This window comes from Nocardiopsis coralliicola (assembly GCF_054779695.1).
Window position 1 is genome coordinate 1 of record NZ_BAAGXT010000049.1, and the last position, 44,413, is coordinate 44,413.

The 44,413-nt window shown below is 75.1% G+C and carries 32 protein-coding genes; 9 read left to right on the forward strand and 23 right to left on the reverse strand.

Annotated elements, in window-relative coordinates; genetic code table 11:
* Window positions 1-1,922, forward strand: a 1,922-nt coding sequence (locus ACYVGT_RS24095; RefSeq protein WP_460862637.1) for a CHAT domain-containing protein, incomplete at its 5' end; no start/stop codon positions are given.
* 686 nt (window positions 1,923-2,608) lie between these two features.
* On the opposite strand, the gene ACYVGT_RS24100 is transcribed toward ACYVGT_RS24095, so the two are convergent.
* The 6 genes from ACYVGT_RS24100 to ACYVGT_RS24125 all read right to left on the reverse strand — a co-directional run bounded on the left by ACYVGT_RS24100 (window position 2,609) and on the right by ACYVGT_RS24125 (window position 10,126).
* Window positions 2,609-3,262, reverse strand: coding sequence for an MBL fold metallo-hydrolase (locus tag ACYVGT_RS24100; RefSeq protein WP_460862639.1), 654 nt, complete (start codon window positions 3,260-3,262; stop codon window positions 2,609-2,611).
* A gap of 8 nt (window positions 3,263-3,270) precedes the next feature.
* Window positions 3,271-4,059, reverse strand: coding sequence for an enoyl-CoA hydratase-related protein (locus ACYVGT_RS24105; RefSeq protein WP_460862642.1), 789 nt, complete (start codon window positions 4,057-4,059; stop codon window positions 3,271-3,273).
* A 21-nt stretch (window positions 4,060-4,080) separates the two neighbouring features.
* Window positions 4,081-4,542: a peroxiredoxin gene (locus tag ACYVGT_RS24110; protein WP_460862644.1), complete on the reverse strand. Its 462-nt coding sequence runs from the start codon at window positions 4,540-4,542 to the stop codon at window positions 4,081-4,083.
* A gap of 113 nt (window positions 4,543-4,655) precedes the next feature.
* Window positions 4,656-5,822 (reverse strand): alkaline phosphatase family protein, encoded by a 1,167-nt coding sequence (locus tag ACYVGT_RS24115; protein ID WP_460862646.1) that lies wholly within the window; start codon window positions 5,820-5,822, stop codon window positions 4,656-4,658.
* 538 nt (window positions 5,823-6,360) lie between these two features.
* On the reverse strand, window positions 6,361-6,936 hold the full coding sequence (locus tag ACYVGT_RS24120) for a DUF5998 family protein (protein ID WP_460862702.1): 576 nt from the start codon (window positions 6,934-6,936) through the stop codon (window positions 6,361-6,363).
* Window positions 6,937-7,381: 445 nt separating this feature from the next.
* Window positions 7,382-10,126, reverse strand: coding sequence for a bifunctional acetate--CoA ligase family protein/GNAT family N-acetyltransferase (locus tag ACYVGT_RS24125; protein ID WP_460862650.1), 2,745 nt, complete (start codon window positions 10,124-10,126; stop codon window positions 7,382-7,384).
* A gap of 275 nt (window positions 10,127-10,401) precedes the next feature.
* Here ACYVGT_RS24125 and ACYVGT_RS24130 point away from each other — a divergent pair, with 275 nt between their 5' ends.
* Window positions 10,402-11,301: a carbohydrate kinase family protein gene (locus tag ACYVGT_RS24130; RefSeq protein ID WP_460862652.1), complete on the forward strand. Its 900-nt coding sequence runs from the start codon at window positions 10,402-10,404 to the stop codon at window positions 11,299-11,301.
* Window positions 11,302-11,433: 132 nt separating this feature from the next.
* Here the strand turns inward: ACYVGT_RS24130 and ACYVGT_RS24135 are convergent, their stop codons facing one another.
* From ACYVGT_RS24135 to mbhE, 8 genes are all read right to left on the reverse strand, one after another.
* Entirely contained in the window at window positions 11,434-13,662 is a 2,229-nt protein-coding gene (locus ACYVGT_RS24135) for a RecQ family ATP-dependent DNA helicase (RefSeq protein ID WP_460862654.1), read from the reverse strand.
* 205 nt (window positions 13,663-13,867) lie between these two features.
* On the reverse strand, window positions 13,868-14,311 hold the full coding sequence (mnhG, locus tag ACYVGT_RS24140) for a monovalent cation/H(+) antiporter subunit G (RefSeq protein WP_460862655.1): 444 nt from the start codon (window positions 14,309-14,311) through the stop codon (window positions 13,868-13,870).
* Entirely contained in the window at window positions 14,298-14,576 is a 279-nt protein-coding gene (locus ACYVGT_RS24145) for a monovalent cation/H+ antiporter complex subunit F (protein WP_460862659.1), read from the reverse strand. The genes mnhG and ACYVGT_RS24145 overlap by 14 nt, the downstream gene beginning before the upstream one ends.
* Window positions 14,573-15,184, reverse strand: coding sequence for a Na+/H+ antiporter subunit E (locus ACYVGT_RS24150; RefSeq protein WP_460862663.1), 612 nt, complete (start codon window positions 15,182-15,184; stop codon window positions 14,573-14,575). The genes ACYVGT_RS24145 and ACYVGT_RS24150 overlap by 4 nt, the downstream gene beginning before the upstream one ends.
* Window positions 15,181-16,707, reverse strand: coding sequence for a Na+/H+ antiporter subunit D (locus tag ACYVGT_RS24155; protein WP_460862665.1), 1,527 nt, complete (start codon window positions 16,705-16,707; stop codon window positions 15,181-15,183). The genes ACYVGT_RS24150 and ACYVGT_RS24155 overlap by 4 nt, the downstream gene beginning before the upstream one ends.
* Window positions 16,704-17,081: an NADH-quinone oxidoreductase subunit K gene (locus ACYVGT_RS24160; RefSeq protein ID WP_460862666.1), complete on the reverse strand. Its 378-nt coding sequence runs from the start codon at window positions 17,079-17,081 to the stop codon at window positions 16,704-16,706. Before ACYVGT_RS24160 ends, ACYVGT_RS24155 begins: the two co-directional genes overlap by 4 nt.
* Entirely contained in the window at window positions 17,078-17,692 is a 615-nt protein-coding gene (locus ACYVGT_RS24165; protein WP_460862667.1) for an MnhB domain-containing protein, read from the reverse strand. The genes ACYVGT_RS24160 and ACYVGT_RS24165 overlap by 4 nt, the downstream gene beginning before the upstream one ends.
* Window positions 17,689-20,244, reverse strand: a complete 2,556-nt coding sequence (gene mbhE, locus ACYVGT_RS24170; protein WP_460862668.1) for a hydrogen gas-evolving membrane-bound hydrogenase subunit E — start codon at window positions 20,242-20,244, stop codon at window positions 17,689-17,691. The genes ACYVGT_RS24165 and mbhE overlap by 4 nt, the downstream gene beginning before the upstream one ends.
* Before the next feature lie 554 nt (window positions 20,245-20,798).
* On the opposite strand from mbhE, the gene ACYVGT_RS24175 reads away from it, so the two are divergent.
* From ACYVGT_RS24175 to cds1, 3 genes are all read left to right on the forward strand, one after another.
* Window positions 20,799-23,318: a DNA gyrase/topoisomerase IV subunit A gene (locus ACYVGT_RS24175; protein WP_460862669.1), complete on the forward strand. Its 2,520-nt coding sequence runs from the start codon at window positions 20,799-20,801 to the stop codon at window positions 23,316-23,318.
* A 174-nt stretch (window positions 23,319-23,492) separates the two neighbouring features.
* Window positions 23,493-23,819, forward strand: a complete 327-nt coding sequence (locus ACYVGT_RS24180) for a tetratricopeptide repeat protein (protein WP_460862670.1) — start codon at window positions 23,493-23,495, stop codon at window positions 23,817-23,819.
* Window positions 23,820-23,875: 56 nt separating this feature from the next.
* The gene (gene cds1, locus ACYVGT_RS24185; protein WP_460862672.1) at window positions 23,876-25,021 is read left to right on the forward strand and encodes an L-cysteine desulfhydrase Cds1; all 1,146 of its coding nucleotides are present in this window, start codon (window positions 23,876-23,878) and stop codon (window positions 25,019-25,021) included.
* A 168-nt stretch (window positions 25,022-25,189) separates the two neighbouring features.
* Here the strand turns inward: cds1 and ACYVGT_RS24190 are convergent, their stop codons facing one another.
* On the reverse strand, window positions 25,190-25,951 hold the full coding sequence (locus ACYVGT_RS24190) for an RDD family protein (protein WP_460862674.1): 762 nt from the start codon (window positions 25,949-25,951) through the stop codon (window positions 25,190-25,192).
* 143 nt (window positions 25,952-26,094) lie between these two features.
* A complete protein-coding gene (locus tag ACYVGT_RS24195; protein ID WP_460862676.1) occupies window positions 26,095-28,200 on the reverse strand; it encodes a DNA gyrase/topoisomerase IV subunit B in 2,106 nt (701 codons plus the stop codon).
* Between the two features lie 411 nt (window positions 28,201-28,611).
* Here ACYVGT_RS24195 and ACYVGT_RS24200 point away from each other — a divergent pair, with 411 nt between their 5' ends.
* On the forward strand, window positions 28,612-28,842 hold the full coding sequence (locus tag ACYVGT_RS24200) for a DUF7455 domain-containing protein (RefSeq protein WP_460862678.1): 231 nt from the start codon (window positions 28,612-28,614) through the stop codon (window positions 28,840-28,842).
* A gap of 103 nt (window positions 28,843-28,945) precedes the next feature.
* Here ACYVGT_RS24200 and ACYVGT_RS24205 read toward each other — a convergent pair whose 3' ends face one another.
* Complete coding sequence (locus tag ACYVGT_RS24205) at window positions 28,946-29,656, reverse strand: GNAT family N-acetyltransferase (RefSeq protein WP_460862680.1); 711 nt, start codon at window positions 29,654-29,656, stop codon at window positions 28,946-28,948.
* Between the two features lie 160 nt (window positions 29,657-29,816).
* On the opposite strand from ACYVGT_RS24205, the gene yaaA reads away from it, so the two are divergent.
* Entirely contained in the window at window positions 29,817-30,599 is a 783-nt protein-coding gene (yaaA, locus tag ACYVGT_RS24210; protein WP_460862683.1) for a peroxide stress protein YaaA, read from the forward strand.
* A gap of 589 nt (window positions 30,600-31,188) precedes the next feature.
* On the opposite strand, the gene ACYVGT_RS24215 is transcribed toward yaaA, so the two are convergent.
* Window positions 31,189-32,877, reverse strand: coding sequence for an RNA polymerase sigma factor (locus ACYVGT_RS24215; RefSeq protein WP_460862686.1), 1,689 nt, complete (start codon window positions 32,875-32,877; stop codon window positions 31,189-31,191).
* 308 nt (window positions 32,878-33,185) lie between these two features.
* On the reverse strand, window positions 33,186-35,240 hold the full coding sequence (locus ACYVGT_RS24220; RefSeq protein WP_460862689.1) for a SpoIIE family protein phosphatase: 2,055 nt from the start codon (window positions 35,238-35,240) through the stop codon (window positions 33,186-33,188).
* A 590-nt stretch (window positions 35,241-35,830) separates the two neighbouring features.
* Between ACYVGT_RS24220 and ACYVGT_RS24225 the strand changes: the two genes are divergently transcribed.
* Together ACYVGT_RS24225 and ACYVGT_RS24230 are read left to right on the forward strand one after the other, a co-directional pair.
* Window positions 35,831-36,088: a three-helix bundle dimerization domain-containing protein gene (locus ACYVGT_RS24225; RefSeq protein ID WP_460862692.1), complete on the forward strand. Its 258-nt coding sequence runs from the start codon at window positions 35,831-35,833 to the stop codon at window positions 36,086-36,088.
* Window positions 36,089-36,176: 88 nt separating this feature from the next.
* The gene (locus ACYVGT_RS24230; RefSeq protein WP_460862704.1) at window positions 36,177-37,919 is read left to right on the forward strand and encodes a hypothetical protein; all 1,743 of its coding nucleotides are present in this window, start codon (window positions 36,177-36,179) and stop codon (window positions 37,917-37,919) included.
* Window positions 37,920-38,275: 356 nt separating this feature from the next.
* On the opposite strand, the gene ACYVGT_RS24235 is transcribed toward ACYVGT_RS24230, so the two are convergent.
* The 4 genes from ACYVGT_RS24235 to ACYVGT_RS24250 form a co-directional block, all read right to left on the reverse strand.
* The gene (locus ACYVGT_RS24235) at window positions 38,276-39,058 is read right to left on the reverse strand and encodes a tyrosine-protein phosphatase (RefSeq protein ID WP_460862695.1); all 783 of its coding nucleotides are present in this window, start codon (window positions 39,056-39,058) and stop codon (window positions 38,276-38,278) included.
* Between the two features lie 64 nt (window positions 39,059-39,122).
* Window positions 39,123-39,845 carry a nucleotidyltransferase family protein gene (locus ACYVGT_RS24240; protein WP_460862697.1) on the reverse strand — a complete coding sequence of 241 codons (723 nt, stop codon included), beginning with the start codon at window positions 39,843-39,845 and terminating at the stop codon, window positions 39,123-39,125.
* A 133-nt stretch (window positions 39,846-39,978) separates the two neighbouring features.
* Window positions 39,979-42,408, reverse strand: a complete 2,430-nt coding sequence (locus tag ACYVGT_RS24245) for an AAA family ATPase (RefSeq protein WP_460862699.1) — start codon at window positions 42,406-42,408, stop codon at window positions 39,979-39,981.
* Between the two features lie 794 nt (window positions 42,409-43,202).
* Window positions 43,203-43,892 (reverse strand): ribonuclease HII, encoded by a 690-nt coding sequence (locus ACYVGT_RS24250; protein WP_460862701.1) that lies wholly within the window; start codon window positions 43,890-43,892, stop codon window positions 43,203-43,205.
* Between the last annotated feature and the right edge of the window lie 521 nt (window positions 43,893-44,413).

The following is a 44,413-nucleotide window of genomic DNA, read 5'->3' on the forward strand; positions in this document are numbered from 1 at the left end:
CCGCGTTCGACGCCGCCCGCGCCGTCCTGCCCGCTGCGGACGGCGCCGGCCCTGCCGCCGGCCGCCCAGCGGATCCGCCGCCGAGCGGCCACCTGCGCCCGGCCCTGCTCGGCAACCGGGGCCTCGCGCTGCTGCAGCGCGGCAGCGCATCGGCCGCGCTGGACGACCTGCACCGGGCCAGCGCCCAGGCCGCGGCCGCCGGGCTGAGCCTGCTGCACGCGGCGCTCCTGCAGAACACCGGGTGCGCGTGGGCACAGCGCGGCGCCGTCGACCGCGCCCTGGACTGCTTCGACGCGTCGGAAGCGCGAGCGCGGCGGCAGGGGCGCCAGGCCGGCGCGCTCGCCGTCGACCGGGCGGATGCCCTGCTCGCAGCGGGGCTGCCGGATGAGGCTGCCGGGCAGCTGCAGCGCGCCTCCGCGCTGCCGCTCGTCGGCGTGGAGCGGGCCGCGCACCTGCTGCTCAACGCCAAGCACCGGCTCGCGCAGGGCGACGGTGCCGCAGCCCGCGAGCTGGCGCGCCGCGCGCTGCACGGTGCGCCCCGCGGCTCGGCATGGGCCGGGCTCGCCCGCCACCTGGAGTGGGCATCGCAGCATGCGCCGGGGAGCGCGGCGCGCCGCATCGCCGTGACGGCCCCGCTGTGGGGGCACCGCTCCGAGCCGGTGCGGCGCAGGCGCCGGGCCGTCCGGGCCGCGTCGGCGGGCGACCACGCACGGGCGCGCCTGCTGCTCTCCGGCGGCCGGCCGCCCCAGCACCTGGAGGTGTCTGCGGCCCACCCGGACCGGGATGTCGCGGGCGCTGCACTCGCGCGGGCCCTGCGGGACGGCCGCGGCGCCGATGCGCTGGAGTGGGCGGTCCTCGCCGCGGGGCCGGGCCAGAACGGCGGCGCCTGCACCGAGCGGCGCTGGCACAGCACCCTCGCCCGGTTGCGGTCCGGGCGTGCCGCACCGCTCTCGGCGCAGGTGCACCAGTGCCGTCCTGCGGCGCCCGCCGGGCATGCACCGCAGGCGGCGACCGCTGACCGGTTGGCAGCCTGGTCGGCCGAGGGCGCGGTGGCGGCATTCCTCGATGCCGGCGGCACCCGCGCGGCGGTGACCGTCGTGGACGGCCGGGTGCGGGTGCACCCCCTTCCCCCGCGCGAGGAGGTCGGCGGCGCCGTCGATGCGCTTGCGTTCTGCTTGAGTGAGGCCGCCCTGCAGGGCCGCCGGGCGCCGCAGCGCCCAGCGGAGCGGGTCGACCGCCTGCTGCTGGGACCGGTCGCCGACGCGGTGGGCGGCCGCCCGCTCCTCGTCCTGCCGGGCGGCGGGCTGTCCGGACTTCCCTGGGGCGTACTGCCCTCGCTGGAGGGCCGCGCCGTGAGCGTGCTGTCCGGCCCGGCCGCCGGCCCGGCGCCCGCAGCGGGCGGCGCGCCGATGCTGGTGAGCGGCCCCGGCCTCCCGGGGGCCGCGGACGAGGTCGCGCGGATCGCGGCGGCGCTGCCCGGCGCCGTGGCGCTGACCGGCGCCGCCGCACGCACCGGCGCGGTGCTGGAAGCCCTGCCGCGGGTGGCCGTCGTCCATCTGGCGGGGCACGGCGCGGTTCCGCCCGGCGCACCGATGCTGTCCGCGGTGCAGCTGGCAGACGGCCCGCTGACGGCCTACGACGTCGAACTGCTGCCGCGCGCCCCGCGGGTGGCAGTGCTCTCCTCGTGCTGGACGGGCCCGGGGGCCGCGCCGTCCGGAACCCCGCTGGGCCTGCCCGCGGCGCTGCTCGCCCGGGGCAGCCGGGCGGTGGTCGCCGCACCGGTCCCGCTCCCCGACGCGGCGACCACCGGCCCGATGCTGGCCTTCCACGCCGCGCTCGCCGCTGGGGTTCCCGCGCCGCGCGCCGTCGCCGACCACCTCGCCCACCTGGGATTCTGCTGCTACGTCCGCGCCCCCGCCTGACCGCGGTGGGCCCCGACCCGCGGGGCGGGGCCCACCCTCCCGGCGCATTGCATCCCACCTCCGGCACCCTCGGCGCGCGGGCTTCCGGCACGGTTCCGCCGGCCCCGGAACCCGCGGGTTCCGCCGAGCGGGTGCACAGCCGGCGCCGGCGGGGGGGCCTGGGCGGCGATCCGCTCTCTCCCGCAGAGCTGGGCGGTAGTCAGAGCCTCTCCCGCAGACCGGCTGCCGGGGCGATCGGGCCGGCAGGCGCGAGGAGGGCAGCGCAGCAGCGCTGGGAGTCTCCCGGGGGCCGGGGCCGCCCCCAGGCCGGGGGCGACCTGCGCCCCTCTCCCCGGCCTCAGTACCGCCGCCCGCACCGCACGTACCGCAGCGGCATCCCTCGCAGGAACGCCTCCCGCGGCCGCACTGCCGCGGAGCGTCCCGGCCGTGCACCTGCGGCGCGAGGAAGCAGCGCCCGCTCACCGCAGGCACGGAGGCGAATGGCCTGGCCGGGCGACCTGCGCGGCCGCAGCGCCGATGAGCGGCCGCGCCGGTGCGGCAGGCACCGAGGCCGGCGGCCTCCCCGGCTCAACGGGCGCAGGGGGCGAGTGGCGGCTCGGTGCGGGGCAGAGGCGCGCCCGTGCGGTGGGCCGTCCCCGCGGCGCGGGGTGCGGGCGCGCCCCTGCGGGGCCTGGCGGCAGCAGCCGTCACCAGCCGCGGGCGCGCCATTCGGGCAGGCTGGGGCGTTCGGCGCCGAGGGTGGTGTCCTTGCCGTGGCCGGGGTAGACCCAGGTGTCGTCGGCGAGCTCACCGAACAGGCGCTGCTCCACGTCGTCCAGCAGGGAGCGGAACGCCGCGGTGTCCGGCGTCTTGCCGACGCCGCCCGGGAAGAGGCTGTCTCCGGTGAACAGGTGCACCGCTCCGGCCGGGTCGTCGTAGCGCAGCGCGATCGAGCCGGGGGTGTGGCCGCGCAGGTGGATGACTCCCAGGCCGGTGCTGCCCAGCGGGATCCGGCCGCCGTGCTCGACGGAGTCGTCCACCGAGACCGGAAGCTCCCCCGCGTCGTCGGGGTGGGCCACGGTGCGCGCACCGGTGGTTCCGACGACCTCCGCCAGCGCCTGCCAGTGGTCGCCGTGCCGGTGGGTGGTGACCACCCGGGTGATGCCTCCGTCGCCGACCAGTTCGAGGAGGCGGTCGGCCTCGGCGGCGGCGTCGATCAGCACCGCGTCGCCGGTCCGCTTGCAGCGCAGCAGGTAGGCGTTGTTCTCCATGGGGCCGACGGAGAGCTTGGTGATGGTGATGTCGGTCAGCTCGCGTGTGTCCGCGGGTCCGCCGACCCGCGTATCTCCTGAGTAGCTCACGCCCCCCATTACAGCACCCACCGCGGCGGGCGCTTCGCCAGGAAGGCGGCACGCCCCTCGGCGGCCTCGGCGCCGGCGAAGTAGTGCGCGGACAGGGCTGCCATCTGCGCCGTCCGCTCGGCCCGCTCGGCCGCGGTCGCGGACGCCAGCAGCTGCTTGGTCCCGGCCACCGCCCCGGGCGCAGCCGAGCGCAGGCTCTCCAGGACGGCGCCGACTGCGCCGTCCACTCCGCCTGCCGGGACGGCCTCGGTCAGCAGCCCGGTGGCGGCCGCGGTGCGGCCGTCGAACTCCTCGCCGGTGAGGAGATAGCGGGTGGCGGCCCGGTCCGCCATCCGGGTCCGGACCGGGACCGAGATGGTGGCGGGGACGACGCCGACCCGCACCTCGCTGAAGGCGAAGCGGGTGTCTTCCTCGGCGATCGCGATGTCGGCGGCCGCGGCCAGCCCGAGCCCGCCGGCCCGCGCGGTGCCGTTGAGCCGCGCCACGACCGGCTTGGGGGCGTCCATGATCTGCGCGAACAGGTCGGCCATTCCGGGTGCGGCAGCGTACTCGGGTGCGACGGCCGCCTGCGCCGCGGCCTCGGTGAGGTCGGCGCCGGCGCAGAACACCGGCCCGGCGCCGGTCAGCACGACGGCGCGGACCGCGCTGTCGCCCGACGCTGCGGCCAGCGCAGCGGCGAGTTCGGTGCGCAACCGGGCGGACAGGGCATTGCGGTTGCGCGGGGAGTCGAGGACGACGGTGGCGATGCCCCGGTGGGTGGTGCTGCGCACCAGCGGGGCGGTGTCGGTATCGGGCACAGGGGTCCTTCGGGGGCAGCGTCAGCGGGAGCGGAGGGCGTGGAGGGCGCCGTCGGCGTGCGCGTTCATGCGGATCTCGCTGCTGATGGACGCCAGCACGGCGCGGTCCGCGCCGATGACGAAGGTGGTGCGCCGGGTGGGGGCGAGCGCCGCCAGCCCAGGCAGGGTGCGCCGCACGCCGTAGCGGCGCGCCACGGTGCCGTCGGTGTCGGAGAGCAGCGGGTAGCCGAGTCCGTTGGCGGTGTCGAACTCGGCCTGCCGGTCGACGCTGTCCGGGCTGATGCCGGCGCAGTGCGCGCCGAGCTCCGCGAACTCGGCGGCGAGGTCGCGGAAGTGGCAGCTCTCCGCGGTGCAGCCGGACGTCATCGCCGCCGGGTAGAAGAACAGCACGAGCGGCCCGCCGGCGAGGAACCCGCCGAGCGTGCGGATCTCCCCGTTCTGGTCGGGCAGCGCGAAATCCGGTGCTTGGTCGCCGATGTCCACGGTGCAACGGTATGCCACGCCCCGCGGTCCGGCACGGCCGACCCGCCCGACGCACGGCAGCCGCCCTCTCCCCGGCGGCCTCTCACCGCCGCCTCTGCCGCTGCCCCGGCCCGTCAGTCGCGCGCGGCGCGGAGGAGGGGGATGCGGAGTTCGGCCGGCGTGAGCGAGCCGTGCTGGCCGGCGAGGGAGCTCTCGAAGGGCTCGGAGCGGGTGGCGACGAGCGCGGCGGAGCCCCGCGCGAGGGCGACGACGTCGCCGATCCGCGGGCGGACGCGGTCGTCGACCGGACCGAAGTAGCCGGCCGCGATCGCCTCGTCGCGCAGGAGCACGTCGGCGTGGCCGGCGAGCCGTTCGGACCAGGCGGCGCGCACATCGGCGGCGGCGCCGGCGGCGGTGTAGACCTGGCGCATGCGCGCCTCGCCGGCGCGCACCCGCACGCCCTCCTGGAGTGCGGGCTCGGCGTCGAGGTCGATGCGGAGCGCCGGGTCGATGTCGACCATGCCGTGGTCGGCAGTGACGTAGAGCGCGGAGCCGGGCGGCAGCAGCGCGGCGAGCCGCTCGGCGAGCCGGTCGACCATGCCCAGGTGGGTGCGCCAGTGTTCGGAGCCGGCGCCGAACAGGTGGCCGTAGGAGTCGAGGTCGGAGTGGTAGGCCACGACGTAGGAGCGGTCTGCCGCGGCGAGTGCCTGTGCCGCGTGCACGGCGACGTCGGTGGCGCTCTCGGCACCGACGTGCCGGCCGCCGCGTGCCCAGGCGCGGTTGAGCCCGCTGCCCTCGAACGCGGCCGGGCCGACGTAGGCGGCGGCGACGCCGGCGCGTTCCGCCCGCTCGTAGGCGGTGGCGCAGGGCTGCCACTCTTCGGGATCGACGGACGGGTCCCAGGTGAGCTGGTTGAGCACGAGGCCGCTGCCGGGCACCGCCACCTTGAAGCCCACGATGCCGTGGTGGCCGGGCTCCGTCCCGGTGCCGAGGCTGGTCAGGCTGGTGGCGGTGGTCGTCGGGAACGAGGCGGTGATCGGCCCTCCGGCGCCCCCCTCGCCGGGGAGCAGCGACGCCAGGAAGGGCGCATGCCGGCGCGCCGCAAGGAGCTGCTCCCAGCCGAGCCCGTCGACCAGCAGCACACAGGCCCGCCGCGCCGGCGGAAGGCCGAGCACGTTCGGCTCTCCGGGTACGCCGAGCGAGGCCAGGACGGACGGCGCCACGTCGGTCAGCGCACCGGCGCCGTACCGCGGCTCTTCGAACCCTCCCAGGCCGGGAACGGCGCTGCCATCGGCGGTCATGGGGCCTCCTGCGGTCGCGTGCGGGCCGTGCGGCCGTCCCAGGGAACCAGGCCCTCCCCCGCCAGACAAGCCGCTCGCCGGCCGCGCCGCCCCGCCCAGCCACCGCTCCCGCACAACCGCCCGCTCGCTGGCCCGGCTGGGCCGCGGTCCCCGCCGCGGCCGGCGGCCGCGTGTCGGCGCTCCCGGCACCGGAGTGCACTTCGCAAGCCCTGGCGTGCACCGGGGAAGGCGCATCTCCCCCGGTGGCTCACCAGCCGCGGGCCGCCCCGTCCGGGCGAGCGCCGGGCAGCCGCTCCGGAAACGGAGGCCTCGTCCGCCAGGAGCTGCGCGCGGGGCGGCGGAGCCGGGGGCTGCTGAGCACCGCCGACCTTCCCGGCGATGGGGCGGCCGGGGACCGCGCGGAAGCGACACTCGGGCGCGCCTCCGGGCCGGGGCGCCGACCGGGCCGGGTTCGGCGGTGGGCGGGCGCCTGCGGCGGGCGGGAAGGGGATGGCCGGCCCGCGGGGGCAGGGCGGGGCCCGGGGCGCGCCCCGTCCGGCTAGCGGGCGGTGGCGTCGGAGAGGACGTCGGCGAAGTCGACGAGGCCGGCGACGGCGTCGGGACCGTCGGCGGTCTGGCTGACGCGCAGGGTCAGCGGCTCAGCGGTGATCGATCCGGTGTAGCCGTGGTCGGCCTCACACGACTCGTCGGCGCAGCCCGCGGGCTCCAGGTCGACGTGGGCGACCGCGCCCCAGTTCACGTTCAGGCTGATGCTCAGGACCGCCTCGGCCGGCAGGGTGCCCGACACGTGGTTGGCCGGGTCGGCCACCACGCGGGTGAGCGCGACCGACTGGATGTTGCCGAGCCGGATCGCGTCGGTGGTGGTGGAGGCGTGCGGCCGGTCGCCGCTCTCCCCCGCCGGATGCTCGTCGGTGTGGCAGACGATCAGCCGGGTCGCGGTGAGCAGCAGCACCGTGATGTGCCGGCGCATCTCCATCGCCGGGTCGAACGTGGCCTCGTGGTGCACCACGAAAGCGTCGGCCGCCTCGCGGCCCAGGGCGGAGGCGACGGCATCGATCACGAGGCCCGGATAGTACCCGCTGCGCTCGATCTCCATGCGCCAGTCGGTGGACACGGCAGGCGTTTTCCTCATACTCCCATCCTGCCCTCTCCCAGCCGTGGATCGCACCCCGATCCCCCCCGGCCGGCGGGTAGCCCCCGCCCGGACCGGGTACAGGCGGGGGCATGGATGCAACAGCGCTCACGCAGACCGCCTCCTGGCCGGCGGCGCGTGTGCGGCCCGCGGGGACGTATCCGCCGCTGCCGCCCGAGCCGCCGATGCCGCCCGAACGGCCCGGGCCGCCAGGGCCGCCAGGGCCGCCGCACCCCGTCCCGCCGGAACCGCCGATGCCGGGGCCCGGCCCGATGCCCGGCCCCGAGCCGGGGCCCGGTCCCGGACCGGGGCCACTGCCACCCGACCCGGAGCCGCAGCCCGAGCCGGCCTGACCGCACCGGCCCGCAGCTCCGGCGGCCGCCCTAACCGGGCGCGTGCCCGTGCGGCCGGGGCACCGAGCGGCGCGTCAGAACGCGACACCGCGCAGCCGCCGCGGGCCCGAGTCGGGGCGGATCTCCGGCGGCGTGCGGAGCCACATCCGCGCGCCGAGCACGTGCGCGCCGTCGGCGTTGACCGTGACCGGGTCCAGGTCGACGTGGCCGACCTCGGGGAACGCGTCGGTGAGCCGCGACACGCGCACCAGCAGGTCCTGCAGCGCCTCGACGTCGGGCTGCTCGGCGAGTGACGTCGCCCCCGCGGGCAGCCCGAACAGCAGCGGCGACGCGCGCACGGCGTGCACCAGGTCGGCGGCGTCGGTGTTGGTCAGCGGCGCCAGCCGGAACGCCCGGTCATCGAGCAGCTCGGCGGTGACGTCGGCCAGCCCGAAGCCGACAACGGCGCCGAACGAGGGGTTGTCGCCGGCCCGCACCACCACCGGCACACCCGGCACCACCATGCGCTGCACGACGAGCATCGCGTCGCCGCCCAGCCGGTCGTGCAGCGCGGTGAACGCGCCCCGGACGTCGGCCGGGCTCCGCAGGTCGGCGCGGATCCCGGTGCCGCCGGCGCGCAGCCGCAGGTCGGGGGCGTTGGCTTTGACCACGACCGGGTAGCCGAGCTGCTCGGCGGCCCGCTCGGCCTCGGCGGCGGTGGCGACCGGCAGGTGCGGATGGACTTCGATGCCGTAGCAGGCGAGCAGGTCGCGGGTTGCCTCGGCCGGGATCGCCGTCTCTTCGCGGTGGACCGGCTCGGAGGTGAACCAGACGGGCCGCGCTTCCTCGCCGCCCCCCTCGTCCGGGCCGTCGCCGGCGCGCTCCGCCAGCGCGGCGTCGATGACGGCGCGCGCGGCCGCCCCGTCCACGTCGGCCAGCTCGGGGTGGCGGCCGGGGTCGCGGCGGCGCCACAGGGCGTACCGGGTGGCGTGGGCGAGGGCGCGCACCGCGTCTTCCGGCGCGAGGTAGGAGGGCACGGAGCCGCGCGCGGTGGTGCCGTCCGCGTGCACCTGGCGCAGCTCCTCGGGGAGCCCCTGGTGGCCGAGGTAGGTGGTGAGGATCGGCTTCTCCGAGGCCGCCGCGCGGGAGCGCACCACTGCGGCGACGTCGTCGGAGATGGGGATGAGGGCCGGAATGAACACGACGACGACCGAGTGCACCGCATCATCGGCGAGCGCCGCCGAAAGCGCCCGGTCGAAGTCCTCGGCGGTGGCGTTGGGACCGAGGTCGACCGGGTCGTGCGGCTTGAGTCCGTTGCGCACGGCCGCGTCCTTGACCAGCAGCCCCAGCGAGTCGGAGTTGCCGAGGATGGCCAGCCGCGGGCCGGCCGGCAGCGGCTGGTAGGCGAAGAGCTGCGCGGCGTCGAACATCTGGGTGATGTCGTCCACCCGCACCACGCCGGCCTGCTCGAACAGCGATGTCACCGCGTAGTCGGGCAGCGCGATCGGGCCGGCCGCGTGCCCGGAGGGGACGCCGCGCGAGGAGCCGCCGCTCTGCACGGCCACCACCGGCTTCTGCTGGGCGAGCCGGCGGGCCAGCCGGGTGAACTTGCGCGGGTTGCCGAGCGACTCCATGTACTGCAGGACGACCTCGGTGGCCGGGTCCTCCTGCCAGTACTGGATGAGGTCGTTGCCGGACACGTCGGCGCGGTTGCCGGCCGAGACGAAGGTGGACAGGCCGATGCCGCGCTCAGTGACCCGCTGCATGATGGCGCGGCCCAGCGCACCGGACTGCGAGAAGAAGCCGATCGGGCCCCGCGGCGCGGTGTGCGGCGACAGCGTGGCGTTGAGCGAGACCGCCGGGTCGGTGTTGGCGACGCCGAGGCCGTTCGGGCCGACCACGCGCATCCCCGCGGCGCGCGCGGTGCGCACCAGCTCCTCTTGGCGGGCCTTGCCCTCGGGGCCGACCTCACCGAAGCCGGAGCTGACCACGACCAGGCCGTGCACGCCCTTCGCGGCGCACTCCTGGACGACTTCGGTGACCATGTCCGCGCGGACGGCCACGACCGCCAGGTCGACCGCGTCGGGGATGTCGAGGACGCTGGGGTAGGCGCGGACGCCGGCGACGGCGTGCGCCTCCGGGTGCACCGGGTACACCGGCCCCTGGAAGTCGCCGGCGAGGAGGTTGCGCAGCGCGGTCTGGCCGATGGTGTGCGCGGTGCGGCTGGCGCCGATGACCGCGACGGAGGCGGGGAAGAGCAGCCGGGCGATGGAGCGCGATTCGGCGCGCTGCTCGCGGGCGCGCATGACCTCTTCGGAGTGGTCGGTGGGCTCCAGGTCGAGGGTGAGCCGGATGACCCCCTCGTCGAAGGTCTGCTCCGCGGTGTAGCCGGCCTCCCGGAACACGTTGATCATCCGCCGGTTCTCCGGCAGGACGTCGGCGATGAAGCGGCGCACGCCGCGCTCGCGGGCCGCGGCGCCGATGTGCTCCAGCAGCACCGACGCGAGGCCCCGGCCCTGGTGGGCGTCCTCCACGACGAACGCGACCTCGGCCTCGTCCGGGCTGATCTTGTCATAGCGGACCACCGCGACCATCACGCCGGAGATGGTGGCCACGAGCGCGACCCGCTCGTCGTAGTCGACGTGGGTGAAGCGCTGGACGTCGCGGTCGGACAGGCGCGGGTACGGGGCGAAGAACCGGTAGTAGATCGTCTCCGGGGACAGGCGCGCGTGGAAGGAGCGCAGCAGGTCCTCGTCCTCGGCGGCGATGGGCCGGATGTGCGCGGTCCCGCCGTCGGTGAGAACTACGTCGGCTTCCCAGTGGTTCGGGTATGGCTGCACGGTTTGAGCCTAGACGAGATCGGTGCGGCCGTGGGGGACGGGAGGGTCTGCGATGCGCGTCCGGAACCGGCTCCGGACGGACGGCGGCGGCGCCGTCCGCCCGTGACCGGACTGTGCCGCTTCGTTACCCGCCGTCCATCCCGGAACTGTTAACGTCTCTGGACACACGCTCGTCAGCCGGAACCGGACGGCCTCCCGGTCCGTTGACGCAGGGGTATCGGGACGCGCGCAGACTCTCCCCCTCACGGCGGGATCGCAAGGTGGTGGCAGACGCAATGGCACGAGTCGTCGTGATCGGTGATCTGATGACGGACTCCGTCGCGCGAGCGTACTACGCGCTCGCCCGCGGCAGTGATACGCCCGCATCGGTCATCACCTACGGCGGCGGGTCCGGTGCCAACGTCGCCGCGTGGCTCGCCATGGAGGGCACCGACACCACCTTCGTGGGGCGGCGCGGCTCCGACATCACCGGGCGCACCCGCGAGATGGAGCTGATGGGCTACGGGATCGACTCCCGCCTGGTCATGGACCCGGAGCGGCCCACCGGCACCTGCGTCGTGATGATCACCCACCGCGGCGACCGGACCATGCTCAGCGACCGCGGCGCCAACGCCCGGCTGCAGCCCGAGGACCTCCCGCGCGACGTGTTCGGCCCCGACGGCCACCTGCACCTCTCCGGCTACACCCTGATCCACGAGGACTCCCGGCGTGCGGCGCGGATGGCGCTGCGGATGGCCCGCGAGTCGGGCATGTCCATCTCGGTGGACGGCGGTTCGCACGCGCCGCTCAAGCGCGCGGGCGCGGAGAACTTCCTGGACTGGACCAACGGGGCCCGGCTGCTGTTCGCCAACCCCGGGCAGGCCGAGGTGCTGACCGGCCGGGACGACCCCGAAGCCGCCGCGAAGGTGCTCACCGCGTGGTTCCCGGCGGTCGTGGTGAAGCTCGGCGACGAGGGCGCGCTGTGGGCGGCGAAGGGCCGGGACGAGATCGTCCGGGTGCCCGCCGAGCCGGTGGAGCCCTCCCCCGGGTCGATCGGTGCGGGCGACGCGTTCATCGCCGGGTTCCTGCCGTCCTGGCTGTCCGGCAAGCACCCCAAGGACGCCCTGGCCCGTTCGCAGGCGCTGGCCGCCCGGGCCCTGCACCAGCCCGGTGCGCGCCCCGACCTCGGCAACTGAGCGCCGCACCGCGGTCTCGCCCGGCCGGCCGGTTCCCGGCCGGCCCCGGCGCGTGGAGCGGATCCGCTCCACGCGCTCGGCCGCGGCGGAGCCCCCGCCCGGCTCTGGACCGCCCCTGACCGGACCACCGCCTTACGAGGTGGCCGCCAGGGTCAGCGGGAGGACCCCCTGCGCCCCCGCCTCGCGCAGGCGCAGGGCGGCTACGGCGAGCGTCCACCCGGAGTCGGTGTAGTCGTCGACGAGGAGCACCGGGCCGTCCAGCTCTGCCAGGCCCCGGTGGATCTCGGGGCCGGCGGAGAAGGCGCCCCACACCGACGCGAGCCGCTGCGCGCTGTTGTGCCGGCGCGGGCCGACCGGCGCCTCCGCAGTGAGCGTGCCCACCGGCGCGAGCCGGCCGAGGCGGCAGAGCCGCTCGGCGAGGTCGGCGATCATCCGGGGCCGGGTCTGCGACGGCATCGCGACGACGCCCGCCGGGCGCTGCTCCCAAGGCCAGGCGGCGAGCACCTCCACCAGGGCCGTGAGGACCCGCTCGCCGACCGGCTCGTCGGGCGCGCCGTCGGCGAGCAGGCGGCGCAGCTCGGTGCCCCAGCCCAGGTCGGTGAGGCGGGCCAGCGCGCGCCCTTCGGCGGCCCGCAGCGGCTCGCGGATCTTGCCGGTGGCGGCGATGCCGAGCCGGTCCATGCCGGTCGGCCACTGGCGGCGCGGCGCGATCGGCACGCCCGGCCGGTCCAGCGCAGCGGCCGCGGCGCGGCGCCGCTCGGGATCGATGTCGGCGGACCGGTGCGCGCCGGTGCAGTTGTCGCAGCGGCCGCAGGGGACGGCGCCGGGGTCGTCCAGCTGGGCGCGGAGGAACTCCATCCGGCACCCGGTGGTGCCGGCGTAGTCGAGCATGGCCTGCTGCTCGCGCTCCCGGGCGCGGGCGACGGCGGCGTAGCGCTCGGTGTCGTAGGTCCACGGGGCGCCGGTGGACACCCACCCGCCGCGGGTGCGCTGCACCGCCCCGTCGACGTCGAGCACCTTGAGCATCTGCTCCAGCCGGGACCGGCCCAGGTCGACCAGGGTCTCCAGGCGGGGCAGTGACAGCGGCCCGCCGGCCTCCTCCAGCGCGCCGAGGGTGCGGCGGACGGTCTCCTCCGGCGGGAAGGACAGCCCGGCGAAGTAGGCCCAGATCTGCCGGTCCTCGCGGCCGGGCAGCAGCACCGCCTCGGCGGAGTCGGTGCCGCGGCCGGCGCGGCCCACCTGCTGGTAGTAGGAGATCGGCGACTGGGGCGCGCCCAGGTGCACGACGAAGCCCAGGTCGGGCTTGTCGAAGCCCATGCCGAGGGCGCTGGTGGCGACGAGCGCCTTGACCTTGTTGCCGAGCAGTTCGTCCTCGGCCCTGCGGCGCTCCTCGGGCTCGGTGCGGCCGGTGTAGGCGCGCACCTCGTATCCGCTTTCGGCGAGGAACGCCGCCGTCTCCTCGGCGGCGGACACGGTGAGCGTGTAGACGATGCCGGAGCCGGGCAGCTCGGCCAGCTGCTGGGCGAGCCAGCTCCACCGGGCGGAGCCGTCCGGCAGGTCGACGACCGACAGCCGCAGGCTCTCCCGGTCCAGGCCGCCGCGGAGCACGAGGGTCTCACCGCCGGCGTCGAGCTGCTCGGCGACGTCGGCGGTGACGCGCTCGTTGGCGGTGGCGGTGGTCGCGAGCACCGGGACGCCGGCCGGCAGCTCGCGCAGCAGCGTGCGGATGCGCCGGTAGTCGGGGCGGAAGTCGTGGCCCCAGTCGGAGACGCAGTGCGCCTCGTCGATGACGACGAGGCCGGCGTCGGCGGAGAGCCGCGGCAGCACGCGGTCCCGGAAGTCGGGGTTGTTCAGCCGCTCCGGGCTGACCAGGAGGACGTCCACGGAGCCGCTGCCGACCGCGTCGTAGATCTCCTCCCACTCGGTGAGGTTGGCGCTGTTGACGGTGCGCGCGCGGATGCCGGCCCGCTCGGCGGCGGCGATCTGGTTGCGCATCAGCGCCAGCAGCGGGGAGACGATCACCGTGGGGCCGGCGCCCTCGGCCCGGCGCAGCGCGGTGGCCACGAAGTAGACGGCCGACTTGCCCCAGCCGGTGCGCTGGACGACGAGGGCGCGGCGGCCTTCGGCGACCAGGGCGTGGATCGCGCGCCACTGGTCGTCGCGGAGGCGGGCGCCGTCGCCCGCGAGGGCGCGGAGGTGGCGTTCGGCCGACGCGCGCAGCGCGCTCGCCTCCGCGCCCGGGGCGGGGGCGGAGCCGGTGGCGCTGCCGGTGCCCCCGGGGGCACCGGGGGCGGCACCGGGGTCCGCGGGGGGAGAGGACTCTGCAGCCGCGGAGGCGGACGGGGCGTCGGAGGAGACCATGCCTCCTTGGTACCAGAGCGGGGCCGACCGCCCGCCCGGCATCGGCGCACCCTGTGGACAGCCCGGCGGGCACGCGGGCGGCCGGGCCGGGCGTGCGCAGCCGACCGGAGGCCGGTGCCCGCTTCGCGGCCGCGCTGCCCCAGAGGCCGGGCTGCCGGCTGCCGGCACCGGCGCCGTTCCCCCGGAGCCGGTGCCGGGCTGCCGCTCAGCCCTTGTTCTGGGCGGCGCTGCTTCCGCCGCGGCGCTCGGCGGTGGAACCGCCCGCCGCGGGCCCGGCGGGGCCGGCGGAGGTGCTGTTCTCCTCCTCCTTCTGCCGCTTGGCCAGGTCGTCGGCGAGGTCGTCGGTGACCAGCGCCTCCGACACGACCATGCCGCGGCTGTAGGCGACCCGGCCGACCGTCTGCGCCAGCACCGGCATCGTCATGAACTGGAAGAGCGCCACCAGCGCCAGCGGCAGCGCCGAGCCGAGGTCGGGCAGCTGGAAGGCGGCGCCGGCCAGGATCAGCACGAGAGCGACCGTGTCCGGTTTGGTGGAGGCGTGCATCCGGCCGAGCAGCGTCGGGAACCGCACCATGCCGATGGTCCCGGTGAGCGCGAACAGGGCGCCCAGCGGCATCAGGACGGCGGTCGCCCAGTCAGTCGCGGTCATGGGCCCTCCTCTCCGCGAAGCGGGCCGCGGTCAGCGTCGCCACGAACCCCAGGAGCGCGATGGAGACCATCACGCCGTTGTAGGCCGTGTCGCCCCGGCTGGCGACCTCGACCCCGATGAAGCTGACCAGCAGCACCGAAACGGTGCTCAGGGAGACGATGCGGTCGAGTACCGAGGGCCCCCGCACCAGCCGGAACAGGGCCAGCAGCACGGAGGTGCCGAGCATCGCGGCCGTGGCCAGCAGTGCGTAGTCGAGAACGGTCACCGCTCCTCCTCTCGGGCACCCGCGGCGGCGAGCGCGCCGCCCTCTTCGGCGTCGACCTCGCGCTCGGCGTCCTTGAACCGGGCGATGTCCTGCTGGGTGCCGAAGGCGCGGACGTACATCTCCTCGGTGCGCATCACCGAGCGGCGCAGCTTGGGCACATCGCTCTCGTCGTGGATCGGGATGCCGTGAACGTAGATGACACCGGCCTCGCGGTCCAGTTCGATGGTCTGGCTTCCGGTCACCAGCGAGAGCCCTGCGCTGACCAGCGCCATCAGCAGGTCGGAGTCGGTGCGCAGCGGCACCGCGACGATGGCGCCGCGCACCTGCTTGGGCCGGCGCAGCGTGTGGTACGCCATGTGCACGCTGGACTGCAGCAGGTCCACGGCGACGAACAGGATCAGCCGCACCACCCGCAGCGGCCGGAAGTGCAGCCGGACCGGCAGGTGCGGCAGCTTCGCGGCGGCGTAGCAGCCCGCGCTGACGAAGGCGCCGGCCACCAGCGTGCCGGGGCTGAAGTCGCCCCACAGGATGGCCCACATCAGGGTCAGCCAGATGACGGTGGGCAGCCGTCCCAGCAGCCGCAGTGCGGGCCCGCGAACGGTGTTCATGTGTCCCCTCCGCCCAGCACGGTGTCGATGTAGCGCTCGCCGCCGAGCAGGTCTTCGGCGCCGGTGACGGCGAACTCGGCGAGGGGGCCGGAGAACACCGCCAGGGCGATGCCGAGGCCGACCATCACCGCGGTGGCGGCGGTCATGAACAGCGGCCCGCCGTTGACGCCGCGCAGCCGCAGCTGCTCGCGCGCCTCCACCATGTCCTCGGTCGGCTCGCCCCAGAAGGCGCGCACCCACACCCGGAAGATCGCGATGATGGTGAGGATGCCGGTCAGCACGCCCGCGCCCACGGCCAGCCAGACGAGCCACCCGCCGGCCTCGGCTCCGGCCAGGAACAGCGCCGCCTTGGCGACGAAGCCCGACATCGGCGGCAGCCCGGCCAGGCTCATCGCGGGCAGGAAGAACAGCACCGACACCAGCGGCGAGACCGCGAGCAGGCCGCGGATCGAGCGCAGCGAGGTGTTGCCGACGAGTTGGCGGACCAGCCCGTTGCCGAGGAACAGCGACGCCTGCACCACGATGTGGTGCACCAGGTAGATGATGGCGCCGGCGAGCCCGGCCACGGTCCCGATACCCAGCCCCAGCAGCATGTAGCCGATGTGGCTGACCAGTGCGAAGGACAGGATCCGGTTGATGTCGTCCTGCACCAGGGCGCCGAAGATGCCGACGATCATGGTGGCGATCGCCATCCACAGCAGCACCGCGTTCACGTCTTCGCGGTAGAAGAGCACGGTCTGGGTGCGGATGATGGCGTAGACGGCCACCTTCGTCAGCAGCGCGGCGAAGATCGCCGAGATGCGGGTGATCGCCACCGGGTAGCTGTCCGGCAGCCAGAAGTGCATCGGCACCACGGCGGCCTTGATCCCGAACACCACCAGGAACAGCAGTGCCAGGACCATGCGCAGCGGCGGGGGCGCCTCGCCGAGCTTCACCGAGATGTCGGCGAGGTTGACCGTGCCGGTGAGCGCGTAGACCAGCGCGATGCCGGTCAGGAACAGCACCGACGACGTCAGGCTGGTCACGGTGTAGATCATGCTGGCGCGCACCCGGGCGCGGGTGGGCGCCTGGGTGATCAGCCCGTAGCTGGCGATCAGCATGATCTCGAAGCCGACGAACAGGTTGAACAGGTCGCCGGCGAGGAAGCTGAGCGCGACGCCGGCCGTCAGCACCAGGTACATCGGGTGGAACACGATGGGTGTGGCGCGGCTGAGGCCGCCGATGTCCTGGCCGATCGCGTACAGCAGCACGACCAGCAGCACCACCGAGGACACCAGCACCAGCAGCGCCGACAGCGGGTCGGCGGCGATGGTGATCCCCAGCGGCGCCGGCCAATCGCCGGCCTGGCTGGTGAGGATGGCCCCGTCCGAGGTGCGGCGCACCAGCTCCACCGCCGCCGCGACGACGGCGGCCAGCGTGAGGGTGCTGACGGTCTGCTGCACCCGCGGGATGCGCCGCATCGGCAGGGTCAGCGCGGCGCCGAGGAGCGGGATGAGGAAGGGGACGGCGAGAAGGCTGTTCACGCGGAGTCCTCCGGCTCGCTCAGTCGTCCGATGCGGCGGTCTTCGAGGTCGTCCGGGACCTCGTCGTCGCCGTCACCGAGCCAGACCCGGTAGGCCAGGGCCAGCAGGAACGTGGTCACACCGAAGGTGATGACGATCGCGGTGAGCGCCATCGCCTGCGGCAGCGGGTCGGACAGGACCCCTTCGGGCCCGCCGAGCAGCGGCGGGAGGGTGATCGCCCGGTCGGTCAGCATCAGCGACAGGTTCGCCGCGTGGCCGAGCAGGAGGATGCCGAAGACGACGCGCATCAGCGACCGCTGGAGCAGCAGGTAGAAGCCGCACGAGTAGAGCACGCCGACTGCGGCCACCAGGATGAGACTGGGTGCGGTGGTCATCGCTCACCCCCCGCGGCCCGCGTGCGGCGGCGGCGCCGGCGGCCGGCCCGCGCCTCTTCCTCCTCGGCCTCCATGGTCGCGCCCAGTGCGGCGACGACCGACAGGACGAGTCCGACGACGATCAGGAACACCCCCGCTTCGAAGAAGAGGTAGCTGGCCACCTTGACCTCCCCGAACAGCGGGAGCTCGAAGGTGCGGTAGAAGACGTACAGCAGCGGCTTGCCGGCGAGCAGCGGGAGGGCCGCCATGATCCCGGCGAGCAGCAGGCCCAGCGACAGGATCGTGGTGGGCTTCATCGGCATGCCCACGGACAGCTCATGGCGCCCGCCCGCGACGTAGCGCAGCACGAAGGCCATGCTGGCCACCAGCCCGCCGGCGAACCCGCCGCCGGGCCGGTCGTGCCCGGACACCAGCAGGAACACCGAGAAGACGAGGATGGACGGGATCAGCAGGCGGACGACGACTTCGAGCAGCACCGAGCGCGGCCCGAACGCCGGGCTGACCACGGTACTGAGCCAGCGCTCGCGCGGCGCCTCCCAGCCCTCGGGGGGACCGGGGCGCTCCGGCTCGCGGTGGGCGCTGCTGCCGGCGCCCCCTCCGGCGGCACTCATCGCGGACTCCCTTCTGCTGCGGGCCCGTCCCCGCCGCCGGCGGCGGGCTCCGGTGGGGACTCCTCGTCTTCGGACGGCTCGTCGACGACCCGGTGCCGCCGGTTGAGCAGCACGAGCGAGGAGACCGCGACGGCGGCGGTGAGGAGGACGACGACCTCGCCGAAGGTGTCCAGGGCCCGGAAGTCGGCGAGGATCGTGTTGACGAGGTTGTGGCCGCCCGCTTCCTCGGCGAGCTCGGTGTAGCCGATCGAGATCGGCTCCTGGGTGCGGGCGCCGGCCATCAGCCACAGGGTCAGCGCGAGGAAGGACCCCGCGGCGGCGGACAGCAGCACCATCATGCGCTTGGGCCAGCCGGCGGGCCGCACCGAGAACCCGGCGGGCAGCCGGCGCAGCACGAAGACCAGGATGATGGTGGTCAGCGTCTCCACCAGGACCAGGGTGAGTGCGAGGTCGGGCGCGCCGTGCAGGACGAACAGCCCGGCGATGCCGAACCCGGTCGCACTCAGCAGGATCAGCGCCGGGAAGCGGCGGTGCTCGCGCAGCGCCGCGATCGCGGTGACGGCGATGACGACGGCGACCAGCGCCTCCAGCGGCGAGTCCCACAGCCGCACGCCGCCGGGGCCGCCGGGGTTGTCGATCTCGCCGGTGGCCAGAGCCGCGACGAGCCGCACCCCGGGCAGGGCGAGCATGGTGGCGAGGATGATGCCGAGGTAGGTCGGCAGCGAGCCGGACTGCAGGCGCCGGGTGACGCTCAGCGCGATGCTGTAGATGCCGTGCAGGAAGAAGTGGTAGCCCATCTCGGCGCTGACCGCATGCGGCAGCCGCTCCTGGAACCGGGCGAACGCACGGCGCTTGGCGAAGAGCAGTGCGCCGAGCGCCACGATGACGGCGGTGAGGACCAGCGGCAGGCCGATGCCGTGCCAGAGGGCGAGGTGGTAGGGCTCGCCGTGGTCGTCGAATACCTGGGCGTAGGAGTAGGCGACCGGGTCGGCGATACCGGGTGCGATACCGAGGAACAGGCCCAGCAGCGACAGCAGCACGGGCGCGGCGAGGAAGGCGGCCGACGGCCGGGCCACCGGGGTCTGCGGCGGCCGTCCGGCCGGGCCGCGACCGGAGGTGGCGCTGTCCTCGGTCTCCTCCTCCTCCTCGGCTTCGGCGGTGCCGTCGCCCTCGCCGAGGTGGCCGTGGCCGACCGAGAGCTCGGCGATGGCCTCGGCGTCGGCCTCCTCGTGCGTCTTGCGCCAGAACGCGCCCCACCAGAACCGGGCGCTGTAGGCGAAGGTGATCACGGAGGCGATGACGAGGCCGGTGAGCTCAGCGGTGGCCGCCCAGGTGGCGATCTCGGGGATCTCGCCGGGCGCGAACGCCTCCAGCGCGGTCTCCTTGCCGATGAACCCGAGCAGCGGCGGGAGGCCGGCCATCGACGCCGCTGCGAGCCCGGCGACGGCGGCCAGTACCGGCATCCTGCGGCCGACGCCGTTCAACTTGCGCAGGTCGCGGGTCCCGGTCTGGTGGTCGATGACGCCGACGGTGAGGAACAGCGTCGACTTGAAGAAGCCGTGGGCGAGGAGCGCGCCGACCGCGGCCATCGCCGCGATGTGCGTCCCGGCGCCGGCGAGCAGGCTGAGGTAGCCGAGCTGGCTGACCGTGCCGTAGGCGAGCAGGAGCTTGAGGTCGTTCTGGCGCAGCGCATGCCAGCCGCCGATGAGCATCGTCCCGATGCCCAGCGTGAGCACCAGGCCGCGCCACGGGTCGACGTCGGCGAACCCGGGGGCGAGCCGCGCGATGAGGTAGACGCCGCCCTTCACCATCGCCGCAGCGTGCAGGTAGGCGCTGACCGGCGTCGGGGCGACCATGGCGCCGGGCAGCCAGTAGTGCAGCGGCAGCTGCGCGGACTTGGCGAACGCGCCGGCCAGGACCAGCACCAGGCCGACCGGCAGCAGCGGGCTGTCCACCGGCGGGTCGGCGACCAGCTCGGAGATCGTGTAGGTGCCGCCGGCCTGGCCGATGATGATGAAGCCGATCAGCATCAGCAGGCCGAACCCGGCCGTGGTGATGAGCGCCTGCAGTGCAGCCCGCCCGGCGCTGTCCTTGCGGAAGTCGAACCCGACCAGGAGGAAGGAGGTGACCGAGGTCAGCTCCCAGAAGACATAGAGCGCGAAGAGGTTGTCGGCGGTGACGACACCGAGCATCGCGCCGGCGAACAGGGCGAGGATCGCGGTGAGCCGGCCGATCCCCTCGTCGCCGTCGTGGAAGTAGGCCGCGCTGTAGCAGAAGATGACCGCTCCGACACCGCTGACCAGCGTGACCATCGCCAGAGAGAGGGCGTCGACGCGGAACTCGAGGGCGATGTCGAAGGCGGGGACCCAGGCGATCGACGCGGTCACGGCGTCGCCGGCGATGATGCCGGGCGCCTGGGCGAGGACCCACAGGGCGGTGAGGGCGGGCGGCACGGCGGCCGCGAGGAACGCCTTGGCGCCCATGACACGGGCCAGCGGAGGCAGCACGACCGCGAAGGCGGCGTGCAGCGCGATGAAGAAAGGCAGCAGCATAGGGCTCGTTATCGGCGACGGCGACGGGACGTGCGGGGCAGGGTCACTCCGGTGTGGACGGCAGCAGGAACCCATCCAAGGGTAATAGCGGGGCCAACCGGTCCCTTGACTCCGGCGGCAGGACGCGTACCATGCCCCCACCGAATTCCACTATGCGAAATGAACACTCTCGGTGACATCAGCGTGTCACCAGGGCGGACGCTCTCCCCCGGCCGCGCGGCGGCGGCCCCATTCCCCGAGGCGGCGTTATTGATCTCACCAAATCCCCTCCCCACTGCGCGACCGGCCGCGATACCCGCCGAACCCGGCCGGCGCCGGCCCACCGCGAGGCGGGTCACGCAGAGTAGCCATGGTCGCGGCGCGGGGAGCGGTGCGCTGGTTCCGCGGCCCCTCGTTGCGGGCGTATTAACGCAACCCTAACGGGTGATCTGCGCCCCGCAGGAGACTGGGGCCGCCCCCGGAGCGGCGGTACCGCGGGCCCCGCCGGGCCGATTCCCCGCGCCCCGCGGGGGTGCGGTTCGCGGTAGGGCCCGGGTAGGGCCAGAATTGGCCGCATGGCCCGTTCAACCTCTCCGTCTCCGCCTGCCGAAGAGCTCGCCGAGAAGATCATCGACATCGACGTCTCGGAGGAGATGCGCGGCAGCTACCTGGAGTACGCCTACTCGGTGATCTACCAGCGTGCGCTGCCCGACGCCCGCGACGGCTTGAAGCCCGTGCAGCGGCGCATCCTCTACCAGATGAACGAGATGGGGCTGCGCCCCGACAAGGCGCACGTCAAGTGCGCCCGGGTCGTCGGCGAGGTGATGGGCCGCCTGCACCCGCACGGCGACAGCGCCATCTACGACGCCATGGTGCGGATGAGCCAGTCGTTCGCGATGCGGGTGCCGCTGGTGGACGGACACGGCAACTTCGGCTCGCTCGGCGGCGACGACGCGCCCGCCGCGATGCGCTACACCGAGGCGCGCCTGGACCGCGCCGCGGAGCCGATCGTCGGCTCGATCGACGAGGACACCGTCGACTTCCGGCCCAACTACGACGGCCAGGAGACCGAGCCCGACGTCCTGCCGGCCGCCTTCCCGAACCTGCTGGTGAACGGCGCGTCCGGCATCGCGGTCGGGATGGCCACCAACATGGCGCCGCACAACATGGGCGAGGTGGTCTCGGCAGCCCGCCACCTGGTGAAGCGCCCGGACGCCAGTCTCGACGACCTGATGGAGTTCGTGCCGGGCCCTGACCTGCCCACCGGCGGCACCATCGTCGGCCTGGACGGCATCCGCGACGCCTACGCCAAGGGCCGCGGCACGTTCCGCACCCGGGCCACCGTCTCGATCGAGAAGGTGTCGGCCCGCCGCACCGGCATCGTCGTCACCGAGCTGCCCTACAACGTCGGGCCGGAGAAGGTCGTCGGGCGGATCAAGGAGCTCGTGCAGGCCAAGCGGCTCCAGGGCATCTCCGACCTCAAGGACCTCACCGACCGCAACCAGGGCCTGCGGCTGGTCATCGAGCTGAAGAACGGCTTCAACCCGGAGGGCGTGCTCGCTGAGCTGTACCGGCTCACGCCGATGGAGGAGTCCTTCGGCATCAACAACGTCGCACTGGTCGACGGACGGCCGCAGACCCTCGGCCTCAAGGAGCTCCTCCAGGTCTTCGTCGACCACCGGCTGACGGTGGTCCGGCGGCGCAGCGAGCACCGGCGCACCAAGCGGCGCGAGCGGCTGCACCTCATCGACGGCCTGCTGGTCGCACTGCTCAACATCGACGCGGTCATCGCGCTCATCCGCGAGTCGGAGGACACCGCGCAGGCCCGCGAGCGGCTCATGTCCGCCTACGACCTCTCCGAGGTGCAGGCGCGCTACATCCTCGACACCCCGCTGCGCCGGCTGACCCGCTACGACCGGCTGGAACTGCAGACCGAGGGCGACAAGCTCAACGCCGAGATCGCCGAGCTGACCGAGATCCTGGAGTCGGACACGCGGCTGCGCGGTGTCGTCTCCAAGGAGCTCGCGGCCGTCGCCAAGGAGTACGGCACCGCGCGCCGCACCACCCTGCTGGAGAGCGACGGCGCCGCGCGCACCGCCGCCGTGCCGCTGGAGCTGGACGACGCGCCGTGCAACGTCTTCCTCGGCACCGACGGGATGCTCATCCGCAGCAGGGACGCCACCGTGCCGCCGGTGTTCGAAGGGCTGCGCACCCAGCATGACGCGATCGCGCAGTCCCTTCCGGCCCGTACGAAGGGCGGTATCGGCCTGGTCACCGACCTCGGCCGGCTCATCCGGGTGCCGGTGGTGGAGCTCCCGGAGATCCCCGCGCCCGGGGAAGGGGGCGAGGGCGGCGCCGGATCGGATGCACCGCCGCTGGCGTCCGGGCTCCCGGTGCAGGAGTTCGTCGAGCTGGTCGAGGACGAGGAGGTCATCGCGCTGGCCGCGGTGGACGGCGAAGGCCCGGGCCTGGCGCTGGGCACCGAGCAGGGCACCGTGAAGCGGGTGGTGCGCGACTTCCCCGCGAACCGGGACGACCACGAGATCATCACGCTGAAGGACGGCGACCGGCTGGTCGGCGCCACCCAGCTGGCGACCGGCGAGGAGGACCTCGCCTTCGTCACGTCCGACGGCCGGCTGCTCCGCTACTCCGCGGACCTGGTCCGCGAGCAGGGCCGCCCGGCCGGCGGCGTGGCCGGCGTCCGGCTCACCGAGGACGCGCGGGCGGTCTGGTTCGGCGCGGTGGCGCTGCCCGAGGACTCGGTCCTGGTGACGATGTCGGCCGACACCGGGGGCGGGGCGCTGCCCGGAACGGAGGGCGGGTCGGCGAAGGTCACCCCGTTCGAGGCGTATCCGGCGAAGGGCCGGGCTACCGGCGGGGTGCGCTGCCACCGCTTCCTCAAGGGGGAGGACGCACTCGTTTTCGCCTGGATCGGCCGGCGGCCGGCCCGCGCGGCGCGCGCCGACGGCAAGCCGGTCCGGCTGCCCGACCTCGACCCGCGGCGGGACGGCTCCGGCGAGCCGCAGCCGCGGACGATCACCTCGGTCGGCAGCGGGCAGAACGACACCGGGCTGCTGGGCACCACCGGCGAGTGACCCCCGCGCGGCCGGCTGCCGGCCGGCCGCGTTCCGGTCCGCCCCGGTCCGTCGCCTGCGGCATGCGCCGGAGGCGCCGCGGGGCGGCCCGCGGGAATAGCGCGCCGGGCGGCCCGGTTGGCAGGCGTGACGGCGCCGGGGAGCCGGCGGCGCGAACGGCTTGAGGAGGTTGGTGTGCAGGGTTCCGCCTACGACACGTTCACCATCGGCCGCTCCTACTTCGACATCGGCAACCCGATTGCCGCGGCACGCGTGCTCGAGCCGCTCGCCGAGGAGGAGCCGGAGAGCACCTCCGTGCTGGAGCTGCTCGGCCGCGCCTACTTCCACTCGGCCCAGCTCCGCAAGGCGGAGGGCGCCTTCCGCCGCCTCACCGAGCTGGACCCGTGCGACAGCTGGGCCCGGATCGCGCTCGCCCGCGCCCTGGAGCGGCAGGGCCGGGCCGACGAGGCCGCGACCCAGCGGCGCATGCACGCCGCGATGAGCGGCGGCTCGCTGGACTGACCGGCCGCCCCCGGCCCTCCCGGCCGCCCGGGGGCGGCCGGGATACCCTTGCGGCCATGCCCACTCCTGCCGACCCGCCCGGCGGCGCAGAGCCGCGCCGCCTCCCCGTCGACCGCTCTTCGGCGCGCCGGCGCGCCTGGGCCGACGACGCGGTCCGCAAGGTCGTCGCGGACGCCAACCGCAGCGCCGACACCCATCTGCACGTCTTCCCGCTCCCCGAGGAGTGGGGCATCGACCTCTACCTGAAGGACGAGTCGGTGCACCCCACCGGCAGCCTGAAGCACCGGCTGGCGCGGTCGCTGTTCCTCTACGGCCTGGCCAACGGCCACATCACCGAGGGGACGGTCGTGGTGGAGGCCAGCTCGGGGTCCACCGCGGTGTCCGAGGCCTACTTCGCCCGGCTCATCGGGGTCGACTTCGTGACGGTGGTGCCGCGCACCACCAGCCCGGAGAAGATCGCGCTGATCGAGCGCTACGGCGGCCGCTGCCACTTCGTGGACCGGCCGCCGGACATGTACACCGAGGCCGAACGGCTGGCGGCCGAGTCGGGCGGGCACTACATGGACCAGTTCACCTACGCCGAGCGCGCCACCGACTGGCGGGGCAACAACAACATCGCCGAGTCGGTCTTCGAGCAGCTGGCGATGGAGCGGCATCCGGTGCCGGAGTGGATCGTGGTGGGCGCGGGCACCGGAGGCACGTCGGCGACGATCGGCCGCTACCTGCGCTACCGGCGGCACCAGACGCGGCTGGCGGTGGTGGACCCGGAGAACTCGGCGTTCTTCCCGGGCTGGGTCACCGGCGCCCGGGACTACGCGACCGGGATGCCGTCCCGGATCGAGGGCATCGGCCGACCGCGGATGGAGCCGAGCTTCGTGCCGGACGTCATCGACCTGATGGTGCCGGTGCCGGACGCGGCGAGCATCGCGGCGATGCGCCACCTCGACCGGGTGACCGGACTCTGCGCGGGGGGCTCCACCGGCACCAACCTGTGGGGCGTGTGGCACCTGGTCGCGCGGATGCTGGCCGAGGGCGTGCGGGGCAGCGTGGTGACGCTGATCTGCGACGGAGGCGAGCGCTACCGGCACAGCTACTACGACGACGCCTGGGTCGCCGAGAAGGGCCTGGACCTCGGCCCGCCGACGGCCGCCATCGAGCGGCTGCTGTCCACCGGCGTCTGGGAGCCCCCGGAGGGCCCGTAGGGCGTGCCGGGTGGGCGGCTGCCCGGGCGAGACCGCCCTGTTCGCCGAGGTCGCCAACGACAGCGGCTGCGGCGCGCTGTGGCTGGAACGGGTCGCCCGGACGCGCTGGCGGCCTGATTCCCGGGCCCCGCTCCGGCCGCCGGCCCGGCGCACCTGGGCCCCACCCGCCTACGCGCGCACGACCAGCGTTCCGGCGGCCATGTCCCCGAGGCGCTGGCGGCGGTCGGAGACGAGCATGATGACGAGGCCGACGAGGCCGGCGCAGATGCCGTCGACGATCAGCAGGATCCACCGGACGAAGTGCTGGGCCATGGACGGCTGCGCCCCGGTGTCGCTGCGGACCACCCGGACGCCGAGGAGCCGCATCCCGATGGTCTGGCCGCCGGACTTGGCGGGCCACACCACCCAGTAGCCGATGTAGATGGCGGCCCACAGCAGCAGGACCACGGCCACGGAGATCAGCGCCAGCAGCGGGTAGCGCACGCTCCCGTCCGGCTCGGCGGGCGTGAACGCAAGCGGGATCAGCAGCAGCCAGGCGAGCAGCGGGATCAGGGAGGACAGGATGCCGTCGATCAGGTACTGCACGACGCGGCGGCCGACGACCTCGGTGTCGCCGGGAACGCCCATCGGCGGGCGCCCGTACCCGACCGGGCCGCCGGCGCCGCCCCAGCCGGGCGGGCCGCTCTCCGGTGCGCCGTAGCCGGGCGCCTGGTAGCCGGGGGCGCTGTACTGGCCGGGGCCCTGCGGGCCGGGCGCCGACCACGCCTGCGGCGCTGCGGCTCCGGGCTGCGGCTCCGGGCGGCCGGGCGGTCCGGGCGGTCCGGGCGGTCCGGGCGGTCCGGGCGGTCCGTATCCCCGGCCGTTCCCGCCGGTCGGCGTACCGCCGCCGCCCGGCCCCTCTCCTTCCGGCCGGTCTCCCCCGGTCGCCATGGCTGCACCGCCCCCCGCGTGGTCACTTTCTGTCAGTGAATCACAGCATGGGGCGATTTCTGCTGTTCACGGCGGCGCGCCGAGCAGGAGAACGGAACAGCGCGCTGCCCCGCGCGCGGCGCGGGGCAGCGGAATCGGGCCGCTCAGGTGTCGATGCGGTCCATGTCGAGCTCCTGGGCGCCGTCGGCGATGAACTTGCGGCGCGGCGCGACCTCGTTGCCCATCAGCAGGTCGAACACGTTGGCGGCCTCTTCTGCGTGCTCCACCCGGATCCGGCGCAGCGTGCGGTGCCGCGGGTCCATGGTGGTCTCGGCGAGCTGGTCGGCGTCCATCTCGCCGAGGCCCTTGTACCGCTGCACCGGCTCCTTCCAGCCCTTCTTCTGCTTCTCCAGCTCGAGCAGGGTGCGGCGGAGCTCGGCGTCGGAGTAGGTGTAGAGGTAGCGGTCCTCGGCCTTGGCGCCGCGCTTCTTGCGCACGCCGGTCAGCTCGATCCGGTGCAGCGGGGGGACCGCCGCGTAGACGCGCCCGGCCTCCAGCATCGGCCGCATGTAGCGGTAGAAGAGGGTGAGCAGCAGGCAGCGGATGTGCGCCCCGTCGACGTCGGCGTCGGCCATCAGGATGACGCGGCCGTACCGGGCGGCGTCGAGGTCGAACGAGCGGCCTGAGCCGGCCCCGATCACCTGCAGGATCGCGGCGCACTCGGCGTTCTTCAGCATGTCGCCGACCGAGGACTTCTGCACGTTGAGGATCTTGCCGCGGATCGGAAGCAGCGCCTGGAACTCGGAGTCGCGGGCGAGCTTGGCGGTGCCGAGCGCGGAGTCGCCCTCGACGATGAAGAGCTCGCTGCGGTCCAGGCCCTCGCTGCGGCAGTCGACCAGCTTGGCCGGCAGCGCCGAGCTCTCCAGCGCGTTCTTCCGGCGCTGGGTCTCCCGCTGCTGGCGGGCGGCGAGGCGCGCCTTGGCGGCGTTGGCGATCTTCTCCAGCACGGTGCGGGCCTGCTGCTTTTCGGCGCGCTTGGTGGAGGCCAGGAAGGTGCGCAGCTCGCTGCTGACCACCGAGGAGACGATGCGGGAGGCGGCGGAGGTGCCGAGGATCTCCTTGGTCTGGCCTTCGAACTGCGGCTCGGGCAGGCGCACCGTGACGACGGCGGTCAGCCCTTCGAGGACGTCCTCCTTGGCAACCGGGTCGTCGTTGGCCTTGAGGAGCTTGGTGGCGCGCAGCTGGTCGTTGACGGTGCGCACCAGGGCCCGGTCGAAGCCGGCCAGGTGGGTGCCGCCCTTGGGGGTGGCGATGACGTTGACGAAGGAGCGGACGGTCGAGTCGTAGCCGGTGCCCCAGCGCAGGGCGACGTCGACGTCGAGCTCCCGGCGGACGTCGGTGGGCGTCATGTGGCCCTGCTCGTCCAGGACCGGCACGGTCTCGTTGAACGTGCCCTGGCCCTGGAAGCGCAGCACCGGGGTGAGGGGCTCGTCGGCGGCGAGGAAGGAGCAGAACTCGCTGATGCCGCCGTCGTAGTGGAAGTCCTCGGTGTAGGCCGGCTCGCCCTCGGTGCGCTCGTCGCGCACCCGGATGGTCAGCCCGGGGATGAGGAACGCCGTCTGGCGGGCGCGCTCGAGCAGCGCCTCGCGGGCGATGTCGGCCTCTTTCAAGAAGATCTGCCGGTCCGCCCAGAAGCGGATCCTGGTGCCGGTGGCGGACTTCTTGCGCGCGGCGGCCTCGGTCAGGCCGGAGGCGGGCGTGAAGGCGGCGTCCGGGCCGGGGGCGTCGAAGGTGCCGGGGATACCGCGGCTGAAGCTCATCGAGTGGGTGCGGCCGCTCCGGTCGACCTCGACGTCGAGCCGGGCGGAGAGCGCGTTGACGACGGAGGCGCCGACGCCGTGCAGGCCGCCGGAGGCGGTGTAGGAGCCGGAGCCGAACTTGCCGCCCGCGTGCAGCTTGGTCATCACGAGCTCGACGCCGGAGAGGCCGTACTTCGGCTCGGCGTCCACCGGGATGCCGCGGCCGTTGTCGCCGACCTCGACGGAGCCGTCGGGGTGCAGCACCACCTCGATGCGGGTGCAGAAGCCGCCCAGGGCCTCGTCGACGGAGTTGTCGATGATCTCCCACATGCAGTGGGTCAGCCCGCGGCTGTCGGTGGAGCCGATGTACATGCCGGGGCGCTTGCGGACCGCTTCCAGTCCTTCCAGGACCGAGAGATGCCGAGCGGAGTAGTCCTCGGGCTCGTGGACGGCTGCGGAAAGGGCGGTCACCTGGAGGTCTCCTGCGTAGGTCGGACAGAGCGCACGCCTGCAGTGGGGTGCTGGGCGTGCACGGGCGCGGTCGGCCGGATCCGGCTGCGGTGCCGGCCGCGGCGGCGCTGCCGTCGGCACGCGCCCGGTGCGGGGGCGGGCGGCCGGCGGCCGGCGCTGTCTCGCGGTGCCGCGGCCCCTCCCCCGTCCGCGGCGCGGCCGGCGGTGCCTCGCGCCGGCGCGGGCCGAACTCCAGCGAGGGTACCACTCGCCTCCCACAGGCCCGGCGGCTGCGGGCGCCCGGGGATTTGCGGCGTGTCGGAGCAGGCCACGCGGATTCCGCTGTCGGCGTACAGCGGTCCGGGTTGGGAAGGCGCATCCCCGGTTAGGTGTTGTCGTGAGTGACTGGCGCCGAGCATTGAGGATGGCGAAGTGACTGGAACCCTTGCCCCCACCCAGCCGCTGACGGCTGCAGACCGCTGCGACCGCTGTGGAGCGCAGGCTTATGTGCGGGTGGTCCTCGCCTCCGGCGGGGAGCTGCTCTTCTGCGCCCACCACATGCGCAAGCACGATGAGGAGATCCGCAAGATCGCCTCGGACATCCAGGACGAGACGAGCCGGCTCCAGGAGACTCCGGCCGCAGAAGCGGACGAGGAGCGGTAAGGACTCCCTCAGACCTCTCGCGGAGGCGGCGGCCCGACCGGGCCGCCGCCTCCCGTACGTCCGGCCCCTGCACGGCAGCGCCGCGGGCGGCGCGGCCGGCGGATCACTCCAGGACGCGGTAGTGGTAGCGGGATACCGGGGCGAAGCCGGCACTGCGGTAGAGCCGCCGGGCCGGCGCGTTGGCGTCGACGACGCAGAGGTAGGCGCGGCGCGCTCCCCGGGCGCAGGCCCAGGCGAGCAGGTCGGCGAGGACGGCGCCGGCCACACCCCGGCCGCGGGCGCCGGGCGCGGTCGCCATCGCGCAGACGGCCGCCCATTCCCCGTCCAGCACGATGCAGCCGCGGCCCCCGCCGCCCTTGTGCACGGCGTAGCCGGCCCGGACCCGGCCCAGGATGGCCAGTGTGCCGGCGGCGTGTGCGGGGCTCCCCGCGTCCGCGGCCAGGAGCTCCCGCCACCGCTCCTGCGGCGCGTCCGCGACCTCCGCTGCGCCGGCCGCAGCCGGCGGACCGGTGAGCGGGCGGGCCAGGACCAGCGACGGTTCGACGACCGCATAGCCGTGCTCGGCCAGCCGCGCGTCGGCACGCTCCTCTCCGGGCCACACCTGTGCGCACGGCCGCAGGCCGCGCTCGGTGTAGAAGCGCGTCACGGCGCCGGGGTCCGGGACGGGCCCGCCGCCCCCTGCGGACTCCCCCGCGCACACTGCGCTGTTGGCCCGCTTGGTGACCCCGCCGGCGGTGCCGAACCGCCAGCCGCCCTGCACCGCCGTCCGCTCCGGCGGCCAGTCCCGCGCCACCCGCTCCGCCCACGCGTCCATCCGCCCTCCCCGCTCACCGCCGGCTGGTGCCGCGGAGCCTATCCGGGCTGGCCGCAGGGCGGGCCTCCGCCCCCGGCCGGCGCGCAGCGGGGCGGTACCGGCCCTACGATGGGTCCCGGCCCGCGGGGACCGGGCCGCACGCATCACCGGAGGGACGTCCATGCTGATCCTGCTGCCGCCGTCGGAGGGGAAGGCCGAGACGGGAGCGGGTCCCGCCCTCGACCTGGACGGGCTGGGGCTGGCTGAACTGAACGGCGCGCGGACCGAGGTGCTGGCGGCGCTGGAAGGGCTCTGCGCCGGGCCGGCGGAGACGGCGATGGACATCCTGGGCCTGACCGCCAACCAGGCCGGCGCGGTGCAGCGGAACCGGGCGCTGCGCACCGCACCCGCGCTGCGCGCCGCCGACCTGTACACCGGAGTCCTCTACGAGCGGCTCGACCTGCCCGGGCTGCTGTCCGGGCCGGCCGCCGGCCGCACCGCCGAATCCGTGCTCATCCTCTCCGGGCTGTGGGGCGCCGTCGGCGTCGGCGACGCGCTGCCGCCGTACCGGCTGTCGATGGGCGTGAAGCTTCCGCCGCTGGGCGGCCTCGCCGCCTTCTGGCGCCGGCACCTCGCCGAACCGCTGGCCAAGCGGGCCGACGGCCAGCTCACCGTGGACTGCCGCTCCGCCGCCTACGCGGCGGCGTTCCGCCCGGAGGGCGAGGCCGCCGCGGTGCGGGTGGTCCGGGAGACCCGGTCCGGCGGCGCTGTGCGGCGCAGCGTCGTCTCGCACATGGCCAAGGCGACCCGCGGCGCGATCGCGCGGACGCTGCTGGAGCAGGGCGCCGAGCCGGAGACGCCGGACGAGCTCGCCGCGGCGCTGAACGACCTCGGCCACCGCGCCGAAACGGACCCCCCGAAGCGCGCGGGCGCGCCGGCGACCGTCACCGTCGTCGAGGACTGACCGGCGCCTCCCGAGGGCCGCCCCGCGCGGGCCCGGAGCGGGTGTGCCGCGGCGCTCCGGAGCAGGTAACGGATGCGTCTCGGCGCTTTATCCCGCACATACGCGGGATCCGCGAGGATCGGCCGTGGCAGAGATGATGGACCGCTCAACGGACGCGGACACCCCCTTGCCCGGGCCTCGCCACACCCGGGCAGGGGAGCTCTCCCCCGCCGCGGGAGACCCGGCCCACCGCGGGAGATCTGGCCTCTCGCGGGGCCGGCGCCGCCCTTCGCCGCGCACCCGCCCGGGCGCCGGCCGCCCGGCAGCGCCGCAGGCCCTGCCCGCGCCCCCGCCTTCCGGCCGGAGCTGCCGCGCCGCGCCATGCCGTGCCGTGCCGCAGAACGCCGCTCTGGCCCCGCAGACCCGTTCCTGCTCCTGCCCGCAGGGCGCCGCCGGCCGGGATGCGGAGCAGGCCGTCCGGCGGCTGGCGCACCGCGGGGCACCGCAGGCCGCACATGCACCGGGCGCCGACCGCGTGTGCGGTCGGCGCCCGGTGCATGCCAGCCCGTACGGGGGCGTCTGCCAGAGTGCGGCCGGAGCCGCCGGCGCCCTAGTCCAGGTAGTCGCGGAGGACCTGCGAGCGCGACGGGTGCCGCAGCTTCGACATGGTCTTGCTTTCTATCTGGCGGATCCGCTCACGGGTGACCCCGTAGACCTTGCCGATCTCGTCCAGCGTCTTCGGCTGGCCGTCGGTCAGCCCGAACCGCATGGAGACCACGCCGGCCTCGCGCTCGGAGAGGGTGTCCAGCACGGAGTGGAGCTGCTCCTGCAGGAGCGTGAAGCTGACCGCCTCACCGGGCTGGATCGCCTCGGAGTCCTCGATCAGGTCGCCGAACTCGCTGTCGCCGTCCTCGCCGAGCGGGGTGTGCAGCGAGATCGGCTCGCGGCCGTACTTCTGCACTTCGACGACCTTCTCCGGGGTCATGTCGAGCTCCTTGGCGAGCTCCTCCGGAGTCGGCTCCCGGCCGAGGTCCTGCAGCATCTGCCGCTGGACGCGGGCCAGCTTGTTGATGACCTCCACCATGTGCACCGGAATGCGGATGGTGCGCGCCTGGTCGGCCATCGCGCGGGTGATGGCCTGCCGGATCCACCAGGTGGCGTAGGTGGAGAACTTGAAGCCCTTGGTGTAGTCGAACTTCTCCACCGCGCGGATCAGCCCCAGGTTGCCCTCCTGGATGAGGTCCAGGAACAGCATGCCGCGGCCGGTGTAGCGCTTGGCGAGCGAGACCACCAGGCGCAGGTTCGCCTCGAGCAGGTGCTTCTTGGCGCGGGCGCCGTCCTCGGCGATCCACTCCAGCTCGTCGCGGAACTCCACGCTGAGCGTGCTGCTCTCTTCGGCGAGCTTCTCCTCGGCGAACAGGCCGGCCTCGATGCGCTTGGCCAGCTCCACCTCCTGCTCGGCGTTGAGCAGGGCGACGTTGCCGATCTGCTTGAGGTAGTCCTTGACCGGGTCGGCGGTGGCGCCGGCCGCGACGACCTGCGCGGCGGGGGCGTCGTCGTCGTCCTCGTAGAGGACGAACGCCTCCTCCTCGGAGGTGTTGGCCGCGGCCTTCTCCGGGATGCCGACCGCCTCGGGCTTGCCGCCCGCGCCGGCCACCGGCCCGCCCACCGGCTCCGGCTTGTCGCCGCCGGTGTCCTCGACCAGCTCCAGTTCGACGCCGGTGTCCTCGACGTCGTCCTCGACCTCGAGCTCGATGTCGACGTCCTCGGCCGCCTCCAGCTCGGCGTCGTCCTTTGCGGGCTTGCCCGCGGCCTTGGCGGGCGCGGCCTTCTTGGCGGCCGGCTTCGCGGGCGCGGCCTTCTTCGCCGCGCTCTTCTTCGCGGCGGGCTTGGCGGCGCTCTTCGGCGCCGGAGCCTCGGCCGGGGCCTCCCCTGCGTCCGCCACGACGGCGGTGACCGTCTCCGGCGGGTCCTGGGCGGCAGCGGCGCGCCGCTTGGCGCCGGCGGCCGGCTCCGTGCGCGCGGCCGCAGCCGGTTTGGCCGCCGTCTTCCGGCGGGCGGACTTGCGTCGGGCGGGGGCGGACTCCTCGGCACCCACGACGAGGGTCACGCCTTCCTTGGTCAGGCTGCGCAGCACAGCCTGGGCCTGCGACATGGGGATGTCGGCCTCTTCGAAGGCACGGCGCACGTCCTCGGGCTCAAGGTACCCCTGGGACCGCCCACGCTCGATCAGCTGCTGGATGACGGGCTCTTGCAGCGACTCCGGCTGTTGAGAGCGGGTCGAACTGGCAGGTGACACAAACACCTCTCGAACGGACGTGTGGCGAGATTGCTGGACCCGGCGGTCCGAAGACCGGTGGGGGGCCTCTCGGGGAGCGGAGCCACCGCCACCCGACCCCTGCCCGGGATCATCCCCGCCGCGGGGATGCCGATTTCCCATCAGCGTATGCGCCCTCTCTGGCGTTCGGGCCCATGCGCCCAGTAGGGTTTTTACCGCGGCCGTACGGCTTCCAACCCCGCTGCCTGGTTCGGGTCCTGACCCCACCCCCCGCCGCAGCGGGGCTGATGGTTCCGCCGCCCTGGCAGCGGCAGACTTCCTCGTACGGACTACTCCTCCGGCGCGGCCTCGATCACCGGAAGGTGGACGGCGAGCAGTGTGACGTCGTCGTCCTGCTCATACCCAGCGAGCATGCCCTCCACAAAATACTGGAGCATCAGCTGTGGATCGCCCACCACCTCCGACGGCGCACGGGACGCCACGGCGACTAGTTCGTCGAGACCGGAGGCGACGGAGCGCTTCCGGTTCTCCACCAGACCATCGGAATAGAGCACCACGGTGTTACCGGGTTGGACGAAGAATTTGTGGTGGCCCCGCTCCGAGCGCACGCCGAGGGGCGTGTCCGGCTGCGTCTCCAGCAGCGACGGCTCGGTCCCTCCGGTGACCACGAGCGGCGGCAGGTGCCCGGCGTTGCTCAGGTCGATCTGGCCGGTCGAGGGGTCGAGCACGAAGTAGACGAGGGTGGTCACCTGGTCGACCGCCTCGGTGGCGTCGAACATCCGGTCCAGCCCGGTGAACACGTCGGCCGGCTCCGGCATGCTGAACGCGAGGGCGCGCAGCGCGTTGCGCACCCGGCTCATCCCGGTGGCGGCCTTGATGCCCTTGCCCATGACGTCGCCGAGCACTCCGGCGATGCGGCCGTCGGGCAGCGGGAAGGCGTCATACCAGTCTCCGCCGACCTGGACGTGCTGGGTACCGGAGCGGTAGAACGCCTGCATCCGGACGCCCTGCACCTCCGGCAGGGCTTCCGGCAGCAGGCTGGCCTGGAGCGCCTCGGCGGTGCGGTGCTCGCGCTCGAACAGGCGGGCCCGCTCCAGTGCCAGCGCGCACTGGCCGGCGAGGGCCTCCAGGAAGACCTTGTCGTCGTCGGAGACATCGCGGGCCGCGGTGAAGGCGAACCGCAGCGCGCCGACCGGCGTGCCGCCGCTCAGCAGCGGAAGCGCGACCCAGCTGCGCTCGTCGGTGGCGGCGAGGAAGCGCTCCGCCTCGGGGTCCTCGCCGAGCAGTTCGCGCAGTGCCGCGGGGCCGCCGGCGATGCAGGGGCGCTGCTCGCGCACCGCCAGCGAGAGGATCTGCGGCAGGTCGCCGCCGCTGCCGCCGTCCTCGCCGCGCGGCGCAGAGCCGGCCCGGCCGATAACGCGGAGCCGGCTGCGGCCGTCGCCCAGTTCGGCGACGGCGGTGCGGTCGGCGCCGACGGCGGCCCGCCCGATCTCGCCCATCACCCGCACCACCTGCTCGACGGTGAGCGCCTCGGCCAGGTCGGCGGTGGCCTTCTGCAGCCGGACGGTGCGCAGTGCGGCCTCACCCAGCTGCTGGGTGAGGCGCTGGCGCATGTCGTCGGCCTCGTGCTGGGTGGTGACGTCGGTGTGCGCGCCGACCCACTCCGCCAGCTCCTCGCCGCGCATCATCGGCACCGCCCGGGACCGGAAGTGCCGGGCGTCGCCCGAGGGCGTGCGGACCCGGTAGGTCTCGTCGAACACGGCGCGGTCGGCGACCGCGTCGCCCCAGGAGCGGGTGATCCGCTGCTGGTCGTCCGGGTGCACGGCGGCCAGCCAGCCGTGCTCCAGGTACTCGGCCCGGCTCTGGCCGGTGATGGCGCGCCACTCGGGGCAGTCCTCTTCGATCGCTCCGTCCGGGCCGGCCGCCCACACGACCTGGCTGGTGGCCCGGAGCAGCGAGCGGTAGCGGTCCTCGGCGCGCAGCCGGTCGGACAGGTCGACCGCGATGAGCGCCACGCCCTGCACGGCGCCGCCGTCCCCGAAGGCCGGGAACCAGGACAGCGCCCAGCGGGCCGTGCTGCCGCCGGCGCTGGGGGCCGGCAGCGCACCGCCGGCGACCACCGGCTCGCCGGACAGGACGCGGGCGATGGCGGCCTCGTGCGCATCGGCGACCGCGCTGTCGGCGAGGACCTCACTGGGCACCCGGCCGGCGCACTCCTCTTCACTGCGGCCGTAGACGCGGGCGAGGGCCGGGTTGACCCGGCGGAACCGGGAGGCGGTGTCGAAGAGGGCGAAACCGAACGGCGCCTCGGCGAGGATGGTCGCCAGGAGGTCGGAGTCGGACGGCGACATGCGGGGGAGCGGGACGGACGTCTCGGTGCTCATGGGCGACACCTCCGGTGTCCTTCCCCGCGGGAGGGGGCTCGGTTGCACAGCGGGCGCCGGATTCTCCTTACGTACACGGTCCGGGCCGCACCGTGGCCGAGCGGCGCGGCACCGGTTCAGCATAGGCCACGCCCCCGGACGGCGTTCGCGCCGCGGAGCGGAGCGCGGAGGGGTCCGCGGATGGGGATCCCGGCCGCCGCTGACGGCGAAAGGCAAATGATACGCCGCGGTGCCGCCCCCGCGCCGTGCGTTCGGCATTTCGGCCGCCCCATTTCTGGCAGATTTCCGCTTTACGGCTGCAACCCCGTGCCGCGGACGCCCGGCACCGCCGCCGCCGGCGGCACCGCGCGCGGCGCGGAGCGCTGCGGTGCCGCACTTGTGGCGCGCCGGGGCGGCCCTCACCCGCCCCGGCCGCCACCCGCGCACCGGGCGCCTCCAGTGCACCGCCGCGGGCCGTGCGGCCAAGGGCCGCCCCGGCGCGGCGCAAAGGCTGGGCAAGGACTCGCAGAGCGGGGCTTGACACCCCGGTGCGAGGCAGTGAAATGGATGGTGGTCACCGTCCGACCCGCCGTCGAGAGGCGTGAGCGAGGATGCTCCAGACTGATCCCGTCGCCGACCTGGACCAGGTTGCGCGCCGCCTGAACGATGAGTTCGGCTCCCTGGCCCCGGGGCGCGTGCGCCGGTGCGTGCACGACGCCTGGAACTGCGCCGAGCACCTCGGCTACCGGGTCACCCCGGTCCTGGTGGAGCGGGTTGCGCGGGAGCGGCTGCAGGCCGCCGTGATGTCGGCGCCGCCGTCCGAGCGGTGCGCGGCGCCGCGCGCCGCAGACCACGACCTGCTCAGCTGAGCGGCGGGCCGCCCGGTGCCCTAGTCTCGGTCGGGTGCCCCTACCGCAGCCGCCCTCCGGACCCGCGCCCGATCCCGTCTTCGCGGAGATGCTGCGGGTCGCCCGCGCCCTGCTCGCCGTACGCGACCCGCTCGACGCCGAACTGGTCGTGGCGCGCATGCTGGGCGCCTGGTGGGGGCAGCACATCCCGGGCATGTCCGGGGACCGGGTCGAGCAGCACCTGACCGAGGGCCTCGTCGCGCACGCCGCGGCGTCCGGAACTCCGGCCGGGCTCGCGCTGCTCTCCGGTGTCGCGGCGCTCGGCGCCTCCGAGCAGGCGCGGGCGCTGGCCGGGCACGGCGTGGCCGCGCTGTCCGACCGGGGCGACCTGCACCGGCCGGCGTGGGCCGACCAGGTCGGCCGGGTCACCGCGGTTGCGGCGCACCGGTCCCGCGACCGGTTCGGCGACGCCGACGAGCTGATCTGCGTGTTCCGCCGCGGCGGCGCCGAGGCCGCGGACAGCGCCGCGGACGGGCTGCACGCGCTGATCGCGGTGGTCGACCACAACGCGGGCGGGGTGCTGCGCGACGCCTGGGTCACCGCGAAGGTCGAGCGCACCCTGGAGCACTGCCGCGCGGAGGCGTCCGGCAACCCGATGGCGCTGTTCGAGGAGATCGCTCCGGCGCGGGCGCGCACACTGCTGGAGCGGGCACTGGAGCGGACCGACCGCGTGGTGCGCGGCGGAGCCGACGACCGCCCGGCACGGCTCACCGCGGCGGGCGACGCGGAGCTGCGCTCGCCGTCGCTGGCAGCCCACCATGCGCTGCTGCGGTCCCGGCTGCGGTCGCTGCCGGCCGAGGAGCCCGCCTGCACCGGCCCGGTGTGGCGGCGCGACGCGCGGTCGATGCTCGCGGCGCGCTTCCTCGCCTCGGAGGAGGCGGCGGAGCTGTCCGACTCCTATGCGGCGAGCCGCTGCGTCGACCGGATCATCGGCTACGGCTGCGACGTCGATGCCGGGCGGCCGCTGCGGGTCAGCCCGCGCAAGGTGGAGACGTTCCTGCTGACCTGGCTGCCGCGCCGCGTGGTGCTGCTGCCGGAGGAGCAGGAGGCCATGCCGCACGTGCTGGGCGCGTGGATCCGCTGGGCGGGGCCGCGCTGCGGCCTTCCCGAGCCCGCGGTGGGCGCCTGCCTGGATGCGCTGTGGGAGTCGACCGGCGAGTTCGCCCGCGTCTACGACGACCCGGCGGCGGCGCTGGGCCTGGGCCGGCGCGAGATCCGCCGGCTGCTGCCCGACGGCGACCTGGATGCGCTGCCGCGGCGGATGTTCGCGTTCCCGCTGCTCGCCGGCGACCTGGTGGACCAGGCCGAGGACGCGTTCGACCCGATGACCCGGCAGGGCCGGCGCGCGCTGCTGCGCCTGGACCACTTCGGCGAGCTGGACGGCGGCCTGGACGGCGAGGAGCGGCGCGGCCGCCATTCGGTGGACGGCGGCCGGACCGGGCCGCAGCCGGCGGCGCCCCGGTCCGGCGGGGAGGACTCCCCCGCTCCCGGATCAGCGGAATCCCGCGGGGGCCGCGGGGCACCGGGGAAGGACGGTGCGGCCGGTGCGCACGGGGCGCCCGGTGCCGACGGTGCGCCGGCCGGCGCGGACCGCGGCGGCGAGCTCGACGCACACGAGCGGCTGGCGCTGCGGCTCTGGCACGGCGACCCCCCGGAGCTGTGGGCGGCGGCCGAGCGGCTGCTGGACCGCGGCCGGACCCGCCCGGACGTCCTCGCGACCCTGCTCGCCGCCCTGTCCAGCGGCGGCGACGCCGACCCCGCCCTGCTCACCGCCCGCCTGCGCGAGCTCTGACGCGCACCCGGCTTGCGGGCCCCCGCAGCCCCCGGCACCAGCTCCCGGGAAACCGGGCGCGGCGGCGGGGGGGTCGGCCCCCTGCCTGCCCACCGCGGCTTCCTCTGCTCCCCGCGCGCAGCGGGGCGCTGCGCGGCACCCTCCGGCGCCCGGCTCCCGGACGCCGGACGGCCGCGGACCGCGGTGCAGGCCCGCCGGCGGTGTGCGGTCCCGCGCTGCCGCCGGAGCACGGCGGCGCGTCCCGGTCCCCCGCGCCGCACGCCCGGCTGGGAGCGCGGCCGGATCGCCGGCGCAGACACGGCCGGCCCGGGGCGGAGGCCCGCAGGCCGGCGGGATGCGGAGGCGGAACCCGCCTCTCAGGGTTCGAGGAGGCGCTCGCGCAGGGCGTCCACGGTGCCGGCGGTGAGGCCGAGGCCGTCGGAGACGTAGCGGTCGAAGGTGCCGAAGGCGCGCTCGATCTCGGCGAAGGCCGTGGCCAGGTACTCGGGGCGGACCTCGATGATGGGCTCGACGAGGTCGGGGGCGACGCCGGCGTCCTCGGCCTGGCGGTAGACGGCGCGGCGGAGCCGGCCCATCCGGGCATTGCTGGCGAGGTAGTCCTCGAACACGGTGTCGCGGTCGGCGCCGAGCAGGGTGAGCAGCAGGGCCGCGCCCCAGCCGGTGCGGTCCTTGCCAGCGGTGCAGTGGAAGACCAGCGGCCCCGGGCCGGTGGCGGCGCGCTGCACCAGGGACGCGTAGCCGCGGTGCGCGTCGCCGGTGGTGACCAGGGCGCTGTTGACGGCGTGCATGAACGCTACGGCGCCGCCGTTGCCGAGGTGGCGGGCCGCCTCGGCCGGGTCGGTGAGGATGCGGTTGAGGTCGCCGCCGGTGGAGTGGTCGCCCTGCACGTCGAGCACGGCGTAGGTGGCGCCGTCCGGCACGCGGTCCGGCTCGGCGGTCCGCTCCAGCTCCGTGCGCAGGTCGAGGACCTGGCGCAGGCCGCTGCCGGAGAGGGCGGCGAAGTCGGCGTCGTCCAGCCGGGCCAGCGCGTCGGCGCGGTAGACGAGGCCGCTGCGCACGGTCGCTCCGGTCGCGGTGCGGTAGCCGCCGAGATCGCGGAAGTTGGGCAGAGTCCGGTAGGGGGCCACATGGTTTGTCACCCCAGTGACGATACCGCCCGGTCGGTTCCGGCGGGAGCGGCGGGCTCCCGCGGCAGCCGGGCGCTCAGCCCGAGTGGGCGGCCAGGAGCGCGGGCACCTGCTCGCTGGCTTCGCGGACGTCCTTCACGGTGTCCACGCCGCGCCAGAAGCCGTCGATCCGGTAGCCGAAGAGGCGGCCCTCCTCCGCCAGGCGCGGGAAGGTGGACGACTCGTGGTCGCCCTTCTCCGGAAGCAGCCCGGTGAGCTCCGGCTCGAACAGGTAGACGCCAGCGTTGATCCAGAACGGGAGCAGCGGGCTCTGGGTGAAGCCGCCGATCGCGCCGGCGTCGTCGACGTCGACGATGCCCCAGCTGGTGCGGTACTGCGCCAGCGCGAGGGTGCCCAGGCCGCCGCGGGCCCGGTGGAACGCGGCGAACTCGTCCAGCGGGAACCAGGTGAGCACATCGCCGTTGAGCGCGAAGTAGCGCTCGCCGGTGCGCAGCCCGGTGGCGGCGTAGCGCAGCGCGCCGCCGCGGCCGAGCGGCTCGTCCTCCACGAGCAGGGTGATCTCCGGCCCCTCGGTGCGCTCGGCCAGGTGCTCGCGCAGCACCTCCGCCTTGTAGCCGCAGGAGACCACCGCGTGCTCGACCCCGTAGCCGGCCAGCCACTCCAGCTGGTAGTCGATGATCGGCCGGTCAGCCACCTCCACCATCGCCTTGGGGCGGGTGTCGGTGTAGGGGCGCAGCCGGGTCGCCTGGCCTCCGGCGAGGATGACGGCCTCACGCACGGGCGCGGTGCTGGAACTCATGCAGCGGACCTTAGCAGGGCACTCGGCCGCGTCAGCGCCGGACCGCGGGCCCGTACCGGCCACCGGATTCCCGCCCCGCCGGCCCGTCCGGCCGACCGCCGTCCGCCGCAGCCCGCCGCCGGCGAGGGGCGGATCAGCCCTGGGTGACCTCGGCGTAGGCGCCGCGGACGTCGGCGCTGGTGATCCGGGTGAGGTCGGCCGCGGTCGCCTGTTCACCGCGCTCCTCGGCGACGCGCACGTCGCGGTGCGAGGCGGCCTTCTCGTAGAGCGAGCGGGCGAACCGGCCGTTGCCCATCTCGTCGACCCACTCCTCGGCGCAGATGTGCTCGAAGATGCGGTGCAGGTCGGTGCGGGCGGCCGGGTCGAAGGCGTCACCGGTGCCGGCGGCGACCGCGTCGGCGATCTCGGTGAGCTGCTCGGCGGTGTAGGAGGGGAAGCTGACGCGCACGTTGAACCGGGAGGCGAGTCCGGCGTTGCTGGCGAGGAACCGGTCCATCTCCCCCGGGTAGCCGGCCAGCACGATCACCAGCCGGGAGCGGTCGTCCTCGGCGCGCTTGAGCAGCGTCTGCACCGCTTCGGCACCGAACGCGTCGCCTCCGCTGTAGCCCGGGTTGGACAGCGCATAGGCCTCGTCGACGAAGAGGACGCCGCCGAGCGCCTTGTCCACCAGCGCGTTGGTCTTGATGGCGGTCGCGCCGAGGTGCTCGCCGACCAGGTCGGAGCGCTGCGCCTCGACGACGCCGGTACGGCTGAGCAGGCCCAGCGCGGCGAACACCCGGCCCAGCACGCGCGCCACCGAGGTCTTGCCGGTGCCGGGCGGGCCGGAGAACACGAAGTGGCGCATCGGCGGCTGGGCGGGCAGGCCCTGCTCGGCGCGGAGCTTGGCCATCCGCAGCTGCGCGGCGATCGAGCGCACCTGGCTCTTCACCGGGTCCAGCCCGATCATCGCGTCCAGCTCGGCGAGCGCCTCGGCCAGGTCGGGCGCCTCGCCGAAGCCGGGCATCCGGGCGGTGAGCTGGCGGTAGGCGGAGGCGATGTCGGGGTCGCGGACGGTCACCAGTTCGCCGGGGGCGAGTGCGCCGCCCTCCCCCGCGGTGACGACGCGCACGTCGCGGGCCTCGGCGGCCTTCTCCACCAGCGAGCGGGCGAACCGGCCGTTGCCCAGCTCGTCGACGGCGCCGCGCCGCTCGGCCTCGTCCAGCCGGCCGCGGAGCGCATCGGCGGCGGGGGCGTCCAGCACGTCGCCGCGCACCTCGAACCGGCGCTCGCAGATCCGGAAGAGCTCGTCGGCGGTGTAGGAGGGGAAGGTGACGCGGGTGGCGAAGCGGGAGGCAAGGCCCGGGTTGGAGGCGAGCAGGCGGTCCATCTCCGACTCGTAGCCGGCGAGCACGATCACGACCTGGTCCCGGTCGTCCTCGGCGCGCTTGAGCAGCGTCTGCACCGCTTCGGCGCCGAACCGGTCGGCCTGCCCGTCGCCTTCGTTGACCAGCGAGTAGGCCTCGTCGATGAAGAGGACGCCGCCGAGCGCCCGGTCCACCAGCGCGTTGGTCTTGATGGCGGTCGCGCCCAGGTATTCGCCGACCAGGTCGGAGCGGTGCGCCTCGACGACGCGGTCGGTGGGCAGCAGGCCGAAGGAGTGGAAGATCGTGGCGAGGGTGCGGGCGACGCTGGTCTTGCCGGTGCCGGGCGGGCCGGAGAACACCAGGTGCCGCAGCGGCTTGTCGACGGTGTAGCCGGCATCGGCGCGCAGCCGCGCCGCCTCGATGGACGCGGCGATCGCGCGGACCTGCTGCTTGACCGGACCGAGGCCGATCATGTCCTCCAGCCGGGCCAGCGCCTCGTCGACCGGGAGTGGCTCGCCGGTCTCCTCGGCGCCGCCGCTCTGCGCCGCCGGAGCGGCTCCGGCGGTGCCGCGCTCCGCCTGCCGGGGCGCGGAGCCGGTTCCGGCAGACGCCGCGGCCGGGCCCTGCGCAGCACCGCCGCCGGCCGGGCCCATGCTGCGCCGCAGCCGGTAGGCCGCGGCGGCCCTCCAGGCGAGTGCGGTGGCCGCCGCGGCCGCCGCGGTGACCAGGCCGAGGCCGGCCGGCGCACCGCCGGAGATCATGCCGGCCAGGCCCACGGCGAGGCCGAGGATGAGCGCGACGAGCAGGGCGAGCAGCGTGGTGTGCCAGACGGGGTACTCGCGGATCCGCGACGCGGCGACGGTCACCAGGATCGGCACCAGCGGTAGCAGGAGCAGTACGCCGCGGTCGGCCACCGGGATGGGGATGCTCAGCAGGACTGAGGCGAGGATGAGCCAGCCGAGGCAGACGAGGGTGGTGGCGACGGCGTCGACCGAGTGCATGGCCGCCGCGAAGATCGAGAGCGCCGCCAGTACGGCGGCGACGGTGGGGAAGACCGGCACCTGCAGCAGGAAGGCGGCCAGTGCGGCGGCCGCGAGGATCGCGACGGCGATGGTGGCGCGGGTGCGCGGAGGGCGGGCGCGGTAAGCGGCGCGGACCCGCTCCAGAGCGCTGTGCTCTCTCGTCTGGGCCCCTGCCCGGGACCCGTTGTCGCGCGGCATCCGGCCCCTCCCTTCCCCATTGGCCCGTCCCATACTGCCGCGAATCCCTTCCGCTGCAGAACCGGCCGTGCCCGCTCTTCGGCGTGTCGCGGCACCGGCACCGCCCGCGGCGCCCGCCGGAGGCGCCGTCCGGCACCGCCCGCGGCGCCGCGGATACCGCCGGTGCGCCGGCCCGCGCCCGTCCGGGCGGCGGGCACGCGGGCGGCTGCGGCGCGGTCCGGCCCGGCCACCGGACACGGGCCACACTGTCCCAGGTCGGCGGCGAGCGCCAGTCCGGAAGGCCGCCGGATCAGCACGGTCTGCCCGCGCAGGGCGCGGCAGCAGCGTCCTCCGCAGCGGGCCCCTCCCCCCACCGCGGCGACCGGCGCGCCCTCCGCCGACCGCGCGGGGGCCGCACCGGAGCGGACCGCCGGGTCGGCGGTGGGCCGACGCTCCGCGCAGCGCCGCGAAGCGGAGCGGGCCGGGGCAGCCCTCGCTCCGGTCCGCACCGGCCCGGGTCCAGCCAGGGGCCGCCGGTCCGCGGCGGAGCAGTACGGCCGCGCCGGGCGCCAGCGTGCGCCCTCCGGTTCGGCGGCGCTCGCCGCGGACACCGTTGCCCACCGTGCACCGGGAACCGGCCCGGCGCGGGTGCTGCCCCGAAGGGTTCGAAGGGCTCATCGGGGCGCAGGCGGGGGCGGTGGAACGGGCAGCCGCGGACGGGCCAGGTCGTCCCGCGGCAGCGGAGCAGCCCTCTGGCAGACCGGCCGCCCGGCCCTCACGCTCCGGTCCGTACCGGCCCGGAGCGCAGCGAGGGGTCAGAGCAGCGCGGCCTGTCCGGCAGGGCCCGGCTTGGGGCGGCGGAGGTGGCGCCAGCGGGGCAGGCCGTCAAGGTAGGACCAGGTCATCCGGTGGTAGGGGGTGGGGCCGTGCTCGTCCAGGGCGGCCCGGTGCACGGGCGAGGGGTAGCCGGCGGCGGTAGCGAAGCCGTAGCCGGGGTGGTCGGCGTCGAGCCCGGCCATCCAGCCGTCCCGCTCGACCTTGGCCAGGACCGATGCTGCGGCGACCGTGGCGGAGGTCAGGTCGGCCTTGACGGCGGTGCGCACCCGCCAGGGGCGGCCGACGAAGTCGTGCGCACCGTCCAGGATCACCGCATCGGGGCGGACCGACAGGCCGTCCAGGGCGCGGCGGGCCGCCAGCCCGAGGGCGGCGGTCATGCCGAGCGCGTCGATCTCCCCGGCCTCGGCGCGCCCGAATGCGTGGTCGGCCACCCAGCCGCGCAGCTCCGCGGCCATGCCGGTGCGGCGCTTGGCGGTGATCCGCTTGGAGTCGGTGAGGCCCTCGGGGAACGGTGCCGGCCCGGCCACCGCGGCGCAGACGAGCACCGGACCGGCCCACGCGCCGCGGCCGACCTCGTCGACGCCGGCGATACGGGCGGAGCCGCCCGCCGCCAGCTCCTCTTCCAGGGCGAACCCGGGCGGCTCTGCCGCGGCTGCAGACGTGGTCACGCGGCCACCCTACTGCGGCCCGCAGCCGCGCCCGCACCGGTGCGCAGGCCGCCGGCCTCGGGCGCCAGGGCGTGTGTGGTGTGGCGTTCGTCGCGAGCGGTGTCGGCGGTGCACCCGCCGCACGGCCGGCGAAGGAGTCAGGGCGGGGTTTCCCTGTCGAGAAGAGGAGAACGCCGCGAGGGGCGTGCCAGGGCGCCGCGCAGCAGGGCAGTTGTCCACCCAACACGCCCTAAGCCCCGGGGCGCCCCGAACCGGCGGGTGCGCCCGGACACTCCGGATAGCGGGCGGGTGCGGCACTGCGGCGGCGCCGGGGCGGAGGATCGCGGTCGGCTCCGGGCGCGTCCCGGGCCGCACCGGGCAGGGCGACGGAGGGAACGCGGTGGCGGTCGCGGAGGCGCACGGCGCGCGGAACGGGCCTCTCTACGACGGGGCAGCGCTGGTGCTGCGCTGCGCGGCGCTGCTGGTGGCCGCGGAGGCGGCGCTGGCGGCCGGCGCCCTGCCGGGGCCGCGCGCGGCGCTGC

What these genes read in the sequence shown, in the direction of transcription:
- ACYVGT_RS24245 (WP_460862699.1), bottom strand. Translation starts at nt 42,408, where the DNA reads ATGCCGCGCGACAACGGGTCCCGGGCAGGGGCCCAGACGAGAGAGCAC.
- mbhE (WP_460862668.1), bottom strand. Translation starts at nt 20,244, where the DNA reads ATGCTGCTGCCTTTCTTCATCGCGCTGCACGCCGCCTTCGCGGTCGTG.
- ACYVGT_RS24220 (WP_460862689.1), bottom strand. Translation starts at nt 35,240, where the DNA reads ATGAGCACCGAGACGTCCGTCCCGCTCCCCCGCATGTCGCCGTCCGAC.
- ACYVGT_RS24205 (WP_460862680.1), bottom strand. Translation starts at nt 29,656, where the DNA reads ATGGACGCGTGGGCGGAGCGGGTGGCGCGGGACTGGCCGCCGGAGCGG.
- ACYVGT_RS24175 (WP_460862669.1), top strand. Translation starts at nt 20,799, where the DNA reads ATGGCCCGTTCAACCTCTCCGTCTCCGCCTGCCGAAGAGCTCGCCGAG.
- ACYVGT_RS24115 (WP_460862646.1), bottom strand. Translation starts at nt 5,822, where the DNA reads ATGACCGCCGATGGCAGCGCCGTTCCCGGCCTGGGAGGGTTCGAAGAG.
- ACYVGT_RS24130 (WP_460862652.1), top strand. Translation starts at nt 10,402, where the DNA reads ATGGCACGAGTCGTCGTGATCGGTGATCTGATGACGGACTCCGTCGCG.
- cds1 (WP_460862672.1), top strand. Translation starts at nt 23,876, where the DNA reads ATGCCCACTCCTGCCGACCCGCCCGGCGGCGCAGAGCCGCGCCGCCTC.
- ACYVGT_RS24150 (WP_460862663.1), bottom strand. Translation starts at nt 15,184, where the DNA reads ATGAACACCGTTCGCGGGCCCGCACTGCGGCTGCTGGGACGGCTGCCC.
- yaaA (WP_460862683.1), top strand. Translation starts at nt 29,817, where the DNA reads ATGCTGATCCTGCTGCCGCCGTCGGAGGGGAAGGCCGAGACGGGAGCG.
- ACYVGT_RS24165 (WP_460862667.1), bottom strand. Translation starts at nt 17,692, where the DNA reads ATGAGTGCCGCCGGAGGGGGCGCCGGCAGCAGCGCCCACCGCGAGCCG.
- ACYVGT_RS24225 (WP_460862692.1), top strand. Translation starts at nt 35,831, where the DNA reads ATGCTCCAGACTGATCCCGTCGCCGACCTGGACCAGGTTGCGCGCCGC.
- mnhG (WP_460862655.1), bottom strand. Translation starts at nt 14,311, where the DNA reads ATGACCGCGACTGACTGGGCGACCGCCGTCCTGATGCCGCTGGGCGCC.
- ACYVGT_RS24230 (WP_460862704.1), top strand. Translation starts at nt 36,177, where the DNA reads ATGCTGCGGGTCGCCCGCGCCCTGCTCGCCGTACGCGACCCGCTCGAC.
- ACYVGT_RS24135 (WP_460862654.1), bottom strand. Translation starts at nt 13,662, where the DNA reads ATGGTCTCCTCCGACGCCCCGTCCGCCTCCGCGGCTGCAGAGTCCTCT.
- ACYVGT_RS24160 (WP_460862666.1), bottom strand. Translation starts at nt 17,081, where the DNA reads ATGACCACCGCACCCAGTCTCATCCTGGTGGCCGCAGTCGGCGTGCTC.
- ACYVGT_RS24240 (WP_460862697.1), bottom strand. Translation starts at nt 39,845, where the DNA reads ATGAGTTCCAGCACCGCGCCCGTGCGTGAGGCCGTCATCCTCGCCGGA.
- ACYVGT_RS24190 (WP_460862674.1), bottom strand. Translation starts at nt 25,951, where the DNA reads ATGGCGACCGGGGGAGACCGGCCGGAAGGAGAGGGGCCGGGCGGCGGC.